This is a genomic window from Cryobacterium sp. TMT1-62, from assembly GCF_004403145.1.
Classification (GTDB): domain Bacteria; phylum Actinomycetota; class Actinomycetes; order Actinomycetales; family Microbacteriaceae; genus Cryobacterium; species Cryobacterium sandaracinum.
Genome location: NZ_SOGZ01000041.1, coordinates 1 through 55,763 on the forward strand (window position 1 = coordinate 1; position 55,763 = coordinate 55,763).

General features: G+C 68.4%; 56 protein-coding genes, 2 tRNA genes and 1 riboswitch (1 of these 59 running past the window's edge). Of the genes, 36 read left to right on the forward strand and 22 right to left on the reverse strand.

Annotation, left to right across the window (positions count from 1 at the left end; genetic code table 11):
• Positions 1-193: 193 nt before the first annotated feature.
• The 4 genes from E3T34_RS11765 to ligA all read left to right on the forward strand — a co-directional run bounded on the left by E3T34_RS11765 (position 194) and on the right by ligA (position 4,368).
• The gene (locus tag E3T34_RS11765; protein WP_233191536.1) at positions 194-526 is read left to right on the forward strand and encodes a winged helix-turn-helix domain-containing protein; all 333 of its coding nucleotides are present in this window, start codon (positions 194-196) and stop codon (positions 524-526) included.
• Entirely contained in the window at positions 526-765 is a 240-nt protein-coding gene (locus E3T34_RS11770; RefSeq protein WP_104103220.1) for a hypothetical protein, read from the forward strand. Before E3T34_RS11765 ends, E3T34_RS11770 begins: the two co-directional genes overlap by 1 nt.
• Before the next feature lie 155 nt (positions 766-920).
• Positions 921-2,090, forward strand: coding sequence for a tRNA 2-thiouridine(34) synthase MnmA (gene mnmA / locus E3T34_RS11775; RefSeq protein WP_174843139.1), 1,170 nt, complete (start codon positions 921-923; stop codon positions 2,088-2,090).
• Positions 2,083-4,368: an NAD-dependent DNA ligase LigA gene (gene ligA, locus E3T34_RS11780; protein ID WP_134343096.1), complete on the forward strand. Its 2,286-nt coding sequence runs from the start codon at positions 2,083-2,085 to the stop codon at positions 4,366-4,368. Before mnmA ends, ligA begins: the two co-directional genes overlap by 8 nt.
• Position 4,369: 1 nt before the next feature.
• Here ligA and E3T34_RS11785 read toward each other — a convergent pair whose 3' ends face one another.
• Both E3T34_RS11785 and E3T34_RS11790 read right to left on the reverse strand, forming a co-directional pair.
• The gene (locus E3T34_RS11785) at positions 4,370-5,164 is read right to left on the reverse strand and encodes an alpha/beta fold hydrolase (RefSeq protein WP_134343097.1); all 795 of its coding nucleotides are present in this window, start codon (positions 5,162-5,164) and stop codon (positions 4,370-4,372) included.
• Complete coding sequence (locus tag E3T34_RS11790; protein WP_134343098.1) at positions 5,161-5,706, reverse strand: PadR family transcriptional regulator; 546 nt, start codon at positions 5,704-5,706, stop codon at positions 5,161-5,163. The genes E3T34_RS11785 and E3T34_RS11790 overlap by 4 nt, the downstream gene beginning before the upstream one ends.
• A gap of 298 nt (positions 5,707-6,004) precedes the next feature.
• Between E3T34_RS11790 and E3T34_RS11795 the strand changes: the two genes are divergently transcribed.
• From E3T34_RS11795 to E3T34_RS11830, 8 genes are all read left to right on the forward strand, one after another.
• Positions 6,005-7,333 carry an alpha/beta hydrolase gene (locus tag E3T34_RS11795; protein ID WP_134343099.1) on the forward strand — a complete coding sequence of 443 codons (1,329 nt, stop codon included), beginning with the start codon at positions 6,005-6,007 and terminating at the stop codon, positions 7,331-7,333.
• A 38-nt stretch (positions 7,334-7,371) separates the two neighbouring features.
• Complete coding sequence (gene gatC / locus E3T34_RS11800; RefSeq protein ID WP_174720178.1) at positions 7,372-7,668, forward strand: Asp-tRNA(Asn)/Glu-tRNA(Gln) amidotransferase subunit GatC; 297 nt, start codon at positions 7,372-7,374, stop codon at positions 7,666-7,668.
• A gap of 3 nt (positions 7,669-7,671) precedes the next feature.
• The gene (gatA, locus tag E3T34_RS11805; protein ID WP_104103234.1) at positions 7,672-9,246 is read left to right on the forward strand and encodes an Asp-tRNA(Asn)/Glu-tRNA(Gln) amidotransferase subunit GatA; all 1,575 of its coding nucleotides are present in this window, start codon (positions 7,672-7,674) and stop codon (positions 9,244-9,246) included.
• Complete coding sequence (gene gatB, locus E3T34_RS11810) at positions 9,246-10,751, forward strand: Asp-tRNA(Asn)/Glu-tRNA(Gln) amidotransferase subunit GatB (RefSeq protein ID WP_134343100.1); 1,506 nt, start codon at positions 9,246-9,248, stop codon at positions 10,749-10,751. Before gatA ends, gatB begins: the two co-directional genes overlap by 1 nt.
• Positions 10,751-11,065, forward strand: coding sequence for a hypothetical protein (locus E3T34_RS11815; protein ID WP_134343101.1), 315 nt, complete (start codon positions 10,751-10,753; stop codon positions 11,063-11,065). The genes gatB and E3T34_RS11815 overlap by 1 nt, the downstream gene beginning before the upstream one ends.
• Positions 11,066-11,151: 86 nt before the next feature.
• Positions 11,152-12,168 carry a VIT1/CCC1 transporter family protein gene (locus tag E3T34_RS11820; RefSeq protein ID WP_369828004.1) on the forward strand — a complete coding sequence of 339 codons (1,017 nt, stop codon included), beginning with the start codon at positions 11,152-11,154 and terminating at the stop codon, positions 12,166-12,168.
• 534 nt (positions 12,169-12,702) lie between these two features.
• On the forward strand, positions 12,703-12,867 hold the full coding sequence (locus tag E3T34_RS11825) for a hypothetical protein (protein ID WP_198411617.1): 165 nt from the start codon (positions 12,703-12,705) through the stop codon (positions 12,865-12,867).
• Between the two features lie 328 nt (positions 12,868-13,195).
• Positions 13,196-13,381, forward strand: a complete 186-nt coding sequence (locus E3T34_RS11830) for a hypothetical protein (protein ID WP_174722142.1) — start codon at positions 13,196-13,198, stop codon at positions 13,379-13,381.
• A gap of 29 nt (positions 13,382-13,410) precedes the next feature.
• Here the strand turns inward: E3T34_RS11830 and E3T34_RS11835 are convergent, their stop codons facing one another.
• Positions 13,411-13,974: a TIGR03086 family metal-binding protein gene (locus E3T34_RS11835; RefSeq protein WP_134343103.1), complete on the reverse strand. Its 564-nt coding sequence runs from the start codon at positions 13,972-13,974 to the stop codon at positions 13,411-13,413.
• A 197-nt stretch (positions 13,975-14,171) separates the two neighbouring features.
• Here E3T34_RS11835 and E3T34_RS11840 point away from each other — a divergent pair, with 197 nt between their 5' ends.
• Positions 14,172-15,392, forward strand: a complete 1,221-nt coding sequence (locus E3T34_RS11840; protein WP_134343104.1) for a DNA polymerase IV — start codon at positions 14,172-14,174, stop codon at positions 15,390-15,392.
• 54 nt (positions 15,393-15,446) lie between these two features.
• Positions 15,447-15,779: a hypothetical protein gene (locus E3T34_RS11845; RefSeq protein WP_134343105.1), complete on the forward strand. Its 333-nt coding sequence runs from the start codon at positions 15,447-15,449 to the stop codon at positions 15,777-15,779.
• A gap of 438 nt (positions 15,780-16,217) precedes the next feature.
• Here the strand turns inward: E3T34_RS11845 and nhaA are convergent, their stop codons facing one another.
• Entirely contained in the window at positions 16,218-17,591 is a 1,374-nt protein-coding gene (gene nhaA / locus E3T34_RS11850) for a Na+/H+ antiporter NhaA (RefSeq protein WP_104103249.1), read from the reverse strand.
• 360 nt (positions 17,592-17,951) lie between these two features.
• A riboswitch (TPP riboswitch) is annotated at positions 17,952-18,059 on the forward strand.
• A gap of 39 nt (positions 18,060-18,098) precedes the next feature.
• Here nhaA and E3T34_RS11855 point away from each other — a divergent pair.
• Genes E3T34_RS11855 through E3T34_RS11875 form a run of 5 tightly spaced genes read left to right on the forward strand, consistent with a single transcriptional unit; the run spans position 18,099 to position 21,942 of the window.
• Positions 18,099-18,731 carry an ECF transporter S component gene (locus tag E3T34_RS11855; protein WP_104103251.1) on the forward strand — a complete coding sequence of 211 codons (633 nt, stop codon included), beginning with the start codon at positions 18,099-18,101 and terminating at the stop codon, positions 18,729-18,731.
• A 10-nt stretch (positions 18,732-18,741) separates the two neighbouring features.
• Entirely contained in the window at positions 18,742-20,265 is a 1,524-nt protein-coding gene (locus tag E3T34_RS11860) for an ABC transporter ATP-binding protein (protein ID WP_134343106.1), read from the forward strand.
• On the forward strand, positions 20,262-21,044 hold the full coding sequence (locus E3T34_RS11865; RefSeq protein ID WP_134343107.1) for an energy-coupling factor transporter transmembrane protein EcfT: 783 nt from the start codon (positions 20,262-20,264) through the stop codon (positions 21,042-21,044). Before E3T34_RS11860 ends, E3T34_RS11865 begins: the two co-directional genes overlap by 4 nt.
• Complete coding sequence (locus E3T34_RS11870) at positions 21,031-21,654, forward strand: ATP-binding protein (RefSeq protein ID WP_233191538.1); 624 nt, start codon at positions 21,031-21,033, stop codon at positions 21,652-21,654. The genes E3T34_RS11865 and E3T34_RS11870 overlap by 14 nt, the downstream gene beginning before the upstream one ends.
• Positions 21,655-21,681: 27 nt before the next feature.
• Complete coding sequence (locus E3T34_RS11875) at positions 21,682-21,942, forward strand: hypothetical protein (RefSeq protein ID WP_134343108.1); 261 nt, start codon at positions 21,682-21,684, stop codon at positions 21,940-21,942.
• Between the two features lie 44 nt (positions 21,943-21,986).
• On the opposite strand, the gene E3T34_RS11880 is transcribed toward E3T34_RS11875, so the two are convergent.
• From E3T34_RS11880 to orn, 5 genes are all read right to left on the reverse strand, one after another.
• Positions 21,987-23,288 (reverse strand): D-alanyl-D-alanine carboxypeptidase family protein, encoded by a 1,302-nt coding sequence (locus E3T34_RS11880; RefSeq protein WP_134343109.1) that lies wholly within the window; start codon positions 23,286-23,288, stop codon positions 21,987-21,989.
• A 23-nt stretch (positions 23,289-23,311) separates the two neighbouring features.
• Entirely contained in the window at positions 23,312-23,662 is a 351-nt protein-coding gene (locus tag E3T34_RS11885; protein WP_134343110.1) for a metallopeptidase family protein, read from the reverse strand.
• 42 nt (positions 23,663-23,704) lie between these two features.
• Positions 23,705-24,589, reverse strand: a complete 885-nt coding sequence (locus tag E3T34_RS11890) for an ABC transporter substrate-binding protein (RefSeq protein WP_158250309.1) — start codon at positions 24,587-24,589, stop codon at positions 23,705-23,707.
• Positions 24,590-24,749: 160 nt separating this feature from the next.
• Positions 24,750-24,825: transfer RNA gene (locus tag E3T34_RS11895), tRNA-His, on the reverse strand.
• 42 nt (positions 24,826-24,867) lie between these two features.
• Entirely contained in the window at positions 24,868-25,488 is a 621-nt protein-coding gene (gene orn, locus E3T34_RS11900) for an oligoribonuclease (RefSeq protein WP_104103271.1), read from the reverse strand.
• 91 nt (positions 25,489-25,579) lie between these two features.
• On the opposite strand from orn, the gene E3T34_RS11905 reads away from it, so the two are divergent.
• From E3T34_RS11905 to nadE, 3 genes are all read left to right on the forward strand, one after another.
• Complete coding sequence (locus tag E3T34_RS11905; RefSeq protein WP_104103273.1) at positions 25,580-25,840, forward strand: thioredoxin family protein; 261 nt, start codon at positions 25,580-25,582, stop codon at positions 25,838-25,840.
• A gap of 41 nt (positions 25,841-25,881) precedes the next feature.
• Positions 25,882-25,954, forward strand: a tRNA-Arg gene (locus tag E3T34_RS11910).
• Positions 25,955-26,009: 55 nt separating this feature from the next.
• Positions 26,010-26,831, forward strand: a complete 822-nt coding sequence (gene nadE / locus E3T34_RS11915) for an ammonia-dependent NAD(+) synthetase (protein ID WP_104103276.1) — start codon at positions 26,010-26,012, stop codon at positions 26,829-26,831.
• 64 nt (positions 26,832-26,895) lie between these two features.
• On the opposite strand, the gene E3T34_RS11920 is transcribed toward nadE, so the two are convergent.
• The 4 genes from E3T34_RS11920 to E3T34_RS11935 form a co-directional block, all read right to left on the reverse strand.
• Positions 26,896-27,594 (reverse strand): hypothetical protein, encoded by a 699-nt coding sequence (locus tag E3T34_RS11920; protein WP_104103279.1) that lies wholly within the window; start codon positions 27,592-27,594, stop codon positions 26,896-26,898.
• A 73-nt stretch (positions 27,595-27,667) separates the two neighbouring features.
• The gene (locus E3T34_RS11925; RefSeq protein ID WP_104103281.1) at positions 27,668-27,907 is read right to left on the reverse strand and encodes a DNA mismatch repair protein; all 240 of its coding nucleotides are present in this window, start codon (positions 27,905-27,907) and stop codon (positions 27,668-27,670) included.
• A gap of 76 nt (positions 27,908-27,983) precedes the next feature.
• Entirely contained in the window at positions 27,984-28,940 is a 957-nt protein-coding gene (locus tag E3T34_RS11930) for a DMT family transporter (protein ID WP_134343111.1), read from the reverse strand.
• Positions 28,941-28,945: 5 nt separating this feature from the next.
• A complete protein-coding gene (locus E3T34_RS11935; protein ID WP_134343112.1) occupies positions 28,946-29,953 on the reverse strand; it encodes an aldo/keto reductase in 1,008 nt (335 codons plus the stop codon).
• 17 nt (positions 29,954-29,970) lie between these two features.
• Between E3T34_RS11935 and msrA the strand changes: the two genes are divergently transcribed.
• From msrA to E3T34_RS11960, 5 genes are all read left to right on the forward strand, one after another.
• Positions 29,971-30,492 carry a peptide-methionine (S)-S-oxide reductase MsrA gene (gene msrA, locus E3T34_RS11940; protein WP_134343113.1) on the forward strand — a complete coding sequence of 174 codons (522 nt, stop codon included), beginning with the start codon at positions 29,971-29,973 and terminating at the stop codon, positions 30,490-30,492.
• 432 nt (positions 30,493-30,924) lie between these two features.
• Positions 30,925-31,407, forward strand: coding sequence for a single-stranded DNA-binding protein (locus E3T34_RS11945; RefSeq protein ID WP_104103293.1), 483 nt, complete (start codon positions 30,925-30,927; stop codon positions 31,405-31,407).
• Positions 31,408-31,530: 123 nt separating this feature from the next.
• Positions 31,531-32,070 (forward strand): hypothetical protein, encoded by a 540-nt coding sequence (locus tag E3T34_RS11950; RefSeq protein ID WP_241977405.1) that lies wholly within the window; start codon positions 31,531-31,533, stop codon positions 32,068-32,070.
• A gap of 5 nt (positions 32,071-32,075) precedes the next feature.
• Positions 32,076-33,758: an energy-dependent translational throttle protein EttA gene (gene ettA, locus E3T34_RS11955; RefSeq protein ID WP_104103296.1), complete on the forward strand. Its 1,683-nt coding sequence runs from the start codon at positions 32,076-32,078 to the stop codon at positions 33,756-33,758.
• 8 nt (positions 33,759-33,766) lie between these two features.
• The gene (locus tag E3T34_RS11960; RefSeq protein WP_104103299.1) at positions 33,767-34,261 is read left to right on the forward strand and encodes a thioesterase family protein; all 495 of its coding nucleotides are present in this window, start codon (positions 33,767-33,769) and stop codon (positions 34,259-34,261) included.
• Positions 34,262-34,283: 22 nt separating this feature from the next.
• Here E3T34_RS11960 and E3T34_RS11965 read toward each other — a convergent pair whose 3' ends face one another.
• Positions 34,284-34,703 carry a ubiquinol-cytochrome c reductase iron-sulfur subunit gene (locus E3T34_RS11965; protein WP_134343114.1) on the reverse strand — a complete coding sequence of 140 codons (420 nt, stop codon included), beginning with the start codon at positions 34,701-34,703 and terminating at the stop codon, positions 34,284-34,286.
• A 63-nt stretch (positions 34,704-34,766) separates the two neighbouring features.
• Complete coding sequence (locus tag E3T34_RS11970; protein WP_233191540.1) at positions 34,767-35,642, reverse strand: acyl-CoA thioesterase II; 876 nt, start codon at positions 35,640-35,642, stop codon at positions 34,767-34,769.
• Between the two features lie 78 nt (positions 35,643-35,720).
• On the opposite strand from E3T34_RS11970, the gene E3T34_RS11975 reads away from it, so the two are divergent.
• Complete coding sequence (locus E3T34_RS11975; protein WP_104103304.1) at positions 35,721-36,398, forward strand: hypothetical protein; 678 nt, start codon at positions 35,721-35,723, stop codon at positions 36,396-36,398.
• Positions 36,399-36,483: 85 nt separating this feature from the next.
• Here E3T34_RS11975 and E3T34_RS11980 read toward each other — a convergent pair whose 3' ends face one another.
• Complete coding sequence (locus tag E3T34_RS11980; RefSeq protein WP_134343115.1) at positions 36,484-37,563, reverse strand: nitronate monooxygenase family protein; 1,080 nt, start codon at positions 37,561-37,563, stop codon at positions 36,484-36,486.
• 70 nt (positions 37,564-37,633) lie between these two features.
• Positions 37,634-39,199, reverse strand: a complete 1,566-nt coding sequence (locus tag E3T34_RS11985) for a PucR family transcriptional regulator (protein WP_104103309.1) — start codon at positions 39,197-39,199, stop codon at positions 37,634-37,636.
• A gap of 144 nt (positions 39,200-39,343) precedes the next feature.
• Between E3T34_RS11985 and gabT the strand changes: the two genes are divergently transcribed.
• The 3 genes from gabT (at position 39,344) to E3T34_RS12000 (ending at position 43,751) form a co-directional block, all read left to right on the forward strand.
• The gene (gene gabT / locus E3T34_RS11990; protein WP_104103312.1) at positions 39,344-40,705 is read left to right on the forward strand and encodes a 4-aminobutyrate--2-oxoglutarate transaminase; all 1,362 of its coding nucleotides are present in this window, start codon (positions 39,344-39,346) and stop codon (positions 40,703-40,705) included.
• Between the two features lie 164 nt (positions 40,706-40,869).
• Positions 40,870-42,333: an NAD-dependent succinate-semialdehyde dehydrogenase gene (locus tag E3T34_RS11995; RefSeq protein WP_134343116.1), complete on the forward strand. Its 1,464-nt coding sequence runs from the start codon at positions 40,870-40,872 to the stop codon at positions 42,331-42,333.
• Positions 42,334-42,356: 23 nt separating this feature from the next.
• Positions 42,357-43,751, forward strand: coding sequence for a flavin monoamine oxidase family protein (locus tag E3T34_RS12000; protein WP_369828005.1), 1,395 nt, complete (start codon positions 42,357-42,359; stop codon positions 43,749-43,751).
• Positions 43,752-43,881: 130 nt separating this feature from the next.
• Here the strand turns inward: E3T34_RS12000 and E3T34_RS12005 are convergent, their stop codons facing one another.
• From E3T34_RS12005 to pepN, 3 genes are all read right to left on the reverse strand, one after another.
• On the reverse strand, positions 43,882-44,340 hold the full coding sequence (locus tag E3T34_RS12005; RefSeq protein ID WP_104103319.1) for a globin: 459 nt from the start codon (positions 44,338-44,340) through the stop codon (positions 43,882-43,884).
• Positions 44,330-45,574 carry a mechanosensitive ion channel family protein gene (locus E3T34_RS12010; RefSeq protein WP_134343117.1) on the reverse strand — a complete coding sequence of 415 codons (1,245 nt, stop codon included), beginning with the start codon at positions 45,572-45,574 and terminating at the stop codon, positions 44,330-44,332. Before E3T34_RS12010 ends, E3T34_RS12005 begins: the two co-directional genes overlap by 11 nt.
• A 308-nt stretch (positions 45,575-45,882) precedes the next feature.
• Positions 45,883-48,426, reverse strand: a complete 2,544-nt coding sequence (gene pepN, locus E3T34_RS12020) for an aminopeptidase N (RefSeq protein ID WP_134343118.1) — start codon at positions 48,424-48,426, stop codon at positions 45,883-45,885.
• A gap of 547 nt (positions 48,427-48,973) precedes the next feature.
• On the opposite strand from pepN, the gene E3T34_RS12025 reads away from it, so the two are divergent.
• A complete protein-coding gene (locus E3T34_RS12025; protein ID WP_134343119.1) occupies positions 48,974-49,783 on the forward strand; it encodes a GNAT family N-acetyltransferase in 810 nt (269 codons plus the stop codon).
• Positions 49,784-50,108: 325 nt separating this feature from the next.
• On the opposite strand, the gene E3T34_RS12030 is transcribed toward E3T34_RS12025, so the two are convergent.
• Positions 50,109-51,611 carry an SDR family NAD(P)-dependent oxidoreductase gene (locus E3T34_RS12030; RefSeq protein WP_134343120.1) on the reverse strand — a complete coding sequence of 501 codons (1,503 nt, stop codon included), beginning with the start codon at positions 51,609-51,611 and terminating at the stop codon, positions 50,109-50,111.
• Between the two features lie 126 nt (positions 51,612-51,737).
• Positions 51,738-53,324 (reverse strand): MFS transporter, encoded by a 1,587-nt coding sequence (locus E3T34_RS12035; protein WP_233191541.1) that lies wholly within the window; start codon positions 53,322-53,324, stop codon positions 51,738-51,740.
• Positions 53,325-53,510: 186 nt separating this feature from the next.
• Between E3T34_RS12035 and E3T34_RS12040 the strand changes: the two genes are divergently transcribed.
• The 4 genes in view from E3T34_RS12040 to E3T34_RS12055 are tightly spaced (at most 57 nt apart) and all read left to right on the forward strand, a layout consistent with a single transcriptional unit that may run on beyond the window.
• Entirely contained in the window at positions 53,511-54,137 is a 627-nt protein-coding gene (locus E3T34_RS12040; RefSeq protein ID WP_134343121.1) for a disulfide bond formation protein DsbA, read from the forward strand.
• 23 nt (positions 54,138-54,160) lie between these two features.
• Positions 54,161-54,649 (forward strand): ribose-5-phosphate isomerase, encoded by a 489-nt coding sequence (locus E3T34_RS12045; protein WP_104103334.1) that lies wholly within the window; start codon positions 54,161-54,163, stop codon positions 54,647-54,649.
• 2 nt (positions 54,650-54,651) lie between these two features.
• Positions 54,652-55,635 carry an Fpg/Nei family DNA glycosylase gene (locus E3T34_RS12050; RefSeq protein ID WP_134343122.1) on the forward strand — a complete coding sequence of 328 codons (984 nt, stop codon included), beginning with the start codon at positions 54,652-54,654 and terminating at the stop codon, positions 55,633-55,635.
• 57 nt (positions 55,636-55,692) lie between these two features.
• A protein-coding gene (locus tag E3T34_RS12055; protein WP_134343123.1) for an FMN-binding negative transcriptional regulator crosses the window boundary here: on the forward strand, positions 55,693-55,763 show its beginning. 568 nt of this gene lie beyond the right edge of the window; only the first 71 of its 639 coding nucleotides appear in the window; it begins with the start codon at positions 55,693-55,695; the stop codon falls past the right edge of the window.

Genomic DNA, 55,763 nt, shown 5'->3' on the forward strand with positions numbered 1-55,763 from the left:
GCTCTCCCGGCCGCCCACGTCCGGGCGGCCCGGGCCGGCCTGGCCGACCGGATGCCGGGCCGCTGAGCCGCGCCGCGGCATCCGTGCTCTGCTGCACGTCGTCGCTCCTCACCCGCGGCGCAGCTGCCGCGCGGCTGACGTGGCGGTGCTGGACGGCTTGGGCCTACACGTGTAAGGTATTTATTGCAGGTAGATGGATGTCGAGGGGAGCGTGGGCACGATGACGCTCGACGAGGAGATCGCCCGGCTGTCCGCCCTCGCCAACCCGCACCGGTTCCGCATCATCGCCCTGCTGGCGGAGGAGTCCCTCCATGTGAGTGAGCTCGCCCGCCGGCTGGGGATGTCCCGGGCCCTGCTGTACATGCACCTGCAACGACTCGAATCGGCCGGTTACGTGACCGGGCACCTCGAACTCTCCGACGACGGCAAGGCCCTGAAATTTTTCGAGGTCGTTTCGTTCGAGGTCACCACCAACGTCGCACGCATCGTTGCGGCGGTCGCAGCCGACACAGAAAGCACACATTGATGGACAACATTCCCTGGTTCGCCTGGATCGCCATTGTCGGCATTATCGCCGGCGTCACATCGAGCATCGTGGCGGCCGTGCTGCGGTCGCGCGAGAAGCAGGCGGAGTTCGCCGAAGCGGCGGACCTGCGCGGCCTCGTCGAGCAGAGCACCGCGAGCAACCAGGCCGTGCTCGACCGGCTCGCCCTGCTGGAGCTTCGCCTCGCCTCGATTGAGCGAACCCTGACCGATATCCCCTGACACTGGCCCTGGCCCTGGCTGGTGCCGCGGGCGTCTGTCGTCGCTCGTCCCGGCCCATCGTTTCGTTGCGCGGGAGCTGCGCGAGGGCTGCGCGAGGGCTGCGCGGGGGCTGCGCGAGGGCTGCGCGGGGGCGCTCACCCGATTACACTCGTCAAGTGAAGGTTTTGGCAGCAATGAGCGGTGGGGTGGACTCCGCCGTCGCCGCAGCCCGCATGGTCGAGGCGGGACACGAGGTGGTCGGGGTGCACCTGGCCCTCAGCCGGATGCCCGGAACCCTGCGCACCGGCAGCCGCGGCTGCTGCACGGTCGAGGACTCGATGGATGCCCAGCGGGCGGCCAACATCATCGGCATCCCGTACTACGTCTGGGACTTCTCCGAGCGGTTCAAGCTCGACGTGGTCGACGACTTCATCGCCGAATACGCCGCTGGCCGCACCCCGAACCCCTGCATGCGCTGCAACGAGCGCATCAAGTTCGCCGCCCTGCTCGAAAAGGCCCTCGACCTGGGCTTCGATGCCGTCGCCACCGGTCACTACGCCACGATCGTGACGGATGCCGACGGCAACCGCGAGCTGCACCGCGCCAGCGCCTGGGCCAAGGACCAGTCCTATGTGCTCGGCGTGCTCACCCAGGACCAACTGGCGCACTCGATGTTCCCGCTCGGCGCGACGCCGTCCAAGGCCGAGGTGCGAGCGGAGGCCGCGGCGCGCGGTTTCTCGGTGGCGAACAAGCCCGACTCCTACGACATCTGCTTCATCCCCGACGGCGACACCCGAGGCTGGCTGGCCGAGCGCGTGCCGCCGGCGACCGGGGACATCCTCGACCGGGACGGCAACACCCTCGCCACGCACGACGGGGCGGCCGCGTTCACCGTCGGGCAGCGCAAGGGGCTGCAGATCGGCACCCCGGCCGCCGACGGCAAGCCCCGGTTCGTGCTCGAGGTGCGCCCGATCTCCAACACCGTCATCGTCGGGCCGAAAGAGGCGCTCGCGATCAAGAAGATCGCCGGCACGAAGTTCACCTGGTGCGGCGTGGCCCCCGCGCACCCGGAGATCGCCTTCGACTGCGACGTGCAGATCCGCGCCCACGCCGACCCGGTTCCCGCCGTGGCCCAGGTCGTTCCGCTCAAGGCCGGCTCGTCCGCCGAGACCAGCGCGAGCCGCGGGAGCGGCGCCACCACCGAGCTCGTGATCATCCCGGCCGAGCCGCTCACCGGCGTCGCGCCCGGGCAGACCGCCGTCGTCTACCTCGGCACCCGCGTGCTCGGGCAGTGCACCATCGATCGCACGGTTAGTGCCGTCAGTGCGGTCGCCGTCGATGCATAGCCCGGCGCCCGACCCGGCGGCAGACGCGCCCCTGCACGTCGCCGCGGCCGAGGTCTCCGACCTGACCCAGCGCATCCTGGGAGCCCGGGACGCGTACTACGACCGCAACGAGGCCGTCATCACCGACGCGGAGTACGACGCGTTGGTGCACCGCCTCGCCGAGCTCGAGCGGGAATTCCCCGAGCTGGCCAGTCAGGACAGCCCCACCCAGACCGTGGGCGGCCGCGCCGAGACCAGCCTGTTCGATCCGGTGCAGCATGCCGAACGCATGCTCAGCCTCGACAACGTCTTCTCGCTCGACGAATTCGGCCTCTGGGCCGCGAAGGTCGAACGGGACGCCGGGCGACCCGTGCACTACCTCTGCGAGCTCAAAATCGACGGACTCGCGATCAACCTGCGCTACGAGCAGGGGGTGCTGGTCAGCGCCGCCACCCGCGGCGACGGGGTGGTCGGCGAGGACGTCAGTGAGAACGTCGCCTTGGTGCCCGGCATTCCGAGAAAACTGCGGGGCACCGGGCATCCGCCCCTGATGGAAGTGCGCGGTGAGGTGTTCTTCCCGGTCGCCGAATTCCTCGAGCTCAACGCGCAGCAGGTCGCCGCCGGCGAACGCGTCTTCGCGAATCCGCGCAACGCGGCGGCCGGCTCCCTGCGCCAGAAGGCCGAGGGTAAGGCCGCGGAACCGCTGCGCCTGATGCGGGCCAGGCTCGGCCGGCTCCGGATGCTGGTGCACGGCATCGGCGCGTGGTCCACCCCGCCGGTCGCGTCCCAATCCGGGGTCTACGAGCTGTTGCAGGGCTGGGGTCTGCCTACCAGCAGCTACTACCGGGTGGAACCCTCCGCGGCTCTCGCGGCGGACTTCATCGCGTACTACGGCGAGCACCGCGCCAGCGTCGACCACGAGATCGACGGCATCGTGATCAAGGTCGACGAGCTGGCCCTGCACGCCGAACTCGGTGCCACCAGCCGGGCGCCGCGCTGGGCGATCGCCTACAAGTACCCGCCCGAGCAGGTCAACACCAGGCTGCTCGACATCGTCGTCAGCGTCGGCCGGACCGGCCGGGCCACGCCGTTCGCCGTCATGAAGAAGGTGCGGGTCGCCGGTTCCGAGGTGCGCCAGGCCACCCTGCACAACCAGGACGTGGTCCAAGCCAAGGGCATCCTGATCGGCGACATCGTCGTGCTGCGCAAGGCCGGCGACGTCATCCCCGAGGTGCTCGGCCCGGTGGTCGAGCTGCGCGACGGCACCGAGCGAGCCTTCGTCATGCCGGTGAACTGCCCGGAGTGCGGCACGCCGCTCGCCCCGGCCAAGGAGGGCGACATCGACCTCCGCTGCCCGAACGCGCGCAGCTGCCCGGCTCAGGTGCGCGGCCGGGTCGAGCACATCGGCTCCCGCGGCGCCCTCGACATCGAGGTGCTCGGCGAGGTGGCCGCCGCCGCTCTCACCCAGCCCACCCGTCCGGTGGAGCCGCCCCTGCCCACCGAGGCCGGCCTGTTCGACCTCACCCTCGACGACCTGCTGCCGATCGAGGTCATCGTGCGGGACGCCGAGACCGGGCTGGCCAAGGAAGAGGATGACGGCTCCGTGCGGCTGCGCACGCCGTTCCGGCGCAACCCCACGGCCGCCGAGAAGAAGAAGGGCGTCGAGGGACCGCAGCCGTCGTCGAGTGCGCAGAAGCTCCTGCGCGAGATCGAGCTGGCGAAGACCAAGCCGCTGTGGCGGCTTCTGGTGGCCCTCAACATCCGTCACGTCGGGCCGGTGGCGGCGCGCGCCCTGGCCGGCCACTTCGGTTCTCTCGAGCTGATCCGGGCCGCGTCCCGCGAGGAGCTCGCCAAGGTCGACGGGGTGGGCGGCATCATCGCCGACGCCATCATCGCGTGGTTCGAGGTGGACTGGCACCAGGGCATCGTGGAGCAGTGGACGGTGGCCGGCGTTCAGTTCCGCATATCGGAACACCCCGGTCCGGGAGCCGCTGCGGCGGCCGGGGGAGTGCTGGCCGGGCTCACGGTGGTGGCCACCGGCTCGATCGAGGGCTACACCCGGGAAGAGGCGCAGGAGGCGATCATTTCCGCCGGGGGCAAATCCGCCGGGAGCGTGTCGAAGAATACCGACTTCGTGGCCGCCGGTCCGGGCGCGGGGTCGAAGCTGGCCAAGGCGGAGGCGCTCGGCCTGCGGATCCTCGACGCCGCAGAATTCCACCTGCTGGTCACGAGCGGCCCGGAGTCCCTGGCCGAGACGACGGCCGACGCCGACGCCGACGCCGACGCTGACCCGGTTTGATTCAACGGCTCTCCTCGCCCGGCACCTCTGACGCGTCGACCCAACCGAGCACCATCCGGGTGAACAGGTCCACATCCTCGATGCTCCAGACATGGTGCATGCCGGGTGCGGTCCAGGCGCGAGTCTGCGGCAAATGGGCGAGCAGCGCGGGAAAGCTGTCCCGGACGAGGCGGGACTCCCGTTCGCCCGCCACCGCCAGCAGGGGGCCGCGGTAGTCCTGCAGCCTCTCCGGGACGCCGCCGCGGTTCACCTCGGCGAAGACGCGCCGGGCGTTGTCGGTTCGGAGGCTCAGACCGTGTTCCACGAACAGGTCGACCGCGTCGGCGGGCAAGCCGAAAGCCTTCGCCTGGGCCCGCCAGTACCAGGGGCGGTCCCAGAGCCGCAGTTGCATCGTGCTCAGGAACCGGGCCGTGCCGTGCACCCCGGTGAGCGGCACGCCGGACACCAGGCACGAGTGCAGCAGTCCCGGGTGCCGGGCCATGACGTGCGTGGCCACGAGGCCGCCCAGGGACAGCCCCACCAGATGGGCCCGGCCGCCGCGCGCGTGAGCGGCGATGATGCCGGCCACATCGTCGGCGGTCTGACCGAGGGAAAGCCAGTCCTCTCCGGCCCGGGCGCCGAAACCGGGCAGGTCGGGGGTGAGCAGATGCCGGTCGGGCATTCCCTCCACCTGCGGTCTCCAGGACCACGACGCGACGCTGCCGCCGTGCAGGAACATGATCGTGTCGGTCCCCGTGGTGTCAACGCCGTGCTGCAGGGGATAGCGGAATTTCAGGCGCTGGCGGGGACGGCTCATCCGAGGGCCTCCTTCGTCTCGACCAGCCACGCGAGTTCCGCCTCGGCGTGGAGGATTCCGTTCCGCAGCGTTGCGAAGCGCAGCCTGCGTCCGAGGTCGTCCGGGGCACGATCGTCGGGCTCGCGGTGGGCCTGCTCCTGCTCGGCGACGGAACGCAGTGCGGCCAGCATCGCGGTGGCCTGGCCGCGCCGCGCCCGCATCAGTGCCCGGGTAGCCGGCACCCCCAGGGTGCCGACGAAGAACAGCCGCATCAGGAACGCGTCGTGCGAGGTTTCGGGTTCCAGCGGCGCCCGCAGCCAGTCGCCCAGGGCCGTCCGGCCGGCCGAGGTGATGTGGTGCTCGCGCCGGTCGGGGCGTCCCTCCTGCGGAATGACCTCGACGTCGGCGAGACCGTCGGAGACCAGTGCCGCCAGCGTGCGGTAGATCTGGGATTGGTCGGCGGACCAGAAATGGGCGACGGATGCCTCGATGCTCTTTTTGAGGTCGTATCCCGTCATCGGTGCGAGGTCCAGGATCCCGAGGAGGGCGATTTTCAACGACATGTTTATATTGGATCACACCTATATAGGTTTATGCAAGTATCAACTTTGGCGCGATTGACCCTCGATCGGGGGTCTCCCAGACCCACTGTGGGGGCACGGCCGCACCATCCGTTTCAGTAGTCTGGAGACGCAATGCTTGTCTGTTAGGGGCCGGGTTGTTTTGCTACTCGGTGTTCGTGAGGGGACGTGCCCAGGTTTGCTGTTAGAAGCGGCGGTTCTAACGCTCTCCCTGGCTCTCAATGGAGTCAGTGAGACCTCTGGCGCGCACGCTCTCAGCACCACAGTCCAGGGCCAGCCGGTGCCGAACCGGGGCGCCGAACCCGCCGCGGCGGAACCGTTGTGGCTGAACCTGTCGGCGCGCACCGGCACCTCGGTCGCGGGGCCCGGCGCCGGCGACCCGCGGGTGTCCGCGCAGCCGATCGCATCCGTGCCGAAGTCCGCCACGGTCGCCACGGTCGAATCCGTGCGGGGACTGACCGGAGCCAACCTGCTGGCCGGGCTGTCCACTCTCTCCGTGGCCGACATGGCCGCGTTCGTGGAGCAGTCCCCCGGCCAGGTCGACGCCCTGTTGACGGCGCCGCCCGCAGCCTCCGCGGTGGCCGGCCTCTGGACGGAACTCGGCGCCTCCGAGCGGTCGTCGCTGCTGGCTGCCGCACCCAAGCTTGTGGGCAACCTGGAGGGTGTCCCCTTCCGGGAGCGGGGCAGGGCCAACGCTCGCTACCTCACGCAGAGCCTGGCCGACGTCACCCAGCGGCTGGCCGACGCGACCGACGACAGCGAGCGCACGCTGCTCAACCGAGAACTCGCCGTCCTGACCCAGGTCAAGGCGGCACTGAGCACCCCCGACGGCGCCCCGCGCCGTTCCTTGATCCTCCTCGACCCCGCAGGCGGCGGGCGTGCCGCGATCGCCCTCGGCAACCCGGACACCGCCGCATTCGTCACCTATCTGGTACCCGGCATGAACTACACCGTCGAGCAGCAGATCGTCAACTGGGCCGACACCGCAGACGCCGTGTACACGGAACAGATCGCGGTGCTGCGCGGGGGGGCGCCGTCCGGGCACGCCCTGACCGGCGGCATCCGCGCCGCCGGCGTCGCCACGATCGCCTGGATCGGCTACGAGGCCCCCACGGTGTTCACCGTGGGCGGGACGGGCCTCGCGGAGGTCGGCGCCGACTTCCTGGAGCAGTCGGCTCTGGGCATCGCGGCCGACCGAGGCACGCGTCGGCCCTTCGTTTCGGTGCTCGCGCACTCGTACGGGTCGACCGTGGCGCTCACGGCGCTGGCCCGCGGCACGTTCGGGGTGGACGCCCTGGTGCTGGTGGGGTCCCCGGGCAGCCAGGTGCAGTCCGTCGATAGCCTGAGCGTCGCGCCGGGCAGTGTCTATGTGGGCAGCGCCGACTGGGACCCGACCGTGAACAGCGCTTTCTTCGGCAGCGATCCCGGTGCGGAGTCGTACGGCGCGAACACCCTCGGCGTGTCCGGCGGGAACGATCAGATCACCGGCTCCTGGCTGAACGGATCGGTCGGCCACAACGCCTACTTCGACGCTGGAAGCGAGTCCCTGCACAACATGGCGTTGATCGGAACCGGCAACGCGGATCTTGTCACCGACGGCTCCGAATAGAATTGGGGAATCCACCCTCGACGATCGTACGGAGCAACATGTCTGAAATCACGGCCGAGCAGGTTGCCCATTTGGCCAACCTTGCCCGGATCGACCTCAGCTCGGAGGAGATCGCCCGCCTCACGACTGAACTCGGTCAGATCGTTGACTCGGTCGCGAAGGTAGCCGAAGTGGCCAAGCCGGATGTGCCGGCGACGAGCCACCCGATGCCGCTGACCAATGTCTTCCGCGCCGACACGGTGGTCCCCTCGCTCACGGTCAAACAGGCGCTCTCCGGGGCTCCCGACCGGGACGGCGACAAGTTCCGCGTGCCCGCAATCCTGGACGAGGAGTAATCCATGACCAACGTGATCAAGCTGTCCGCCGCCGACCTCTCGGGTCTGCTTGTCGAACGGTCCATCAGCTCCGTCGAGGTGACCCAGGCTCACCTGGACCAGATCGCGGCCGTCGACACCGGTGTGCACGCGTTCCTCCACGTGGCCGGTGAGGCCGCGCTCGCCGCCGCAGCCCGCGTCGACGCCCGGCGTGCCGCCGGCGAGGTGCTCGGGCCGCTCGCCGGGGTTCCGATCGCCATCAAGGACGTGCTCGCCACCATCGACATGCCCTCGACCGCCGGTTCCAAGATCCTCGAGGGCTGGATCCCCCCGTACGACGCCACCGTGGTCAGGCGCGTGCGCGACGCCGGGCTGATTTTGCTCGGCAAGACCAACATGGACGAGTTCGCGATGGGCTCGTCGACCGAATTCTCCGCCTACGGCCCGACGCACAACCCGTGGGACTACGACCGGATCCCCGGCGGCTCCGGCGGTGGCTCCGCGGCCGCGGTCAGCTCCTTCGAGGCGCCGCTGGCGCTCGGCAGCGACACCGGCGGCTCGATCCGCCAGCCGGCCGCCGTCACCGGCTCGGTCGGCGTCAAGCCCACCTACGGCGGTGTGTCCCGCTACGGCTCGATCGCTCTCGCATCCTCGCTCGATCAGGTCGGCCCGGTGACCCGCACGGTGCTCGACGCCGCCCTGCTGCACGACGTGATCGGCGGGCACGACCCGCTCGACTCGACGTCGCTCACGGACACCTGGCCCTCGATGGCGGCCGCCGCACGCGCCGGCCTCGCCGACGGGGCGCTCACGGGGGTGCGGGTCGGCGTGATCAAGGAGCTGAGCGGCGACGGATTTCAGGCCGGAGTTGCGCAGCGCTTCACCGAGACCCTCACGTTGCTTTCCGCGGCGGGCGCCGAGATCGTCGAGATTTCCGCCCCCAGCTTCGAGTATGCGATCGCTGCCTACTATCTGATCCTCCCGGCGGAAGCGTCGAGCAACCTGGCGCGCTTCGACTCGGTGCGCTTCGGCATCCGGGTCAACCCGGAAGACGGCCCGCTGACCAGCGAACGGGTCATGGCGGCCACGCGCGACGCGGGCTTCGGCCCCGAGGTCAAGCGCCGCATCATTCTCGGCACCTACGCCCTCAGTGCCGGCTACTACGACGCCTACTACGGCAGTGCGCAGAAGGTGCGCACGCTGATCCAGCGCGACTTCGACGCGGCCTTCTCGAAGGTCGACGTGCTGGTGTCGCCGAGTGCGCCGACCACCGCGTTCAAGTTCGGCGAGAAGATGGCCGACCCGATGGCCATGTACCTCAACGACGTCACCACGATCCCGGCCAACCTTGCCGGGGTCCCCGGCATGAGCCTGCCGATGGGACTCGCGCCCGAGGACGGCCTGCCGGTCGGCCTTCAGATCATGGCGCCCGCGAAAATGGATGCTCGTCTCTACAGCTTCGGAGCCGCCGTCGAGGCGCTGCTCGAAGCATCCTGGGGGCACACCCTCCTCAGCCGGGCGCCGGAACTGGCGCGGAGAGAAATGTTCGCCGGCACAGCCACAAGCACAGCGTTCACGAGCACAGAGGGAGCCGTCTGATGAAGAAGGCCGAACTGATGGACTACGACAAGGCCCTGGAGCTGTTCGAGCCGGTGCTCGGCTTTGAGGTGCACGTCGAGCTCAACACCAAAACAAAGATGTTCTGCGGCTGCGCAAACGAATTCGGCCAGGGTGCCAACACCAACACCTGCCCCACCTGCCTGGGTCTGCCCGGAGGGCTGCCGCAGGTGAACGCGAAGGCCATCGAATCGAGCATCCGTTTAGGGCTCGCCCTCGGCTGTGAGATCGCGGAATACTCGCGGTTCGCCCGCAAGAACTACTTCTATCCGGACACCGCGAAGAACTTCCAGACTTCGCAGTACGACGAGCCGATCGCGTTCAACGGTCAGCTCACGATCGAACTCGAAAGCGGACGCCTGGTCACGGTCGACATCGAGCGCGCCCACATGGAGGACGACGCCGGCAAGCTCACCCACGTGGGTGGGGCGACCGGTCGCATCCAGGGTGCCGACTACTCGCTGGTCGACTACAACCGCGGCGGAGTGCCGCTAATCGAGATCGTCACCCAGATGATCGAGGGCGGTGAGGCGGACTCACCCGAGATCGGCCGCACCTACGTTGCCGCCATCCGCGAGATCGTGAAAGCGCTCGGCGTCTCCAACGCCCGGATGGAAGAGGGCAACGTGCGTTGCGACGCGAACGTGTCCCTGCGCCCGCGCGGCTCGAATGTGCTCGGTACGCGCACCGAGACCAAGAACGTGAACTCGCTGCGTTCGGTCGAGCGGGCCGTGCGGTACGAGATCCAGCGTCAGGCGGCCCTGCTGCACGCCGGTGGAACCATCACTCAGGAGACCCGGCACTGGCATGAGGACACCGGCATCACTTCGGCCGGCCGGCCCAAGTCCGACGCCGACGACTACCGGTACTTCCCGGAGCCCGACCTCGTTCCCGTGGCCCCGTCGCGGGAATGGGTGGAAGAACTCCGCGCCACCCTGCCGGAGCCTCCGGCCGCCCGCCGCAAGCGGCTTCAGGCCGAATGGGGCTTCGCCAACCTCGAATTTCAGGATGTCGTCAACTCCGACCTCCTCGACGTCGTCGAGGCAACCATCGCAGCCGGCGCCGCAGCCCAGGCCGCCCGCAAGTGGTGGACCGGCGAGGTTGCCCGCCTTGCGAACGCCTCCGGTGTGTCCGCCGACTCGCTTGTGCAGCCGGCGCAGGTCGCCGCACTGATCGAACTCGTCGTGGCCGGAACGCTCACCGACCGCCTGGCCCGGCAGGTGCTCGAGGGCGTCATCGGCGGCGAGGGCACTCCGCTCGAGGTCGTCGAGTCCCGCGGTCTCGCGGTCGTCTCGGACGATGGCGCGCTGATCGCGGCGATCGATGAGGCTCTGGCCGCCCAGCCCGATGTTCTGGCCAAGATCCGCGACGGCAAGGTTCAGGCGGCCGGAGCCGTGATCGGCGCCGTTATGAAGGCCATGCGCGGACAAGCGGATGCCGCGCGCGTGCGCGAGCTCGTGCTCGAGCGTGCCGGAGCGGCCGAGTAATGGGCCTCGGGAACACGCGCCAACCTGCCGCCGACGGGTACCCCGGTTCCCAGCCGGGTGCCCTCGGTGTGGGAGCGCAGGTCGTGGTGCGCTTGGACCGTGGTCGGTATCCGGACGCCGACGCCGAAGACCCGAGCGGCGTGATTGTGGCGGCCGGAGAACTCCAGGGCGCGGCCCTGTACGCCCCCGTTTCCGGACGGGAAACCGTATGGATCGTGGAATTCGACGAACCCTTCTACGGTCTCGACGGTTCTGGCCCGCACGGGTCGGCTCGGGTGGCGCAGAGCTCGCTCGAAGCCGCCCCCGAGGCGTAACCGTCGTGGAGCAGAAGCGCCCGGCCACCGCGCGGGACATCCGTCGCTGGCGCCGCTACCTGGCAGACGAACGGGCCGAAGCGACGGTGTACCGCGACCTCGCCGGACGCCGTAGCGGCGAGGAGCGCGAGATCCTGCTGGCTCTGGCCGACGCCGAGGGGCGCCACGAACAGCACTGGCGGCACCTTCTCGGTGACCAGGTCGGAGCCCCACACCGGGGCGCGATCCGCACCCGTTTCCTGGGGTTCCTGGCCCGCAGGTTCGGATCGGTTTTCGTGCTTGCCCTCGCCCAGCGTGCCGAGGCCCGCTCCCCGTATGACGCCGATGCCGACGCCACAGACACCATGGCCGCCGACGAGCGCATCCACGAGGAGGTCGTGCGTGGGCTGGCCGCTCGCGGCCGGCAGCGGCTGGCTGGCACGTTCAGAGCCGCGGTCTTCGGGATCAACGACGGCCTCGTCAGCAACCTGGCCCTGGTGCTGGGCATCGGCGCCACCGGAGTGCCCGCCGCCACGATCCTCTTCACCGGTATCGCCGGTCTTCTCGCCGGGGCACTCTCGATGGGTGCCGGCGAATATGTCTCGGTACGGTCCCAGCGTGAGCTGCTCGAAGCCTCAACGCCGAATCCGGCCTCCCGGAACGTGCTGGCCCATCTCGATTTGGCTGCGAACGAACTGACCCTGGTCTATCGCGCGCAGGGGATGCCCCCGGAGAAAGCGGAGATCCATGCACGCGAGGTTCTGCGCACGGTGGCCATCGCGACCGGCCCGGTCGACGTCAAGAAGACCGGCGGCCTGGCTCCGGCGGTCGACGAGCACGAAGCCATCGGCACGGGAATCGGAGCGGCCACGTCGAGCTTCTGCTTCTTCGCCTCCGGGGCGATCCTGCCGGTGCTGCCGTATCTGTTCGGCCTCGACGGGATCACCGCGGTCATCGCGGCAGCCGTGCTCGTGGGGCTCGCCCTGCTGGCCACTGGCGCCATCGTCGGGCTGCTCTCGGGCGGGCCGCCCTGGCGGCGCGCCATCCGTCAGCTCATCATCGGTTTCGGTGCTGCCGGAGTCACCTATCTGCTGGGTCTTCTCTTCGGAACCTCGATCGCCTAACGCTGCTCCCGAGCCGCCGTGCTTGAGGTGGCCGCAATTCCGCTCAGAACGGCGCCGGTTGCTTCGTGTGCGCCTGCCGCACGGCCGGCTCCGATTCGGCCCTTTTTCCGGTGCACGGATGTTCGTGGCCGGTTCGCTGAGGAGGGTGCGCCCGGTCGGTGAGGTCCACTACAGGGTTCTGCCGGGCAGGGGCACGGAGCTCCACCGGGTCTCGGACTGCTCGCTATATATGGGCTTCATGAGGGAGACGTCACGGGTACCCACCGACATTCGATGCCCCAGGTCGGCGACCGTCAGCGCCCTGTGGATAACCCGATCAAACTCATATTGCGGAGGAGGAGTGGTGCTCGCTGCGGGGCCTGCTTCGGGCATCCGTGATGGGGCGCGCCACCCGCATCCGTCCTCACGGTATTACGGAGATTTTTGGGGAAACGCCGGTCTGGGCGGCGTGTTGCGACAATCTCCGAAGTAAGTGACTACGGCCGCGACGGGTGCTCCGGGCTGGGCGGCAACCAGAGCCCCTGCGACTTCACGGTGAGCCCCGACCAGTGCGAGATCTCCCACGCCGGCGACGAGGAGTACGCGGCGCAGATCTGGTACTGGTCCACTCCCATTGAGGACTGCCTCGACGGCCGCACCGATGTGAAGTGCACCGACTACTCCGACTGGACGACCGCCTGGCAGGAGATCAAGGGTTAGCGCGGCATCCCCATCCGGCCGAGCCGAATCGGAGGAATCATGACGGGTGACACGGCGTCGCCGGGGCAACGGATGCCGGTGCCGCCGCACCGGGACACGCTCGCCCGGCGGGGTTCGATCACGCTGAGCCGGCATCCGCGGCTTCGCCTGACGCTGATGCTGTCCACCCCTCTGCTCTGGCTCGGCCTGATCTACATCGTTGCCCTCGTTGCCCTCGCCACCCCGCTGATCACCTCTCTGTGGACGGTCGACAGCTTCACGGGCACCACCACACGGTCCTGGACGCTCGATAACATTATCACCGTGCTCCGGTTCGCTCTACCAGACGGTGACGACCTTCACCGCGGGGGCGGGCATCAAGACCCTGCCGATCTGGATTCTGGACAACCTGTTTCGCCCCAGCCAGGTACCGATCGTCAACGTCATCGCCGTGGTGCTGGTGCTGGTGCTGGTGTCGATCGTTTCGATCTACATCGCCCAACGCATTACCGGCTCGGAAAAGGAGAGCCGCTAGCCCCACGCCTGGCAGGTGCAGCCCGCGGGCTACGGCCGGCGCGGATCCCGGCCGGTCAGGGCGAGCAGCCGCGTCTGCAGGGGCGCGTTCTCGTCGGATGGTATCGGGGAGGCGAAGAGGCCGCTGGCCTCGAGGGTGTCCCGCTGGGGCTCGAACACCGTCCAGACCGCCTCGATCAGGGCCGGGTCGAGGGACTCGTCGGCGGCCGTTGCCCGCGCCAGGTCCCAGGAATGGATCGTGACGTCGGAGACCTGCTCGCGCAGGTAGTCGGATGCCGCTACCGTGTCATACGACAGGGTCACCGGTGCGTCGGCCGGGGTCGTTGCCCAGGCTGCGGCCGCCAGCGCCGAGTAGATGGCCCATTCCTTCGCGAGGTCCGGGCCCAGCGGGGTGAGTGAGCGCCGGGCGTCGAGCACCGAGAGGCCGCGCAGCAGCGCGGGGACCCACTGCTGTTCCAGCACCACGTGGCGCACCAACTCGGTCACGGTCCACTCGGTGTCCGGTGTGGCGGCGGCCCAGTCGGTGATCATGTCGACGCGGGCCCCGAACTCTTCGGCGGCCTGTTTCTGCAGCGCAAGCCAGTCATGCTTCATGGGACTCCCTCGGTAGAACGGGTGGAACGGATGCCCCTGCAACGCTACAACCGGCATCAGTCACCGTGCATTCCGTCACCGTGCATTCCGCCCCGGCGCTGTTTACGTTCTCCCGTCGCGGAATCGGTCGCGGCCTGTCGCCGGTCCGGGTTAGGGTCTCTCCATGAGCAGGCAGGACGCATGAGCAGGCAGGACGCATGAGCAGGCAGGACGGCAGCGATCGCACGGTCTCGACAGGCGCGGTCGACGACAGCACCGCGACCCTGCTCCACATCGACCTGGACGCGTTCTTCGCGTCAGTCGAACTTCTCGATCACCCCGAACTGGTGCACCGCCCGGTGATCGTGGGGCACCGGTCCGGGCGCTCGGTGGTCACGGCGGCGAACTACGTGGCCCGGCGCTACGGCGTCAATTCGGCCATGCCCATGGCGCTCGCCCTGCGGCGCTGCCCGGAGGCGGTGGTGCTCGAACCGCACATGGGGCGGTACAAGGAATACTCCGACCGGGTGATGCGCATCTTCGAAGAGTTCACGCCGCTGGTCGAGCAGCTGGGCATCGACGAGGCCTTCCTCGACGTGGCGGGTGCCCGGCGCCTGCATGGCACCCCGGCCGAGATCGGCGCGAAGATCCGGGCCCGGGTCAAGGCCGAAACCGGGCTCACCTGCTCGGTCGGCGCGGCGAGCACGAAGTTCGTCGCCAAGATGGCGTCGGGCCGGGCGAAACCCGACGGCCTGCTCGTGATCCCCGCCGACGAGACCCTCGCATTCCTGCATCCGTTGCCCGTCGGCACCCTGTGGGGGGTCGGCGCCACGACCGAGCAGGCGCTTCTCGGGCAGGGCCTGCGTCAGATCGGTGACCTCGCCCGCACCCCGCTCGCGGTGTTGCAGAAGTGCGTGGGCGACGCGTCGGGCCGCAAGCTGCACGAGCTTGCCTGGGGGAGGGACCCTCGGGTGGTCACGGTGGAGCACGAGGAGAAAAGTGTCGGCCACGAGGTCACCTTCGAATACGACGTGACGGATGTCGCCCGGCTCCGTAGCGAACTGCTGCGGCAGTCCGTTGCGGTGGCTGCCCGGCTGCGCCGCGCAGGCCTCGTCGGCCGCTGCGTGGTGCTCAAGGTGCGCTACACCGACTTCAGCACCGTCACCCGCTCCCGCACCCTGTCGGAACCGACCAGCGTCGGACGCCGGATCTACGAGGAGGTGGCTGCCAGCTTCGAGGCTTTGGCGGCCTCCGGCATCCGGGTGCGCCTCATCGGCGTGCGCGTTGAGCAGCTCAGCGGTGGCGACGGCACTGGCACCGGTCTCTGGGACCCCGACGACGACTGGCGGGGAGCCGAACGGGCCGTGGACTCGGTCACCGCAAGGTTCGGGCGCGGCACGGTGCGCCCGGCGTCGCTGCTGGATCCGGACACACCCTGATCAGGCCCACTCTGATCAGGCAACCGCAAACCAGACAGGGGGTAGCCTGAATCCATGACTAGCCTTCCAGAGAAGCTCGCAGATATCTCTCGTACCGCCGGCGTCAGGTCGGCCTACGGTGATCCGGTCCAGGTGGACGGCGTCACCCTGATTCCCGTTGCTCTCGTCTACTACGGCTTCGGCGGTGGCGAGGGTGACTCCGCCGCCACCGGCAGCGGGTCCGGCGGCGGGGGCGGCGGGGCATCCCTGCCGATCGGCGCCTACGTCAAATCGGGCACGACGGTGCGCTTCGAGCCCAACGTCATCTCGTTGCTCGCGGTCGGCATCCCGTTCCTCTGGGTGGCCGGCAAGGCGATCTCCCGCGTCGTCCGCGCCCTCAAACGCTAGCAGCGAAGGCTCCCAGCCGCCCGGTCGCCCAGCCACTCCGACTGAGGATGTCGGGCTGCTGACTGCGCTCCGGCGCTATCAGTGCCCGCCGGCCAGCTCGATGAATGAGTCTCCATGGCCGAGGTTGAGGGGGGTTCGCGGATCGCGGGCTCCGTTGCGCTTGTTCCCGATTCCGACGCGCGTTTTCCCGCGGACAGCGACGCGGTGGATGAACGTAGGCTCTAACCGCCGCGTCTTTCGAGTCCGCGGACCTGCGGCACATCCGTCCTGAACGAATTCGACGGAGATTGTGCCCTGAACAGCGCGTTTGGGCTCAAAAACGGGTGTTGATCGATGAATCTCCGTCGAATTGGTTCGGTGCCGGGCACGGCGTTCCGCCCGTGACGACCAGCAGACACTCCGGCTGAGGGAGTTGGGCCTGGGTGCGCTCCGGCCCTGTCAGTGCCCGCCGAACCGCTCGTCGCGAGCCGGATCGGCCCCGAACACGTCTGGGACGCCGTCGTTGTCGGCGTCGAGCGCCTCTTTGGCGGCGATGCGCCCGTAGTGCCGGTTGCGGCTCCGCAGCACCACGGTCGCGAGTAGTGCCGCCAGCAGCGAACCGGTCAGGATAGCCACCTTGGCGTGTTCGTCGTGCGGACTACCCTGCCCGAAAGCCAGCTCGCTGATCAGCAGCGACACCGTGAAGCCGACACCGGCGAGCATGGCGACGCCGATCACATCTACCCAGGCCAGGTCCGGGTCAAGGGCGCCCCGGGTGGTCTTGGTGACCAGCCAGGTGGCGAGCATGATGCCAACCGGCTTGCCCACCACCAGGGCTACGACGATTCCGATCGCGACCGGGTCGGTGAGGGCCGTTGTCAGGCCTGACACGCCGCCGATCGTGACCCCGGCGGAGAAGAACGCGAACACCGGCACGGCGAAACCGGCCGAGAGCGGGCGGATGCGGTGCTCGAGGTTCTGCGCCAGGCCCGGGCCGGCGTCGGGTCCGCCGCCACGTCGGCTGCGCAGCACGGGCACGGCGAAGCCGAGCAGCACTCCGGCCACCGTGGCGTGGATGCCGGAGCCGTGCACGAGAACCCAGGTGGCGAGGCCGAGCGGCAGCAGAACGGCGCCCGCGGCCCACCTGGTGGTGCCGAACAGATAGGAGTGCGTATGCGCCAGAAAGGCGAAGAGGCTCAGCGGCACGATGGCGAGCAGCAGCAGAACAGGCTGGAGGTCGCCGGAATAGAAGAAGGCGATGATGGCGATGGCGAGCAGGTCGTCGACCACGGCCAGGGTCAGCAGGAAGATGCGCAGAGCGCTGGGCAGTTTGGAGCCGATCACGGCGAGCACGGCCACGGCGAAGGCGATGTCGGTGGCGGTGGGGATGGCCCAGCCTCGTAACATTTCCGGCCCCGAGCTGAACACGATCGCGGTGAAGATCACAGCCGGAACGATGACGCCGCCGACGGCCGCGGCGACCGGGACGACCGCGCGGCTGAAGGTGCGCAGATCGCCGGCGACGAACTCACGCTTGAGTTCGAGCCCGGCAATGAAGAAGAAGATCGCCAGGAGTCCGTCGGCGGCCCACGCGCCGAGGCTCAGATTGAGGTGCCACGGCTCGTAGCCGATCTGAAAGTCCCGCACCGCATAGTAGAAATCGGAGGCCCCGGTGTTGGCCAGGGTCAGCGCGAGAACCGTCGCCACCAGCAGGAGAGCGCCGCCCACGGTCTCTTTGCGCAGGATCGTCGAGACGTGCAGGTACTCGGGATAGCTGCTACGGCGAAAGACGTTAAGTTTCGGGGTGGGAGGAAGAGGTGATGGTTTCGGCATGGACGAGCCTCAGTCAATCAGGATTTTGTGGCACACGGACATTGCTGTCGACCAGACTTCCCGACACACCACGACGAGCGTACCGCGTTCGGGCGGTCAACGCCGCCCGCGCCAGCTACACCGCCAGCGTCCCAGCCGCTGGCGGGAGCCCGGCCCTTCCCGCCAGCTGCGGGGGATGTGCCAGGGTCCGCGCACGGGTAGCCCGCGTCGCATCCGTCGTCGCCGCAAAATGAAGTGGCGCAGCAACAGAAGCAACAGCCCGGCGAGGATCAGGGGAACGGTGAACGTCATTCGCGCCCGACAGTGATGCGGGGGCGAGGCGAGGACTCCATCCCGCGAGTCTAGGCCGAGGTCTATACTTGAATGAAACACGGGAGTCCGGTCAACCGGGCTGAGAGGAAGCTTCTGAAGCTTCGACCGTCGAACCTGATCTGGATCATGCCAGCGCAGGGAGGCAAATTTTCTCGTTCCCGTGCCCTGGAACCATCTACGGAAAGGGCACGACCAGTGCACGCTACAACAACTCTTCTCACCTCCACCACGTCCCGCCAGCCGCGTAACTTCCGGTGGCGGGTCGTCGACATCGTCATCGCCAGTGTCATCGGCGTGGCCAGCGGGCTCATCTTCGTCGTCTGGAACCAGGCGTACAACCCGCTCAGCGGCCTGCTCACCCCGCTGCTGCCGGGCCTGCAGGCTCTCCTGGGCGGCGGATGGCTGTTCGCCGGCGTGCTCGGCGGCCTCATCATCCGCAAACCCGGCGCCGCGCTCTACACCGAGCTGCTGGCGGCGGTCGTGTCGACTCTGGTCGGCGGCACCGCCTGGGGAGCCACCATCCTGGTCTCCGGCCTGGTGCAGGGTCTCGGCGCGGAGCTGGTCTTCGCGCTGTTCTTCTACGCCAACTACCGCCTCGTCGTGGCCCTGCTCGCCGGCGCGGGTGCCGGCCTTGCCCTCGCCGTCAACGACCTGTTGCTCTGGTACCCCGGATCGGCCGTTCCCTTCATCACCATCTACACCGCCTCCTCGATCGTCTCCGGCATTGTCGTGGCCGGACTGCTGTCCTGGCTGGCCATGCGTGGCCTCGCCCGCACCGGGGCACTGTCGCGGTTCGCCGCCGGGCGATCGAACCGCACCCAGGTCTAGGGGGACGGCGATGACACCGGCAGCAGCGGCATCCGTCTCGGGAGCGTCCGTCGTGGCCCGCGGCTGGGGATGGCGGCATGCCGGGCGGCGGGGCTGGGCCGTCAACGGCCTCGACCTGAGAATCGAGCCGGGCGAGCGCGTGCTGCTGCTCGGCGCCTCCGGGGCCGGCAAATCCACTCTGCTGCACGCCCTCGCCGGGGTTCTCGGCGGCGACGAGGAGGGCGAGCAGCGCGGTCAGCTGCTTGTAAACGGCGCCGAGCCGACCGCAGCGCGCGGCCAGGTCGGGCTGCTGCTGCAGGACCCTGACTCCCAGGTGATCCTGGCGCGGGTGGGCGACGACGTCGCCTTCGGCTGCGAGAACCTTGGGGTGCCCCGCGAAGAGATCTGGCGCCGGGTGAGCGACGCCCTGGACATGGTCGGCCTGAACCTGCCGCTCAGCCATCCGACGTCGTCGCTGTCGGGTGGACAGAAGCAGCGCCTCGCCCTCGCTGGGGTGCTGGCGATGCGGCCGGGGCTGCTGCTGCTCGACGAACCCACAGCGAATCTCGACCCTGGAGGCGTGCTGGATGTGCGCGATTCCGTTGCCCGCGTGCTCGAGAACTCCGCGGCGACGTTCATCGTGATCGAACATCGGGTCGCCGTCTGGCAGAACCTTGTGAACCGGGTGATCGTGCTCGACGCGGCCGGGGGAGTGCTGGCCGACGGCCATCCCGACGACGTGCTGACCAGGCAGGGGGAACGGCTCGCGGCCGCGGGTGTCTGGGTGCCCGGGCGGGGCAACGGCCTGACTGCATCGCGGCGCGAGACCAGCTCGGCGTCGGCGCCCGGCTCGGTCCCTCTGCTCCGCACGCCCGGCCTCGCGGTCGCGCGCACGCGCGCCGACGTGCTCGCCCGGGACATCGACCTCACGGTGCACGCCGGCACCGCTCTGGCAGTCACCGGACCGAACGGCGCCGGCAAATCGACCCTGATGCTCACCCTCGCCGGCCTGCTGAAACCGGCCGGGGGAGCGGTTCTCGCGAGCCCGGAGTTCGCCGGCGGGGCCGACGAGGAACCGATCCGCTGGAAGTCCCGCCAGCTGCTCACCCGCATCGGCACCGTGTTCCAGAGCCCGGAGCACCAGTTCGTGGCCGCCACCGTGCGGGCCGAACTCGCCGTAGGGCCGCGCGCCCTCAAACGGCCGGAGGCGAACATCAATGCCCGGGTCGACGAGGTGCTGCAGCGCCTGCGCCTGGACCACCTGGCCGAGGCGAACCCGTTCACCCTCTCCGGCGGAGAGAAACGTCGGCTGTCGGTGGGCACCGTGCTGGCCACCCAGCCACGACTGCTCATGCTCGACGAGCCCACCTTCGGCCAGGACCTGCGCACCTGGCGGGAGATCGTGGCCCTGCTCGACGAACTCCTGCGGGAGGGCACCGCGGTGGTCGCCGTCTCGCACGACACCGACTTCGTGGTCGCCCTGGCTGACCGGGAGTACCATCTGGCCGGGCGGGCCGGCCGCAGCGTCACGCCGCGGGCGGCGGTGTCCCGGTGAGCGTGCTGACGCCTGCCCGGGGAACCCAGGCCATCTTCCGGATCAACCCGGTCGCGAAGCTGGCCGCCGCGCTGCTGCTGGCGGGCGTGCTCATCCTCACCATCGACTGGGTCTCCGCAGTCGTCGCCCTCGCCTGCGAGTTCGTGCTCTTCTTCTGGGCCGGGCTGTCCCTGAAGGCCTTCGCGGTGCGCACCCTGCCGGTCTGGATCGCCGCACCCACCGCCGGCGTCACCACCCTGCTCTACGGGCAGGCGGCCGGGGCGGTCTATTGGTCTTTCGGGCTGGTGAACGTGACCGAGGGATCACTCGAGCTGGCCATCGCCACGACCCTGCGCATCCTCGCCATCGGACTGCCGTCGGTCGTGCTCTTCGTGACCGTCGACCCCACCGACCTGGCCGACGGCCTCGGCCAAGTCGTGAAACTGCCGGCCCGCTTCGTGCTTGGCGGTCTGGCCGGGCTGCGCCTGGTCGGCCTGTTCCTCGAGGACTGGCGCGCCCTCGAACTGGCCCGGCGGGCCCGCGGCATCGCGGACCGCGGCGTCCTGCGCCGGCTGCTCAGCCAGGCCTTCGCCCTGCTGGTGCTGTCGATCCGGCGCGGCAGCAAACTCGCGACGGCGATGGAGGCCCGCGGGTTCGGCGCCTCGGTGCGGCGCACCTGGGCCCGCCCCTCCAGCTTCCGGGGGCGCGAGGTGGCCCTGGTCGGCATCGGTCTGGCCGTGGCCCTGCTCTCGGTGAGCGTCTCCGTGGCGACGGGAAGCTGGAACTTTGTCCTCACCTGATCTGCCCACGGCCGCCCTCGAACCGGCCGCCCCCGATCCGGTCGGTGACCGACGGATGCTGCTGGCCCCCGTGCTCCGCGACCTTGCCGCCGCCGGGGTGGCGCCCGTCGTTCTCATCGACGGGCCGAGCGGCGCCGGCAAGAGCACCCTCGCCGACGCGCTCGTCGTCGCCTGGCCGGGACCGCTCCGGCCCACCCTGGTGCGGCTGGACGACATCTACCCCGGCTGGCAGGGGCTGGACGCCGCCGTCACGCACCTGCGCGAACAGGTGCTCGCCCCGAGAAGACTGGGCCGGCCCGCCGCCTGGCGGCGCTATGACTGGGAGCGGCGCGAGTCGGCAGAATGGCACCCGGTCGACCCGGCCCGCCCGCTGATCGTGGAGGGCTGCGGAACCCTGGCGGCCGCCCACGCGCCACTCAGCGACATCCGGGTCTGGCTGGCCGCCGACGACCGCATCCGCAAGCAGCGGGCCCTCGCCCGGGACGGCGAACTGTTCCGGTCGCACTGGGACCAGTGGGAAGCGGGCTGGGACGCTTACCGAGAGCGGGAGGCGCCCGAGCGGCAGGCGACGATCCGGCTGGCCGGGACCCCGGACATCCGTCGCCCGTAAGTCGGTGCCCGGGACTAGGTTGGAGGTATGGCTGATCAAGATGCTGAAAATGTCGTTTACACCGCGGAATTCATTGACGGTCCCCTCGCGGGCCAGGTCGACACCCGGGTGCTGATCCAGGGCAAACATGACGCCCGGGTCAGCATGATGGCCGCCGTCGAGGGGGTCGAAACGCTGTTCTGGTACGACGAGGAGGACGTGCGCGATGTGCAGGGCCGCGTGCACGTGCGCTACCGGTTCGACGCGGGCGAGAGCGACCCGTTCCTGCCGACCGGCGAGCGCGAGTAGCCGCAGACCAGTAGCCGGCGGGCGGTCGCGGCAGCCTTTCGCCGCTAGCGGTCCGCGGCGATCAGCGCCGAGATCATCGGCACGGGGTGCAGGAGCCGCCAACCGAGGCCCGGCGCGCTGATCGTGCGGTCGAGCACCAGCGTCGACGTCACCTCGGTGCCCCCGGTCTCCACCGTGACCCGGCCGACGGTCTTGCCCGCCCGGCCGGTCGACACCGTCTCCAGGATCACCTCCGCGTCGCCCGGCGCCTGGGCCAGCCAGCCGTACGTCGTCGTGGCCGTGCGCACGGTTCCGGAGGCCTCGGCCCCCCACGGTGTGCTGAACTCCACGTAGGCGTCACCCTGGGCGAGGGTTGGCAGCTCGCGTACCCCGGCGCGGGCGCTCTCCATCAGGACGGTGACGTCACTGGTCAGGGTGTCGTAATCGGGTTCGCCGAGCAGGGCACCGGCAAAGGTGTAGGTCGAGTCCGGGCCCTGCACCTGACCGGTGAAGAGAAAACAGACGCCCGCCCCGTCCGTGTAGCTGCGGGTGATGCCGGTGACGCCCTCCTCGGCCAGGAACGCCGTGGTGTTGTCCACGCCGCGCTGGCCCACCAGGGCGGAGGCCGGCTGGGAGAGGATGGCACCGATCACCGGGTCGGCGGCGGCCAGGCCGGCCAGCCGGGCAAGGTCGGTGGCCGTTCCGACGCTTTCGTCGTTGAGCCCGGTGGCGTCGGCGACACGAGTGCCGTCGAGGCCCTGCTTGCCCAGCCAGGCGTTGGCGGCGGCGCTGTAGGCGTCGAGGGAGCCGAAGGCCCAACGCGCCAGCGTGTCGGCGTGATTGTTGCTGGAGCCGAGGATCATCGCCTGGAGCAGCTCGGTCTCGGTCCACAGTTCGCCCGGGAAGACCACGACGGTGCGGGCACCGGAATTGCCGTAGTCGATGTAGTCCTGGTAATCCGCGGCAGTGATCGGGATCTGAGGCCCCGTCTCACCGAGGGTCAGCGGTTTCGCGTCGAGCACGACCAGGGCGGTCACGATCTTCGTCGCCGCGGCCATCGGCAGCGGTTCGGCCGTGCCGGCCACGGCGAGAGGCAGGGTGGTGGCGAGAGCGTCGGCGTCCAGCGCCGTCGTCTCCGGGAAGGCCGGATCGGGTGTGACCGTGGCCAGGCCGATGACGGCGCTGCCGCCGGTGGTCGGCAGCGCGGGCGGGAACGGAACCGACTCGCCGGCCGCCGGCGTGACCAGCGTGGCGGTGGCCTCAGGCAACGGCCCCAGTAGGGTGGCCGGCCCGTAGACGCCGACGGACAGGATGACGAGGGCGCCGACCGTGGCGCCGATGACGCGGGCAGGCCGGGATCTACTCATGACGCAAGGCTAACGGTGGTTGGTCATCCCCAGCCGAGGTCGTGCAGCCTGTCGTCGTCGATGCCGTAGAAATGGGCGATCTCATGCACCAGAGTGATGTGCACCTGGTCGCGCAACTCCTCGAGATCCGCGCAGAGGTCCAGCAGCGGCTCCCGGTAGAGCACGATCCGGTCCGGCATCTCACCGAAGCCGTACTGCCCGCGCTCCGTCAGGGCAACCCCGTCATAGAGCCCGAGGGTGTCCATCGTGCCGTCTTCGGGTCGGTCCTCGACCACGAAGATCACGTTGTCCAGGCCGTCGACCATGTCGTCGGGCAGGAGGTCGAGCTCGTCGACGACGAGACGCTCGAACTCCTCGTGAGTCAGCTGCGGCATCCGTTCAGCATCTCACATTCGTTCAGCCTCTCAGGGAGCCGGTCAGCCGTTGATCGTGATGGTGCTCAGGCCGCCGTCGGTGACGCCCCAGGTCTTGAGGATCTCGCCGTAGGAGCCGTCGTCGACCATGGACTGCAGGGCAGCCTGCACGGCCGCTGCCATCCCGGAGTCCTTCGCCACGGCCATGCCGTACGGTGCCTCGTCGAAGGAGGTGCCGGCCTTCTGCAGCTTGCCCGCGGTCTGCTGGATCGCGTAGAGGGTGACCGGGGAGTCTGCGCTGAAGGCGTCGGCCTGGCCGAGCACAGTGGCGTTCGTGGCCAGGTCCTGGGTGTCGAACTTGAGCTTGTCGATCGGGGGCTTTCCGGCGGCGACGCAGGCGGCGCTCTTGGCCGGGATTTCGTCGGTGTCCTCGTAGGTGGTGGACTGCACGGCGATCTTCAGGCCGCAGGCGTCGTCGGGGTCGACGGTGGTGCCGGTGGCGGAGGCCCACTGGATGCCGGCCGTGTAGTAGTTGACGAAGTCGACCTGCTCCTGGCGCTTCAGGTTGACGGTGAAGGACGAGTTTCCCAGGTCCATCTCGCCGCCGATGATGCTCGGGATGATGGTGTCGAAATTCGCGACCTTGTAGTCGGCGGTCAGACCCAACTTCGCGGCAACCGCGGCGCCGAGTTCGACTCCCCAGCCGATCGGGTTGCCGGAATCGTCCTTGAACTCGTTGGGGGAGTAATTCGGGCTCGTTCCGATCACGAGCGTGTCGGAGGCGCGGACCTTCTCCGGGAGCAGCGCCGAGGCGGCGGCATCTTCGGTCACGGTCTTGGCGGGCGCGGTGGCGTCGGCTCCGGGAACCGGCACAGTGTTGTCGACGCAGCCGGTGAGCAGGAGGGCGGCCACCGCAGCGACGGCGGGGAGGGCGAAACGAGCACGCATGGAGAGATCCCTTTCAGCTGTCCCGGACGCCGTTGGACCGCGGGGAGGCCGAGGCGAGGACACCATTTCGGTGCGGCGTTTCGATGCCGGAAATGCGAACGCGCGGCCGAATCCGAGGGCCCGGTCGCGCGTTCGATGGACTGTTTCTGCGTGTTTCAATTGGGGTGAGTAACGGGGCTTGAACCCGCGGCCTTCCGGACCACAACCGGATGCTCTACCAGCTGAGCTATACCCACCATGCGCTGCTTTCTCACAGAGAAGGCAACTTGACAAGTGTATTACATGTTCGCAGCGAAAATGTTCACGGCTTCGGCCGCGCTGTTCTTCGCCTGTTGGCTGGACGGCCCGGGGTCGGCCACGAACACGGTTTGGCGGTAGTACGCCAGTTCGCGGATGGATTCGAGGATGTCAGCCAGGGCGCGGTGTCCGCCGTCTTTCGCGGGGGCGTTAAAGTAAACCCGCGGGTACCAGCGGCGTGCGAGTTCCTTGATCGAGGACACGTCGACGTTGCGGTAGTGCAGCTGGGCGTCGAGGCGAGGCATGAATTTCATCAGGAAGGCCCGGTCGGTGCCGATGGAATTTCCCGCCAGCGGAGCCCTCTGCTCGGCCGGGATGAACTGCAGTACGTATTCCAGCACCAGGGTCTCGGCCTCGGCGGCGCTGATTCCGTTCGGGATCTCGTTGATCAGCCCGCTGGTCTCGTGCATGTTGCGCACGAAGTCGTTCATGTTCTCCAGCGACGCCTGATTCGGCTTGATGATGAGGTCGAGTCCCGGGTCGATGATGTTCAGGTCGTAATCGGTGATCACTACAGCGATCTCCACCAACTCGTCGGAATCAATGTCCAAACCGGTCATCTCGCAGTCAATCCACACCAACCGGTCACTACTTTTTTTCATGTGCCGAGTCTAACGGCGGACGCCGACCGGCCCTGTTGCGCTGATCCCGGCAGCGGTGCGACTGAGACGTTCGCTCCGTAGACTACCTCGCATGGAATTGACGTACTTCTCCTCCGCCTTCTGTGAGCCCTGCATGCAGACCCGGGCAGTCCTGGCCGAGGTCGAACGCCTCGTGCCCCAGGCGACCGTGCGTGAGCTCGACGTGGTGCGGGACGTCGCGGAAGCCGAGGCCGACGGCATCCGGATCACCCCCACGGTGATCATCCGGGACGCGGCCGGGATCGAGGTCTTCCGGGCCACGGGTGTGCCGACACTCGCCCAGGTGCTCGTGGCGGCCGCGAAGGCCGTTTGAGCGCCGGCGGGCCGGGTCTGCGGTATTGTTGATCGTTCTTCGCCCCCGTAGCTCAGTGGATAGAGCAGCGGCCTTCTAATCCGCTTGTCGTAGGTTCGATTCCTACCGGGGGCACCGCACAACACCCGTGAATCCTGTTGCTCTACCCTCGGTTTGGTAGATTCGGGAAATGCGAGAACTACAGGCGCGAATCATCGCGGAGCTGAACGTGTCCCCCCATATCGATGCATCCTCCGAGGTTCGCCGCAGAGTGCAGTTCCTCGCGGACTACCTGGTCCGAACGGGGGCACAGGGCCTCGTGCTCGGCATCAGCGGGGGTCAGGATTCCAGCCTGGCCGGCCGTCTGTGTCAGCTGGCCGTGGAGCAGCTCGCCGAGGCGGGACATTCGGCCATCTTCCAGGCCGTGCGCCTGCCGTACCGGGTGCAGCGGGACGAGGAGGACGCGCAGCTCGCCCTGGAATTCATTCGTCCTGCGTCGACCGTCACCTTCGACATCAAGCGGGCCGTCGACGGTATCGAAGCGGAATTCGCCGATGCGACGGGCCGCCCGCTGCCGGACTTCGACAAGGGAAACGTCAAGGCCCGGGTGCGCATGGTCGCCCAGTATGCCCTCGCCGGCTCGGCCGGCCTGCTGGTCGTGGGCACCGACCACGCCGCCGAGGCGGTCACGGGATTCTTCACCAAGTACGGCGACGGCGGCACGGACATCCTGCCGCTGACCGGACTGACCAAGCGTCAGGGGCGAGCGCTTCTGGTCGAGCTGGGGGCGCCGGACCGGTTATACCTCAAGGCGCCGACTGCCGACCTTCTCGACGACAACCCCGGCCAGACCGACGAGGCCAACCTGGGGTTGCGGTACGAGCAGATCGACGACTTCCTGGAAGGGCTGCCCGTCGACGATCTCGTCGCCGAGACGATCGAGAACCGCTACCTCGGCACCGAGCACAAGCGCCAGGTCCCGGCATCGATGTTCGACGAGTGGTGGCGCTGACTCGTGAGAGCTGTGAGCCGCCGCCGCCGCCTCGCTCGGGAGCGCGGCGGCGGCTCACGGACGTCTAGCTCTGGAGCGGGGTGGGGCGCACTTCCAGTGCCTGCACGTCGTCGAGGAGGCGCTGGGTCTCCGTCGACGCCGAGGCCGTTCCAGACGCATATTGTAGCGGGGCAGGCACGGGCGCGGCCGGCGCGGCGGTGAACTGGTCGTGGTGCTGCTGGGCGGTCCAGGCATCCTGCTCGGCGAGGAGGTTCTTCTCGGTGCTGTTCTTGGAGACCTTCCACCGGTCGAGGTCGCTCTGGAAGATCTTGCGGGTGCGGCCCGGCTTGTCCTGCCATTCGACCAGGCGGTCGCGGAACTCGAGCAGCGCGGGCTCGAGCTGGTACCCGAACGTGGCCGAGGTGCGCTTGAGCTCAGCGAGTTGATGCGCGGCCCAGTTCGCGGCGACGCCCGAACCCTTGATCGGCAGGAGGCGCAGCTGCACGTCGGCCTGGCCCACCGCGCGGTCCGCCATGACCTGCTCCTGCGGCGTGAGCGAGTTCCAGACGGATGCCTCGGTCGCGGCATCCACGAGGGTGCCGATCACGGCCGCCTTGAGAGCCCGGTCGTTCTGCGCCAAGAGGCGTTTGATCGCCCCGCGGGAGATCACCGCCGCCAGAAGGCTGGCGACGACGATCGAGACGATGAGCACCACGGCGCTGAAAACCATGGACTGATTGCTGGCTGCCGTGAGCCAGGATACGAAACTATTCCACCACTGCATGAGCGCACTTTACCGGCGTCTCGTCCCGATCTCCGGGAGCGGCGCGGCGTGCCCTGCGGGGAGGTGCGCGCAGTCAGCGGAAGCAGTCGGCCGCGTCGTCAATGCGCCAGAACGAACCGACGTTCATTGTGCGGGTGGCGGCGAGCAGGCGCCGCGCAGCGAAGTGGTCGCCGTCGACCTCGGTGCGCCGCTCGATGTGCCCGAGCACCATGCCGGACCGGTTCGAGACCCGCCAGAGGCCGTCTTTCACGGGAACAAACTGCAGACCGCGGATGACCGGCAGTCGGGGAAGTGGGGACGCTGGTGTGGACATGGAATTCTCCGAGATCGACCGTACGCGGGTGAGGGTCCCCTCAGGCTACGGAGAGCCACCGACAGTGGTTTCGGCGCTACCGCAGAGGTCCGTTCAGCAAAACCATGTCCTGGCTGGCCAGGTCGAGGTCCACAACCCGGTTCGGACGTGCGGTCTGGGCGACGACGATGCCCGCGAGCACAAGGACCACCCCCGCCATCTGCAGCCCGTCGAGGGACTCGCCGAGCCAGAGGAACGCGAACGCGAAGGCGAAGATCACCTCCGAGGCAGACACGATGCCGGCCGCCGTGGCAGTCAGTCGGCCGAGCGCCATGTACGAGAACAGATACGGGGCGAAGGAGCCGAACACGCCGTTCCACAGCGTCAGCAGCCACAGCGGGAGAGACACCGCCCCGAGGTTGCCGTTCAACGCGACATCCTGAACCAGGGTCTGCGGCTCGACCTGCCACCAGGCGCTGAACACGAGCCAGAACGCGCTGGCGAAAAGCATGGACCAGAACGACACGGCCAGTGGCGAGGTCGCGGCGACCTGCCGCTCCCCGACCAGGAAATACACTGCCAGGCAGATTGCGGCGAGGATTCCCGCCAGCACACCCAGTTCAGAGAGGGTGCTGGCCCAGATCTGGGCGACGACGGCCATGCCGATCAGAACGCAGCCGATGGCCAGCCAGATGCGGGATTTGACCCGCTCCTTGAAGACGAACCGGGCGACCAGGGCGACGATCAGCACCCCGGTGTACTCGAGCATGAGCGCGATGCCCACCGGCAGCAGACTGATCGCCACTGCGTAGAACCACTGGATCAGGGCGACCCCGGCCACCCCCAGGATGGCCATTACCGCGAGCTGGCGCAGGCTGATGCGGAACGCCCGCCGGTTGGTCACGAGCAACAGACCGCCGGCCAGGAGGGCGACGACCGTGACCCGGAAGAAGGTCAGCTGAGCCGGGGACAGGCCCGCATCCACGATCACCTTGGTGGTGCTGCCGTTGAGGCCGAAAAGCAGCGACGCGAGGAGAGCGTAGAGATAGCCCACTTCGCTCAGCCCAGACCGGTGCCGTGCACGGCGTACGGTTCGATCTCGTCGATTTCGATCTGGGTGAGAGGCGGGGCATCCAGGGCCGCCACGGTCTGCTCGAGCTGGTTCAGGCTGCTCGCGCCGACCAGCACGCTGGTCACCGACGGCTGGCGCAGGATCCAGGTGACCGCCAGCTGGGCCAGCGTCTGGCCGCGCGCGGCGGCAATCTCGTTAAGGGCGCGGGCACGGCCCTGGTAGGTGTCGGTGAGAACGTCCTCCGACAGGAAATCGCTCGTCGCGACCCGCGAGCCTGCCGGAACGGTGCCGTCCAGGTAACGGTCGGTGAGAAGTCCCTGTGCGAGCGGCGAGAAGACGATGCTGCCCATGCCGAGCTCGTCGAGCACGGGGAAGAGCCCGTCTTCGATGTGGCGATCGAACATCGAGTAACGCGGCTGGTGGATCAGGAGGGGGATCTTGTGCTCGGCCAGCGCCGCCGCCGCGGCCCGCGTCTGCTCGGGGGTGTAGCTGGAGATGCCGACATAGAGGGCCTTTCCCTGCTGCACCGCCGACGCCAGCGCGCCCATGGTCTCCTCGATGGGAGTCTCCGGGTCCGGCCGGTGGGAGTAGAAGATGTCGACGTAGTCGACGCCGAGCCGGCCCAGGCTCGCGTCGAGGGAGGAGAGCAGGTACTTGCGAGAACCGAAATCGCCGTAGGGGCCCGGCCACATGTCGTAGCCGGCCTTGCTGGAAATGATCATCTCGTCGCGGTAGGCCCGGAAATCTTCGGCGCAGATGCGGCCGAAGTTGGTCTCGGCGGCTCCGGGAGGAGGACCATAGTTGTTGGCCAGGTCGAAGTGGGTGACCCCCAGGTCGAAGGCACGGCGCAGGATGGCGCGTTGGGTCTCGATCGGGCGCTCGTGGCCGAAGTTGTGCCAGAGGCCGAGAGACAGCGCCGGCAGTTTGAGGCCGCTCCGTCCGACGCGTCGGTAGGTCATGTCGGCATAGCGGTTCGGAGCTGGCACGAAGGTCATGCCGTTACTCTAGGGGTGTGCAAACTTTTGTGGTCGCAGGTGGATGTTTCTGGTGTCTCGATGCCGTGTATCGGGTGTTGCGTGGCGTGAGCGAGGTGGTTTCCGGGTATACCGGGGGAGGGGCTCAACGGCCAACGTATGAGTCGGTGTGCACGGGCCGTACCGGCCACGCCGAGGCCATCGCCGTGACGTTCGACCCGGAGGTCATCCCGGCCAGCGTCATCCTCGACGTGTTCTTCTCGCTGCACGACCCGACCCAGCTGAACCGCCAGGGCGCCGACGTGGGCACCCAGTACCGGTCGGCGATGTTCTATGCCGACGACGCGCAGAAGCGGCTCTTCGAAACCGCTCGCACTCGCGCCGCCGAATGGTGGGGCGGCGGCGTCGTCACCACGATCGATCCGCTCGGCGAATACTTCGTGGCCGAGGACCACCACCAGGACTTCTTCGCCAAAAACCCTGGTCAGGGCTACTGCATGGCCGTCGCGCTGCCCAAGGTGAACAAGATCCGCAAGTCCTACGCCGAATACCTCCTCTAGCAGCGCGAGTTCGTGTACTCGTAGGCGGCGAGTATCGCCGAGCGCGGCGAAATGAACGGGTTTTCTAGCTGCCGTGCCAGCGCCGCCGAGACCGCCGTGCGGAAACCCGGAGCCAAACGAATTCGACGGAGATTTTGCCCAAAGCGGCACTAGAAACTGGGAAAGAGCGCTTTCACAGAAGAATCTCCGTCGAATTGGTTCGACACCGACCGCGGCGCGCACCCGGACCCTCTCCGTCAGAAGCGAGCCCAGCCCTCCCCAGCTGCGGGGGGCGGTCATTCGGCACAGGTTCCGGATGCCGCGGCCGCGCGTCGTCCTGCCGCCGCACACTCGGAGTACGCGATCTGGGGCGGCGGAGACGGGCACGAGCCGTCGCTCCAGGTCGCGTGTTCCGGGCATTCGTCCGGGGCTCACAGGATGAGGGAGACCGTAATGAGCGACAGCATCACCGTGACCGGAATCGTGGCCACCACGCCCCGTCACCTCGTGACCAGTTCGGGGCTGGCCATCACGTCGTTTCGGCTGGCATCAAGCCAGCGTCGCTTTGACCGTGTGAAACAGACCTGGGTTGACGCCGAGACCAACTGGTACACGGTGTCCTCCTTCCGGCAGCTCGCCCACAACGTGGAGCGCTCGGTGCAGAAGGGTGAGCACGTAGTCGTGGCGGGGCGGTTGCGCATCCGGCCGTGGGAAAATGCCGACCGCAACGGTACCTCGGTCGAGGTCGAGGCAGAGACCGTCGGGCACGACCTGGCCTGGTGCAGCACCGTCTACACGCGCTCGCCGCCGCCCGGCGCAGCGTCGGCGCCACATCCGACCGAGCCCACGGACGGCTTCCTACCTGCCGATACTGACGACGCACCCCCGATGCGCGACGAGGCAGAGTCCGCGGCGCTAGTCGGGGTCGATTCCTGATGGCGGCAACTCGGCACAGTGTCCGGCACAGTCACCGGGACAGTGACCGGAATAGACTCTCGGGGACACGGGGCATCTGGCAGACTCAGAGGTCTGACCGCACCGCGGTCGCGGAAGGACCACGTGCCGGCACCATCAGATCGGGAAACCCGGAGACGTCGAACCGGCATCCGTTCCCCACGCACCGGTAGCGCGTTGCTGCTCGGGCTGGCCGTCACGGTCAGCCTCGCGGCCTGCTCGGCGGCACCGGCCGCGACTTCCTCGAGCACGGCCACGGCGTCGGCGTCGGCGTCGGCTCGTCCGACCGCGAGCGCGGCGCCCATACCCGCGCCGCAGCTACAGCCGGAGAAGGATGCGGCGGCGAACCTGGCCTACTTCGACAGCGTCGCCACGGCGGTCGTCACCGCTGACGAGAATGCCGGCGGGCGGGCATTCGTGGACGCGCTGGGGGCCTCCGGCTTCGACCGGGCCCAAATGGAGGTTACCTTCGACGAGACCAACATCGACCTCCCAGCGGACTCTATCCAGTTCTCCGTTCGGTTCAACGGCGAATGCCTGATCGGGCAGAACGGACCGGCCACGGGCGGGTACCACAGCGCGGTCACGGCGATCCTCGCATCCGGAACGTGTCTGGTCGGGGCCACGCGGCAAATAGACTGGTAAGCACTATGGCTGAATTTATCTACACGATGGTCCGCGCTCGCAAGGCGGTCGGCGACAAACTGATCCTCGACGACGTCACCATGTCGTTCTTCCCCGGCGCCAAAATCGGTATCGTGGGGCCGAACGGCGCCGGAAAATCCACGATCCTGAAGATCATGGCCGGGCTGGACACCCCCAGCAACGGCGAGGCGAAGCTCTCGCCCGGCTACTCGGTCGGCATCCTGATGCAGGAGCCCGAACTCGACGAGACCAAGACGGTCCTCGAGAATGTGCAGGAGGGCGTCGGCCCGATCAAGGCCAAGGTCGACCGGTTCAACGAGATCAGCCTCGCGCTCGGCGAACCCGACGCGGACTTCGACGCACTGCTGGCCGAAATGGGCACGCTGCAGGAGGCCATCGACGCCGCCGACGCCTGGGACCTCGATTCCCAGCTGGAGCAGGCCATGGACGCCCTCCGCACCCCGCCGGGCGATTACTCCGTCGCCGACCTCTCCGGCGGTGAGAAGCGCCGCGTGGCGCTGACCAAGCTGCTGCTGCAGAAGCCCGACCTGCTCCTCCTTGACGAGCCCACCAACCATCTCGACGCCGAAAGCGTGCTCTGGCTCGAGCAGCACCTGGCCCAGTACCCCGGCGCCGTTCTCGCCGTCACCCACGACCGGTACTTCCTCGACCACGTGGCCGAGTGGATCGCCGAAGTCGACCGCGGCCACCTGTACCCCTACGAGGGCAACTACTCGACCTACCTCGAGAAGAAGCAGGAACGGTTGCTCATCGCGGGCAAGAAGGACGCGAAGATGGCCAAGCGCCTCGCGGACGAGCTCGAATGGGTGCGCTCGAATGCGAAGGGCCGCCAGGCAAAGTCGAAGGCGCGTCTCGCCCGCTACGAAGAGATGGCGGCAGCGGCCGAGAGCACCCGCAAGCTTGACTTCGAAGAGATCCAGATTCCCGTCGGCCCGCGCCTCGGTGCCCAGGTCATCGACGCCAAGAAGGTCAAGAAGGGCTTCGGCGACCGGGTCCTCATCGAGGATCTCTCCTTCACCCTCCCGCGCAACGGCATCGTCGGCATCATCGGCCCCAACGGCGTGGGCAAGACCACGCTGTTCAAGACGATTGTCGGACTCGAGCCACTGGACCTGGGTGAACTGAAGATCGGCGAGACGGTTGACATCTCCTACGTCGACCAGAGCCGCGCGGGCATCGACCCGAACAAGTCGCTTTGGGAGGTCGTCTCCGACGGCCAGGACTATATCCAGGTCGGCAAGACCGAGATCCCGTCGCGGGCCTACGTGTCCACATTCGGCTTCAAGGGTCCCGACCAGCAGAAGAAGGCCGGCGTGCTCTCCGGTGGTGAGCGCAACCGCCTCAACCTGGCGCTCACCCTCAAGCAGGGCGGCAACCTGCTGCTGCTCGACGAGCCCACCAACGACCTGGACGTCGAAACCCTCGGCTCGCTCGAGAACGCGCTCCTTGAATTCCCCGGCTGCGCCGTGGTCATCACCCACGACCGGTGGTTCCTTGACCGAATCGCCACGCACATCCTCTCCTATGAGGGCACCGACGAAGACCCGGCGAACTGGTACTGGTTCGAGGGCAACTTCGAGTCGTACGAGCAGAACAAGATCGAACGCCTTGGCCCGGATGCCGCGAAACCGCACCGGTCCGCGTACCGCAAGCTGACCCGCGACTAGGACCCGCGGTGAAGCTGCGCGTGCCGGTGAAGTTGCGCTGGTCGGATCTGGACGCCTACGGCCACGTCAACAACGCCGAGTTGTTGCGTGTGCTCGAGGATGCGCGCATCCAGGCGTTCTGGCCGGATGAAGACGGCGACGGCCCCGGGGCGTTCGCCGGCACCGCCGTGCTGGACGGGCGCCCGGGCGCGGCGACGCTGACCCTGATCGCGCGGATGGAGGCCGAGTATCTGGCTCCGATTCCGTATCTGAGGCAGCCTCTGGACATCCGTCTCTGGCTCGGCAAGCTCGGCGGCGCCAGCCTCGAGGTCTGCTACGAGGTCTGGACTCCGATCGGCCTGGAGCCAGCGGTTCTCTTCGCGCAGGCGAGCACCACAATCGTGTTGGTGGATGCCGCGACCGAGCGGCCGCGCAAGATCAACGAGGTCGAGCGCGCCGCTTGGGCTCCATACGTAGACGAACCCATCCGATTCACCCGGCGCGCGTCCCTGCCGGCTGAGTAGGCCGGCCCGGACGCAGTCCGCCTCAGCCGGCGGTGACGGCGTCGCCGGTGACGGTGACCTTCACCGACGCCAGCGGTTCGGTCGCCGGTCCGGCGAGGGCCTCGCCGGTGGCACGGTCGAACTTCGAGCCGTGGCAGGGGCAGTCGAACTCGTCCTTTACCGCTTTGACCACGCAGCCCTGGTGGGTGCAGATCGCGCTGAACGCCACCACGGTGCCGGCCGTGGGCTGGCTGATCAGGATGGGCTTGCCATCGAGGGAGGCCTCGATCGAACCGCCCACGGGGATGTCGGCGAGCTTGGCTAACTCCACCGGGCCAATGTTGCCGGTGCCGGTGCCGGAGTCTGCGGCGCCGTCGGTGCTGCAGCCGACCAGCGCGACGGCGGTGCCGGCGGTGCCGAGCAGGAGCGCGGTGCGGCGGGAGATGTCGGTGGCGTTCGTCATGGTTCTCCTCGATCGGGCGGGCGTTCAGAGATGCTCAGAGACGCTCAGAGCATGTGAGAGAGGCTACTCTGCGTTCGTGGGCACGCGCAGCATGCCCTCCTGCGCGACCGTGGCGAGAAGCAGGCCCGCCCGGCTGTAGATGCTGCCGGTGGAGAGCCCGCGTCCACCCTGGGCGGTCGGGGAATCCTGTACGTAGAGCATCCACTCGTCGACCCGGCCGAAGCGGTGGAACCACATGGCGTGGTCCAGGCTCGCAACCTTGAGCCCGGGTGTGGCCCAGGCCACGCCGTGGCGACGCATGACAGGCTCCATGATCGAGTAGTCGCTGGCGTATGCCAGCGCGGCGCGGTGCAGGTCAGGGTCGTCGGGCAACGGGCCCATGGTCTTCATCCACACGGCCTGGCGAGAGGTGTGCTCGCCGTCCACCTTGAGGTAGATCGGCGACGGCAGGTGCCGCATGTCGAACGGACGCTCGTTCGCCCAGTAGCGGGCGATGGAGTGGTCGACCTGGGCCAAAGCATCCGCCGCCGTCGGCAAGGACTCCGGGTCGGGCATATCGGTTGGCATCTCGATCTGGTGCTCGAGGCCTTCATCACCGTCCTGGAACGAGGCGATCATCGACAGGATCGGATGCCCGTCCTGATAGGCCTGCGTGCGGCGGGTGGAGAAGGAGCGGCCGTCGTGGATGCGATCGACGGAGAAGGTGATCGGCTGGCCCACGTCGCCGGGGCGCAGGAAATAGCCGTGCATCGAGTGCACATGGCGGTCGTCGGGAACCGTGCGCATCGCGGCGACCAGTGACTGGGCGAGCACCTGCCCGCCGAAAACGCGGCCGAGCGGCATCCACTGCGACGGCCCGGTGAAGATGTCCTCGCTGGTGCGGGCGCCCGTGTCGGTGAGGTCCAGGGCGGTTAGAAGGCCCTCCATCGGCAAGTCCATGTGGCCTCCTCAGGCGCGTGGCGGAGCAGACGCGCGCACCGGTGTGACGCGCGCCGTACCTTGGTAGTTTAGGAGCAGATGAGTAAGTCATTTTCTCTCCCAGAGTCCCTGTCCCTTCGCGACCTCCAGGTCTACCTCTCCCGCGCTAGCCGGGTGGAGGACGGTTCCGTGCGCCTCATTCAGGCCGCGGGGGTGCTCGCTGTCTACACCGCGATCCTCTACCCGCGCGGTCTCCTCGACTCCAGCCCGACCGTGCTGGGCCTGCGCACCTTCGCGCTCACCGCACCGGTCGAGCTCGACGCGGTCGTTCCCGTGCGCTCCCTGCTGGACCGCCTCGCCCGCCTCACCGCGGCCGTGCTGGAGGACGAGGCGACAGTGACCGTAACCGTGCCGCTGGAAGTGACCACCGTGACCTGGGCCGGTATCTCGCCGCCCCAAGGCGGCTGGACCCTGCTCGGTGAAACGGATGCCGCCCTGCTCGACGGTGCGGCGCAGGCCGGCATTGAGGAGGTCGCCGCCGTCATCCCGGCGGGAACCGGCGGGCAGATCGTGCAGCGGGTGCGCTCCGAAGTCTGGAGCCGCCCGATCCCCGGCCTGGAAATCGTGCCGGCCGGCGCCGCCTTCGCGGCCGTCAGCCTCGGTTTCCTGCCGAAAAACGAGCCCGTGCGCCTGTTCGAGACGGGCCTGTGGACCCGGCTGAGCACGAGCCGCGGCCACATCCTCGTGCGTCGCAAGCCCTGGTCGCTGAGCCGCTGACTATTCGCTGGGTGTTCGCACCGTGCCCCGAACGAATTCGACGGAGATTTTGCCCGGATCGGCCTTAAACTGGCCGAGAATCGGCTCAAACATCAAAATCTCCGTCGAATTGGTTCGACACCGGTCGCTGACTCGGCGACACGCGGGCGTCCTGCCACAGCCGGGTGAGCACGTCGGCCGCCGGTTCTGCGCGGGCAGAGCGGAAGCCGGTGCCCGCCCAGAGGGCGAGTCCGTCGGCGTCGCCGCGTCGACCCGCATCCGCCCTGAGGCCACTGGTGAGATGGTTCACCTGAGGATAAGCCCGGGGCGCGGTGGCGTCGTGCTCGATGATGAACGCGTTGCGCAGCCCCCGTGCCGGACGCCCGGAGAACGCGCGCGTGACCACGGTGCGATCAAAGTTCGGGTCGACGAGCGCGTCCTTGTGCGCCTGCTGGGCGCCGGACTCCGCGGTGCGGAGGAACGCCGTGCCCAGTTGCACGGCGTCCGCGCCGGCCGCCAGGAGCGTCGCGATCCCGGCACCGGAGTGGATGCCCCCGGCAGCGATGAGCGGCAGAACCGCCAGGTCCGAAATGGCGCGGACCAGTTCGATCAGGGGAGTGGTCTCCGGTTCTTCGGCCGTCGTGAAGGTCGCCCGGTGTCCGCCTGCTTCCGGGCCCTGCACGCAGAGCACATCGACTCCGCGTTCCTCCGCGAGAACCGCCTCCCGAACCGAGGTGACCGTGGCGATCACGCACGCGTCGACGGCGTGCAAACTGTCCACGGCCTCGGCCGGCGGTAACCCGAAGGTGAACGACACCACGGGGACTCGGTGCCCGATGAGAAGGGACACCTTGGCGGAGAACCAGTCATCGTCCGCGGCCAGTGTCGGGGGCAATTCCACGCCGTGTTCCAGCGCGGTCGCTGTCAGGCTCCGGCGGTAGGCATCGACTCCGGCCTGGTCGGTCAGTGGTGGCCCGGGAACGAATACGTTCACGCCGTACGGCGGCCGCGAGCCCTGGTGCACGTCGGCGATCTGCCGGGCCAGCGCATCCGGGGTCTTGTACCCGGCGGCCAGGAACCCGAGGCCGCCCCCCGCGCTGAGGCTGCGCACCAGGGCTGGGGTGGACGCGCCACCGGCCATGGGTGCCGCGATGATCGGAATGCGAAGGTCCTTCAGACTGAACATTGTCTCTTTCCGGTGTGTGGGTGCTTGCGTCACAGTGTGCGAGCCGCCTCGTGCGTGCGGTGTTTCCGGCCTATCCCGCCGACGCCAGCAGCGCCGCCCAGAGGTCGGCGCGGGCGTGGAAGGCGCCGAGGTCCCGCCCGAGCAACTGCTCGGCGTGGCTGATCCGGCCGCGCACGGTGTGTCGGTGCACGCCGAGCTCCGTCGCGGCCGGGCCGAACTGGCCGTTGCGCTCGAGCCACACCCGCAGGGTGGGGAGCAGCGCCGTGCCGTGGGCGGCATCGTGGTCGGAGAGCGGCCGGAGGGTGGCGCGGCCGACCTCCGAGGCATCCGTTCGGGCCAGGAACGCGAGCACGCCCTGCCGTGAGATCACCTCGAATTCGACGATGCCCGCCGCGCCTTCGTGGGCGCGCTCGAGCGCCTGTCGGGCCTGGGCCGCCGCGTGCGGCAGGGCACGATAGGCGCTCCGGTCGGAGACGCCCACGTGCAGCCCGAGGCCCACCAGCTCGGCGAGCACCGGATCGGCGGCGACATCGAGGATGAGCAGCACCTGGCCGCCGTCGCGGGCGAAGAACAGGTGCCCGGGGCGTTCCTCGACCCGCAGTTCGAGCAGCTCGGCCAGAGCGTCCAAGCGTTCGGGCGGCGGGGAGACGACGGCGACCCGTACCGGCTCGGCCGGGAGGGCACCCCAGAGCTCCCGGGAGATGCTCTGCACCAGCGGGAGGTCGCCGCCGAGCAGCGCCTGCAGCAGCCCGGACCGCAGGTGGCCGCGGGCGCGACCCTGGGCGCTGTTCTGCTCGAGCGCGAGCCCGGCGAGGGCGATGACGCTGGTCACCACCTGCTGGCTGGCCTGGTCGAGCAGGGTGCCGCCCCCGAGGGCCAGCACCCCGCGCAGCTGGCCCTGCCTCCCCAGGGTCTGCAGGGTCAAAGTCTCGCCGCCCTCGTCGAGGGTGGTGCCGGCCCGCTGCCCGCGGCGGAGCAGCCGGCCGGCCTCCGCCTGCACCTGCGGCAGGGCGGTGGAGGAGGCGGAACCGGAGAACGCGTCGCGGGGGAAGACCCGGTCGAGCGTGCCGCTCGCGTCAAAGAGCGCGACCCAGTGGCCCAGCTGCCGGGACAGCTCGCTAAGAATGTTGCTCAGGCCGTCGGGTCGGAGGGCCGCGTGCGAGATGGCCCGCTGGGCGTCCAGCGCCCAGGTGTTGCGGGCATAGCGCAACTCGGCGACCAGGTCGCCGGCCGCGCGGGCCACCGCGATGAACGGAGTGTCATAGGGCACCTCGATCAGGGGCAGCCCCTCGGCAAGGCAGGCCGCAACGAGGGCCTCCGGCGTGCCGGCGCGCACGACCTCCGTGCCGAAGCCGAGACAGGCGATGCCGCGGGCCGTGAGCCGGCGCACGTAGTCGCGGTAGTAGGCATCCGTCATCGGGTCGGCGAACTGGGTGCCGGTGGTGAGGAGCACCTGGCTGGCGGAGAGAAACGGCGTCGGGTCGGCCAGGTCGGAGCCGTGCACCCACTCCACGGGCTGGTCGAGCGCGTGTGCCGGCAGCTGCGGCTCGGCCGTGAGCAGGCGCAGCTGGAGGCCGGGCTGGGCCAGCAGGCGGCGCACGGTGGGCAGGAGCGGCGGGGCCAGGTTCGGAGCCATGCGACGAGTGTACAACGTGGCGAAAGTTCACCCGCGCGTTGTACACGGTGCCGGATGTTGCGGGTGGCCGCCCTGCGTAGCCTTCTGGAATCGGTATCGTCGCCGGCCCCGCGCCGATGCAACAGCCAGCGAACTGGAGCAGCAATGACCCTCGTAGACGCCCTTTCTGTGATCCCGGTCGGCGGACCGTCCCTTCCCCAGGAACGCCGCCTCGTCACCGCCATCCCCGGCCCGAAGTCCCAGGAGCTCGGACGTCGCAAGATCGAGGCCGTCTCCGCCGGGGTGGGAGTGACCCTGCCTGCCTATATCGTCGCGGCCGGCGGCGGTGTGCTTGTCGACGTCGACGGCAACTTCCTGATCGACCTCGGCAGCGGCATCGCCGTGACCGGCATCGGAAACAGCGCCCCCGAGGTCGTGGCCGCCGTGGCCGCCCAGCTGGCCCAGTTCACGCACACGTGCTTCACCGTGACGCCCTACGACTCGTACATCGAGGTAGCCGAGATGCTCAACCGGCTCACCCCGGGCGACCACGCCAAGCGCAGCGCCCTGTTCAACTCCGGCGCCGAGGCCGTGGAGAACGCCGTCAAGATCGCCCGGCACTACACCGGCAAGCAGGCCGTCGTCGCCTTCGACCACGCTTACCACGGCCGCACCACCCTGACCATGGGCCTCACCGCGAAGAACCAGCCGTACAAGAACGGCTTCGGCCCCTTCGCCGCGGAGATCTACCGGGCACCCATGTCGTACCCCTACCGCGACGCCGGACTCGACGGGGTAGGGGCCGCCCGGCGCGCCATTTCCCAGATCGAGAAGCAGGTCGGCGCCGACAACCTGGCCGCCCTGATCATCGAGCCGATCCAGGGTGAGGGCGGCTTCATCGTGCCCGCACCCGGCTTCCTTCCCACCCTGGTGGACTGGTGCCGCGCGAACGAGGTCGTCTTCATTGCCGACGAGGTGCAGACCGGATTCGCCCGCACCGGCGACCTCTTCGCCAGCAACCACGAGGGCATCGTGCCCGACCTGATGGTGATGGCCAAGGGCATCGCCGGCGGCCTGCCGCTCTCCGCCGTCACCGGCCGCGCCGAGATCATGGACGCACCGCAGGTCGGTGGCATCGGCGGCACCTACGGCGGCAACCCGCTCGCCTGCGCCGCGGCCCTGGCCACCATGCGCAGCTATGAGACCGAGAACCTGGCCCAGCGAGCCCGTGAAATCGGCGCCATCCTGACCGAGCGGCTGAACGCCATCCGTGCCGTCGACAAGCGTGTGGGCGATGTGCGCGGCCGCGGCGCCATGATCGCCATCGAACTGGTCGACCCGGTCACCGGAGACCCGGATGCCGCCCTCACCGGCCGCGTCGTGGCTGCCGCCCACGCCATGGGCGTCGTGCTGCTCACCTGCGGCACCTACGGCAACGTGATCCGCTTCCTGCCGCCTCTGAGCATCTCCGACGACCTCCTCGTCGAGGGCCTGCAGGTGCTGGCGAGCGTGCTCGCCGCCGCATGAGCCCTGGCTCCGCGGTCTCCTGCCCGAACCCGACGGGGGCACAGGGCGATCAGTCATACTGGGGGAACGCCGCGGGGAGGGTGGCGGAAACGCCCTTTCTGCACGGCCTCCACCCCTGATCAAAACTTCATTCGCATTTCCCGTATCGCATCGGAAAGAGTCTCATCGTGTCCACTCGTGAAACCGAACTGCTCGCCCGCGTCCCGGACGGCCTCTACATCAACGGCACCTGGCAGCAGGGTGGCGGTAAGGCCATCGAGGTCACCGACCCGGCGACCGGTGCTGTGCTCAAACGGATCGCGAACGCGGATGCCGCCGACGGCATCCGTGCCCTCGATGCGGCCGTCGAGGCGGCCGAGTCGTGGGCGGCTACCGCGCCGCGTACGCGGGCCGAGATCCTGCGCCGGGCCTTCGACCTGCTGCAGGAGCGCCGCGATGACTTTGCGCTACTGATGACCATGGAGATGGGCAAACCTCTCGCCGAGGCCAATGGAGAGGTCACCTACGGCGGCGAGTTCCTGCGCTGGTTCAGCGAGGAGGCCGTGCGCATCAGCGGTCGCTTCGGGCTGAACCCGGAGGGAACCGGCACGGTGGTTGTCTCTCAGTATCCGGTCGGACCGTGCCTGCTGATCACTCCGTGGAACTTCCCGCTGGCCATGGCCACCCGCAAGATCGCCCCCGCGCTCGCCGCCGGCTGCACGGTCGTCGTGAAGCCCGCCGAGCTGACCCCGCTGACCACCCTCTTCTTCGTGCAGCTGCTCGAAGACGCCGGGGTACCGGCCGGCGTCGTCAACGTGATCACCACGTCGACCTCTTCCGCCGTTGCCGGGCCGATCATCGCCGACCCCAGGTTGCGGAAACTCAGCTTCACCGGGTCGACCCCCGTGGGCCGCAAGCTCATTCAGCAGGCGGCCCAGGGTGTGCTGCGCACCTCGATGGAGCTCGGCGGCAACGCCCCGTTCGTCGTCTTCGAAGACGCCGACCTGGACAAGGCCGTCGAGGGCGCGATGCTCGCCAAGTTCCGCAACATCGGGCAGGCCTGCACCGCGGCCAACCGTTTCATCGTGCACGAGTCCGTCGCCGCCGAGTTCGCCCGCCGCCTGACCGAGCGTGTCGGCGCGCTGAAGATCGGCCGGGGCACCGAAGCCGGCGTCACCATCGGCCCGCTCGTCAGCGAGGCTGCCGTCGCCGGCACCGACGCCCTCGTGCAGGACGCGCTGGCCCACGGTGCCACCCTGCTCGCCGGCGGCAAGCGCCCCGAAGGCGCCGGCTCCTTCTACGAGCCCACCGTGCTGACGGACGTGGCCCCGGCCAGCGCCCTCCTGACCGAGGAGATCTTCGGCCCGGTCGTCGGCATCGTCACCTTCGCCGACGAGGCCGAGGGCGTGCGCCTGGCCAACTCCACCGAGTACGGCTTGATCAGCTACGTGTACACCCAGGACCTCGCCCGCGGGCAGCGGATGATCGCCAAGCTTGAAACCGGAATGATGGGTCTGAACACGGGCCTGGTCTCCAACGCGGCGGCACCGTTCGGCGGTGTCAAGCAATCCGGTCTGGGCCGCGAAGGCGGGCTCGAGGGCATCCAGGAGTACCTGTCCACCAAGTACACCCTCATCCCGGTCTCCTGACCGGCGACGTACCTGTTTTTCACCTGCTTCCCCACCACCAGAACGCAATGGAGCAATCCTTGAGCATCATCGAACGTGACATCGTCATTATCGGCGCCGGGGCATCCGGCCTGACCGCCGCGACCGAGCTGCGGAAGGCCGGCCTCACCGTGGCCGTGCTCGAAGCGCGAGACCGCGTCGGCGGCCGCCTCCACACCGACGACATCAACGGTGCCATGCTCGAGATCGGCGGCCAGTGGGTTTCGCCCGATCAGGACGCACTCAAGGAGACCATCGCCGAGCTGGGCCTCGAGACCTTCGCGCGGTACCGCGAGGGCGAAAGCGTCTACATCAACGCCGCGGGGGAGCGAACCCGGTTCGAGGGCGAGATCTTCCCGGTCTCGGCCGACACCGAGCGCGAGATGGTGGCCCTGATCGCCACTCTCGACGAGCTCGTGGACCAGATGGACCCCGACCGTCCCTGGGCACACCCGCGTGCGGTGGAGCTCGACCAGATCTCCTTCCGGCGCTGGCTGGAGCAGGAGACCGACGACCAGGAGGCCCGCGACAACATTAGCCTCTTCATCGCCGGGGCCATGCTGACCAAGCCGGCGCACGCTTTTTCCACGCTGCAGGCCCTCCTGATGGCGGCCAGCGCCGGCAGTTTCAGCAACCTCGTCGACGCCGACTTCATCCTCGACGAACGGGTCGTGGGCGGGCTGCAGCGGGTGCCGATCCTGCTGGCCGAGAACCTCGGTGACGACGTCTTCCTCGGGCAGGCCGCCCGCACCGTGCGCTGGGGCGACGCCGGCGTGAGTGTGCTCACCGACGACCTCGAGGTGCGTGCGCGTCGCGTGATCGTTGCCGTTCCTCCCGTGCTCTACACCCGGATCTCCTTCGATCCGCCGCTGCCACGCCGCCAGCAGATGATGCACCAGCACCTCTCGATGGGCTTCGTGATCAAGGTGCACGCGGTCTACGAGACCCCGTTCTGGCGGGAGGACGGCCTCTCCGGCACGGCCTTCAGCCCCTACGAGCTCTCCCACGAGGCCTACGACAACACCAATTTCAACGACCCGCGCGGCACTCTGGTCGGCTTCGTCTCCGACGAGGCCGCCGATGGCGTGTTCACCGTCTCGGCGGAGGAGCGCAAGCAGCGCATCCTCACCTCGCTCTCGCACTACTTCGGCCAGAAGGCACTGACGCCCGTCGTCTACTACGAGAGCGACTGGGGCACGGAAGAGTGGACCCGCGGCGCCTACGCGGCGAGCTTCGACCTGGGCGGGCTGGCTCGCTTCGGCGCGGACCTGCGCACACCGGTTGGCCCGATCCTGTTCTCCTGCAGCGACCTCGCCGGAAAGGGCTACCAACACGTCGACGGCGCAATTCGGATGGGACGCGCAACGGCCGCGGAGATCGTCGCCGAGCTCGACTTGTAAAGCAGGCGCGGCGGCATCCGTCGGCCGGCCTGGTTCGGTCGGCCTGTGTCTCGCGGCGCAGATTGCAGAAGCGGGCGCACGGTAGAACGTGCGCCTGCGTCCCAAGGGTGCGCCGAGAGCGGGTGCGCTGCTACTCGTCGAAGGTATTGAGCATTGCGAAGGCCGCGCGCTCGAGGTAGTCCCAGAGCTGGTCGCGCTGCAGCGGTGCAAGAGCGGCCTTGTCGACGGCGGCGCGCATGTGGTTCAGCCAGCGGTCGCGGGAATCCGGGTTCACCTTGAAGGGCTGGTGCCGTTGGCGCAGCCGCGGGTGGCCGCGCTGCTCGCTGTAGGTGGTCGGGCCACCCCAGAACTGCTCGAGGAACATGGTCAGACGCTCGGCGGCCGGGCCCAGGTCGTCTTCGGGGTACATCGGCTTCAGTACCGGGTCGGTAGCGACGCCGCGATAGAACTCGTTCACCAGATTCTCGAAGAACGGCCTACCGCCGACCTGCTCGTAGAACGTGGCGCCGATCGCGGTGCCGTTCTCGCCCTCGCGCAGGTGGACCGCACCGGGCGTGGCAGGAGTGGGGGCGCCGGCATCATTCGTCATCGTGAGTCTCCGGATCTGGTGCCGTGTGCGTGGGTGCCTCGGTCTTGGGTGTCGGGGCCTTGGGTGCCGCGGTTTTGGGTGTCGGGGCCGTGGGCACAGCCGGGTCTGTACCGGAAACATCCGCTGACGCTGCGCGTGGGTGGGCCTCCTGGGGCAGCGCGGTCGCGGCGTTCTTGGGTCGGCGGGGTGCGCGGGGAGCCTTTTTCTTCCGCACCGGGATCGGGGCCGTGAACGGGCCGGTGGTGAGGTCCGGCATGGCCGCGGCTGCTTCCGCGGCCGCGTCGGGCGTTCCCTCGGAGCCGGGGTCGGAGCCGGCGGCGACCGCGCCATCCGTGCCGGCCATGACCACGCTGTTGAGCGGAGTCAGACCGATGCCGAGCCCGTCCAGCGCCTTCTTCAGGTGCAGGCGCAGGTCGCGGGCGAAGTCCCACTTCGCCGCCACCCGGGTCTTGACGACGAGGCGCACGACGAGGGCCTCGGCGGAGATCGACTCGAGTCCCCAGATCTCCGGCTTCTCCAATATCACCGACCGCCACTTGCGGCTGGAGGCGAGCGCCTTCGCGACGCGCAGCAACTCGTTCTGCACCGCCTCGACATCGGACGAGTAGGGGATGGCGAGGTCGATGATCACGCGCGCCCAGCCCTGGGACATGTTGCCGACGCGCAGGATCTCACCGTTGCGCACGAACCACAGAGTGCCGTCGATGTCACGCACCTGGGTGACACGGATGCCGACGGTCTCCACGACCCCGGAAGCGAAGCCCACGTCGACGATGTCGCCCACGCCGATCTGGTCCTCCACGACCATGAACAGCCCGTTCAGGATGTCCTTGACGATGTTCTGCGCGCCGAAACCGAGACCGGCGCCGAGCGCGGCCGTCAGCAGGGCGAAAGAGCCCAGGATTTCATTGTTGATGATGTTGACGATCAGCAGGATCGTCACGATCAACAGGGTCACGTTGATGATATTCGAGAGCACCGAACCGAGGGTGCGGGTGCGCTGCACGACGCGCACGGCGGCTAGCGGCGAAACGCTCAGCGCCTGCGTGTCCTCCACGTTCTGGGTCTTCTTGACCCCCGTGACGATCTGTTGCACGACGCGGTCGATCACGAAGCGCAACACCCACCGGATGACCAGCGCGGCCACAATGATGACGACGATATTGATGACCCTGAGCCACAGGTCGATTTTGAAAAATTGAATCAGTTCAAGCCAGATTGCGTCAAAGTCCATAACGATCCGAGTCTACAGAGCCGCGTCCTGTCCAAGTCCTGAGTCCGCGACACCGCACCCAGCCGCACCCTGTTGACCCCTGCCACCCGCCCGAACGAATTCGACGGAGATTTCTACCCAGGCGACGAGCTGAACCGGTTTTGTGCGGCTCGGGGAGCAGAATCTTTGTCGAATTTATTAGGGGCGAGGGCGAGGGCGAGGGCGAGGGTGGGAGCGAGAGCGAGAGCGGGGGTGGGGACGGGGGCGAGGGCGAGGGCGGATGCGGCGTGGGGCACGAACGGCGCGGGCGGGCGGATGCCTCGGCGCGGCTACTCCGCGTCGCGCGCCTGGGCGGCGAGGGCGCGTTCGACCCCGGCCAGGTTCTCGATCACCAGGCGACGCAGTGCGAGCGGCTCCGGGTTGGCGTCGAGCCACGTTCGCGTCGCGGTGACGAGCGCCCGGTCAGCCAACGGCGCCGGGTATAGGCCGAGCACCAGCTTTTCCGCGATGGAGAAGCTGCGGGCGGCCCAAACCGGCTGCAACATGGCGAAGTACTGCTCGACGAACGGCTCCAGCAACGTGGTGTCGTTGGCCCGCAGGAAACCGGCTGCCGTGACCCGCACGATGGTGTTCGGCGCGGTGTCCACGTCGATCAGAGACGACCAGGCGGACTGCTTGCCCACCAGGGTGGGGATGGCGGCGCGGGCCTGCGCGGCCGACTGGGCGCCGGTCGCGGTGTTGTCCGCGGCCAGTGCTGCGTCGATCTCGACCGCGTCGGCCTTGCCGCCGGCTACGAGGGCGATGAGCAGCTCCCAGGAGAGGTCGGTGTCGATCTCGAGGCCGTCGAGCGGCGCCGTGCCACCACGCAGCGCGGCAACGGATGCCAGCTGGCTGTCGGTGGTCGCGATGGCGGCGAAGAACTTCACGAACTGGAACTGCTCGTCGCTGCCGGCGTCGGCGTGGCGGGCGAGGGACCAGAGCGCGTCACCGACCTCCTTGACTGTACTCGTACGGAATTCCTCGGCGACGTAGTACGAGGCGGCGAGCACAACCTGGCCGAGCACGGTGCGCAGCGTGGTGGACTCGGATTCCGTCGCGACGTTGCCGAGCACAAGCGTGATGAAGTCGCGCGCCGAGGTCTCGGCGTCGCGGGTGGCGTCCCAGACCGCGCCCCAGATGATGGCGCGGGCGAGGGGGCTCTCGATCGCGGAGAGGTTCTCGAGGGCCACCTCCTGCGATTCCGGGTCGAGGCGGATCTTGGCGTAGGCCAGGTCATCGTCATTGAGCAGAACGAGGTCGGGTTGTTGGCGGCCGAGCAGTGACGGGACATCCGTCTGCTCGCCGTCGACGTCGATCTCGATCCGGTGAGTGCGCACCAGGGCGCCGTCCACCCGGTCGTAAAAGCCGATGGCGAGGCGGTGCGGGCGGATGGTGGGGTAGTCGGCCGCGGCGGTCTGCAGCACCGTGAAGCCGTTGATGGCGCCGGACTTGTCCACGACGATCTCGGGACGCAGCGTGTTCACGCCCGCGGTCTCGAGCCACAGCTTCGTCCACTCGGTGAGATCGCGGCCGCTGGAGGCTTCGAGCAGGGCCATCAGGTCGGTCAGCTCGGTGTTGCCCCACTGGTGCTTCTGGAAGTACGCGGCGACGCCGGCGAAGAATTCATCGCGGCCGACCCAGGCCACGAGCTGCTTGAGCACGGAGCCGCCCTTGGCGTAGGTGATGCCATCGAAGTTGACCTGCACGTCTTCGAGGTCGTTGATCGTGGCGGTGATCGGGTGGGTGGAGGGCAGCTGGTCCTGCTTGTAGGCCCAGCTCTTCTCCATCACGGCGAAGGTGGTCCACGCTTCGGTCCACTCGGTGGCCTCGGCGGTTGCCATGGTCGACGCCCACTCGGCGAACGACTCGTTCAGCCACAGGTCGTTCCACCACTTCATGGTGACGAGGTCGCCGAACCACATGTGCGCCAGTTCGTGCAGCACGGTGACGACGCGGCGTTCCTTGATGGCGTCGGTGACCTTGGACCGGAACACGTACGTCTCCGTGAAGGTGACCGCGCCGGCGTTCTCCATGGCGCCCGCGTTGAATTCCGGCACGAACATCTGGTCGTACTTGTCGAACGGGTACGGGTAGTTGAACTTGCCCTCGAAGTATGCGAAGCCCTGGCGGGTCTTCTCGAACAGGTAATCCGCGTCGAGGAACTCGAACAGGCTTTTACGGCAGAAGAGCCCGAGCGGGATGACGCGGGCGTCGTTGGAGGTCAGCTCGCTGCGCACGACTGCGTAAGGGCCGGCGACGAGGGCAGTGATGTAGCTGGAGATGGTGTGGGTGGGGGCGAACGCCCAGGTCTTGTGGCCGCTGCCGGCATCCGTCGGCTCGGGCGTGACGGAGTTGGAGATGACTTCCCAGGCGCCGGGGGCGGTGACGGTGAAGGCGAACGTGGCCTTGAGGTCGGGCTGCTCGAACACGGCGAAGACGCGGCGGGAGTCGGGCACCTCGAACTGGCTGTACAGGTAGACCTCGTTGTCGACCGGGTCGACGAAGCGGTGCAGGCCCTCGCCGGTGTTCGTGTACTCGGCGTCGGCGACGACGGTGAGCGTATTCTCGGCGGCTAGGCCGTCGAGCTGAATCCGGATGCCGTCACTGACGAGTGAGGGGTCGAGCGCGGCGCCGTTCAGCGTCACCGAGTGCACGGTGCGGGTGATCGCGTCGATGAAGGTGGACGCGCCGGGCGTCGCGGTGAAGTGCACCGTGGTCTCGCTGCCGAACGTTTCCGGTCCGGTCGTGAGGTCGAGGGTGACCTCGTAGCTCTGAACGGTGATGAGCGCGGCGCGCTCCTGGGCTTCGATCCTGGTGAGGTTCTCTCCGGGCAACGGTTTCTCCATCTCGGTTTCGCGGTCTGCACGCGCGCCGACGCTTGTGGCGCCGCGCACCGACAATCAGCCTAGCCAAGGAATATGGTGTCTGCACGAGGGTAAGCACCGACCCGTGGGCCGCGACGGACGACCGGTACCGTGAGTTTGCTGACGTGGGAGCGCGCGGCATGAGCGCCTGCTAAGAGGCGTGGGCGCACAAAGTGTCGGATGACCCGGCGACCTCCGCTCCGATCGCCGGTTCTCGGCTCTGAAACGGCTTCGTGCTCGCGCCCGATGCCGAACTCCTCGCAGTCCCCCGGCCGCACAGGCGGGCGCTGCACTGGCGGTGAGCAGGGACCGTCGCCCCGGCAGGTGAGCGGAGGCGTCGCCCGGTCGTGCGCGTGCGCTCACCCGTCATCCGGTGTCTGGTGTCCCGCGTCCGGTGTCGGGCGTGGAGTCAATTCGACGGAGATTCTGCGGAAAAGGGCGGATTAAGGCCTCCGTGGAGCCGTTTCGCGCAAAATCTCCGTCGAATTCGTTCGGGGCGGCTCTAGGGTTATCCACAATGACAACCCGAGACGCGCTCCGTGATGCCTACGACGCACAGCTTCGGCTCTGGGTTCCGACCGACCGGCCCACGGGCATCCGTTACGAACTGTCGGGCCCGGTTCTGCGGATCTTGGGACGGCACCAGGGGCTCGTCGAGACCGCTCGCGACGTGGGTGCGACCGGCGCGGCGCTCGACGCCCTGATCGCGGAGCACCGCGATTTCTTCGCTGCCCGCGGCGAGGCCTTCGAGTGGAAGACCCGCGGCCACGACCTGCCAGCCGATCTGCCGGACCGCCTGCTTGCGGCCGGCTTCGTGGCCGAGGAGCTGGAGACGGTCGTCGTCGCCGAGACCGAACGCCTGAACGCCGTGCCGGTGCTGCCGGTCGGCGTTACGATCAGGCAGGTCGACACCCGGGCCGACTTCGAGCGCATCGCCGCGCTGCAGTCGCAGGTCTGGGACGAGGACTACGCCTGGCTGGCCGACCAGCTGGAGGCCGGTGTGCGTGATGCCCCGGGCGACGTGCTCGTGTTCGTCGCCGAGGCCGGCGGCGTGCGCGGCGGCGAGCTCGTCTCCTCGTGCCGGCTCGAGTTCACCCGCGGCACTGATTTCGCGGGACTCTGGGGTGGGTCGACCCTGGCCGCCTGGCGGGGCCGCGGCATCTACCGGGCGCTGGTGGCATACCGCGCGCGGCTCGCGCACCAACGCGGTGTGCGCTACCTGCAAGTGGATGCCTCCGACGATAGCAAACCGATCCTGCTGCGGCTGGGCTTTCAGTCCATCACGACGACGACCCCCTGGGTCTGGACCCCGCCGGCTCCTGACTGAGGTGCGGTTCGGCGGGGCGCGATCCCGGTGCCGGCGCCCAGCGGCATCCGCTCGCCGCACCAAAATGGCCCGCACCATGTCGCCCGCCCGAACCAATTCGACGGAGATTCTGCCGAAACCAGGCCGCAACCGGCCGCCCGGGTGCGCAAACCTCAAAATCTCCGTCGAATTGGTGAGGGGCCTGCCGGCTGTCCTGCTGCCTGTCCAGCGCGCCGACGTGACTCGCCGACTCGACTCGCCGACTCGACTCGCCGACTCGACTCGACTCGACCCGCCGACTCGACCCGCCGACTCGCAAGCCGACCCCGCCGACGACCTGCCCCGGCTACCAGGCGCCGGGCTTGTAGTCCTTGAGGAAGACGCCGCAGAGGTCCTCGCCGCCCTCGCCGCGCACAATCGGGTCGTAGACCCTCGCCGCGCCGTCGACCAGGTCGAGTGGGGCGTGGAAGCCCTCCTCAGCGAGGCGGATCTTGGTGGGGTGCGGCCGCTCGTCGGTGATCCAGCCGGTGTCGACGCTGGTCATCAGGATGCCGTCGGACAGCATTTCCTTCGCGCTCGTGCGGGTGAGCATGTTCAGCGCGGCTTTGGCCATGTTCGTGTGCGGGTGGCCGGGCCCCTTGTAGCCGCGGCCGAACACGCCCTCCATCGCCGACACGTTCACAATGTAGGTGCGGCGGGCGTCGGATGCCGCGAGCGAGCCACGCAGACGGCTCACCAGCAGGAACGGGGCCGTGGTGTTGCACAGCTGCACCTCCAGCATCTCCAGCGGGTCGACGTCTTCCACGTTCGCGGTCCAGCTGTTTCGGGAGTGCAGGTCGGGCACGAGCCCGCCGGCGTCGATCGCGGTGCCGGCGGCGAGACGCGCGAGAGACGAGGAGCCCGGTGCGAGCGCCAGGGCGGTCAGGTCGTCGGCCGTGAGTGCGCCACTCGCTCCGGCTGCTGCGGCCAGGATCGGGTGGCTGGTGACGGATGCCGCGAGCGCGGTCGGGTGCGCGTCACTGGTGTGCCCGAACGTGACGATCTCCGGGATGACGCCCTCCGGCAGCGGCGACTGCTCGGCCTCGACCAGCATCGAGTAGGAGCCGGGGGAGCGGCGCACGGTCTGGGCGGCGTTGTTGATCAGGATGTCCAGCGGCCCGGCCGCGGCGACGGAGTCGGCCAGGCCGATCACCTGGGCCGGGTCGCGCAGGTCGATCCCGACGATGCGGAGACGGTGCAACCAGTCGGCCGAGTCCGGCATGGCGCTGAAGCGGCGCACCGCGTCGCGCGGGAACCGGGTGGTGATGGTGGTGTGGGCGCCGTCGCGCAGCAGGCGCAGGGCGATGTACATGCCGATCTTGGCGCGGCCGCCCGTGAGTAGGGCGCGCCTGCCGGTCAGGTCGGTGCGGGCATCCCGCTTCTCATGGCTCATCGCCGCGCAGGCAGGGCAGAGCTGGTGGTAGAAGGCGTCGACGAGGGTGTACTTCTGTTTGCAGATGTAGCAGGCCCGCGGCACGAGCAACTCGCCGGCCGACGCCCGGTCGGTGCCCAGGCGCAGCTGGGCGCCAATGGTCTCGTCGTCGATGCGGGTGGCGGCGCCGGTCGCGGTCGCGGCGATGACCTCCCGGTCGGCATCCGCAATCGCCTGCCGCTTCTCGCCGCGTCGCACCATCTTGACGGACTTGAACATCTTGGCGGTGGCCTGCCGCACGGTGACGAAATCGGGGTCTTCGGGGTCGATCTCGCTGAGCGAGGCGAGCACGCGCAGGGCGATCGCCATCTCGGCAGGGTCGATGCTGAGGGTGGACACGGCCCCGGGAGCGGGCTCGGTCGGAGGCGTCGTGGTCATCGAACAATTCTACGATGGCCCCCGCGATGGCCCGGCCCGGTGCACACAGCACACAGACCGGTGGCCCGGCGCGCCGAGACCAGGGTCTCCGCACGCCGGGCCACCGGTCGATGCAGCAGGGTGTCGCTAGACCTTCAGCGGCTCCGGCTCGGTTTCCGGCTCCGTCGCGAGCGATGAGAGATCCATCGACGAGGTCGGCGGCTCATAGGTCTCGTCGAACGGCATCTCGTCGGTGTCCAGGGCAGGGTTGTCATCCTGCGTGGCTACCAATTCACGGGCCTCGAAGACCGAGTCCACGCTGGGCATCGAGCCGATCAGCGGACGCCCGGCAGACTCGCGCAGGAAGAAGATCGCGATTCCACCGATGACGGATGTCCCCATCAGGTAGTAAGCCGGCATCATGTCGTTCTCGGTCGTGGCGATCAGCGCCGCGATGATGAACGGCGTCGTGCCACCGAAGATGGCCACCGAGAAGTTGTACGCGATGCCCATGGCACCGTAACGGCTTTCGGTCGGGAACAGCGCCGGCAGGGCCGAGGCGAGGTTGGAGACGTAGAACGTGACGGGCAAGGCGATCAGAGCCAGGCCGAGCAGCGTCGTCCAGATCTCGCCGACGCCGATCAGCATGAAGGCGGGGATGGAGAGCACTACGGCGCTGAGCGAACCCATCCAGAGCACGGGACGACGACCGATCTTGTCGGACAGGCGGCCGGCCAGGGGGATGCAGAGCGCCATGATAACGAGGATCGGGATGGTGAGCAGTGTCCCGTGCAGCTCGTCGTAGCCCTTGGTGGCGGTGAGGTAGGTCGGCATGTATGAGGTGAGCGCGTAGCCGAGCGTGTTGGCCGCGGCGACGAGGATCATGGCGACGATGATGCCGCGCCAGTGGTTCTTGAAAATGCTGACCGGGCTGTTGGACGGGGCGGACTCGTCGGAGAACGACGGGTCGGTCGCGGCCAGTTCCTTCGCGTCCAGGGTGGCCTGGAAGGTGGGGGATTCCTCGATCTTCAGACGGAACCAGATGGCGATCAGGCCGAGCGGTCCGGCGATCAGGAATGGGATGCGCCAACCCCAGTCTTCCATGACGGGCTGCCCGAGGGTGACCTGCAGGATGGACACGAGCGCGGCGCCGATGGCGAAGCCGAGGTAGCTGCCCATATCGAGCAGGCTGGCGAAGAAGCCGCGGTGCTTGTCGGGCGAGTGCTCGCTCACGAAGGTGGTCGCACCGGCGTACTCACCGCCGGTGGAGAAGCCCTGCACGAGTTTGGTGAAGACCAGCAGCGCGGCGGCGAGCATGCCCACCTGGGCGTAGCCGGGCAGCAGGCCCACGGCGAAAGTGGATGCCGCCATCAGGATCAGGGTCATCGACAGCACCTTCTGGCGGCCGATCTTGTCCCCGAGCCAGCCGAAGAACACACCACCCAGCGGACGGGCGATGAACGTCGCGGCGAAGGTGCCGAGCAGGAACAGGGTCTGCACGGTCGGGTCGGACTCGGGCAGGAACACCGGACCCATGGTCGTGATGAGGTAGCCGAACACGCCGACGTCGTACCACTCCATCGTGTTACCCACGATGGTTCCGCCGAGGGCTTTCTTCAGCCTTGACTGATCGACCACGTTCACGTGCGACACCTTCAAGCGGCGCTGCAGGAGCGGATTCTTGGTCTTCACCGCCGTGCCGTCGGCACCGGAAAGTGAGCTGGTTCTGGGCATGGGAACTTCTCTCGTAGAGATCATGTTGCTGCGAAAAAAAGGGGCCCGCTTTCGGGCATAACGAATAATTTTAGTCGGAAATGGGCAACAACCAGACATTTTGCCGAGGATACCCTCTCTGGACAGGGGTTTACGTTCGGTCTCCGTCGGCGCTTTCCCAGCCGGGAGACACCTAGGCTGGGCCCCATGGCTGACTCTGTGAAGTTCTGGTTCGACCCCTCCTGCCCCTGGGCCTGGATGACCTCCCGCTGGGTGGAGGAGGTCTCCGCCCTGCGCGGTTTCGACGTCGAGTGGAAGGTGATGAGCCTCGCCGTCCTGAACGAGGACCAGGACGTGTCCGAGGAGTACCGCGCGTTCTTCCCCCGGGCTCTCAAGTACACCCGCCTGGTTGCTGCCGCACAGGAACTGCACGGCCAGAAAACGGTCAAGGCGCTCTACGATGTTCTGGGCGCCCGCATCCACCTCGGTGGCAGCACAAACCCCGACGAGGTCATTCCCGCCGCGCTCGCCGAGGTGGGCCTGCCGGCATCGTTCGCGGAGTGGGCCGACAGCGACCACTACGACGTGCAGATGCGCGCCAGCCACTTCGACGCTTTGGAGCGGGTGGGCCAGGATGTCGGCACCCCCGTCATCGCCGTGAACGACGTGGCCTTCTTCGGCCCGGTCATCTCGCCCGCGCCGAGCGGAGATGCGGCGCTCAAGCTTTGGGACGGTGTGCTGGCCGTTACCGGGTACGACGGTTTCTTCGAGCTGAAGCGCTCCCGCACCCGCGAGCCGATCTTCGCCGCGGCTGCGACGGTACCAGCCGAGTAAGCCGAGTAAATATAATCGGTTGCATGCGCATCCACATCGCCACTGACCACGCCGGCCTCGACTTCAGCCACCAGCTGGTCACGCACCTTGCCCTTGCCGGTCACGAAGTCGTGGACCACGGGCCGGAGGTCTACGACGCCCTCGACGACTACCCCGGTTTCTGCATCCGGGCGGCCGAGGCCGTCGTCGCCGACCTGTCCGTCGGCGTCGACGCGCTCGGCGTCGTCTTCGGCGGCTCGGGCAACGGCGAGCAGATGGCCGCTAACAAGGTGAAGGGCGTGCGCGCCGCGCTGGTCTGGAGCCTCAGTACCGCCAGGCTCGCCCGCGAGCACAACGACGCGAACGTCATCTCCATCGGTGCCAGGCAGCACAGCATCGAGGACGCCATCGACTTCATCGACGCCTTTATCTCGGAGCCGTTCCCCGGCGACGAACGCCACTGCCGCCGCATCCTGCAGCTGGCGGAGTACGAGGCGCACTGCACCATCAACGGCACGCGTCTCGCCGACTAGCCGTGCCTGAGGGTCATTCCGTCCACCGCATTGCGCGCCAGTTCGCCCGCAACTTCGTGGGTAAAAGCATCCGACTGTCGTCGCCGCAGGGCCGGTTCGTGGACGGCGCGGCGATGCTCGACGGCCACATCATGACGGATGCCCGTGCCGTCGGCAAGCAGATGTTCCTCGAATTCGACAACGGGCTCTGGCTGCGCGTGCACCTGGGGCTCTACGGCGCCTGGGACTTTGCCGGGGACATCCAAGCGCACGGTACGGACGCCGCCATCAAGGGTCGCAGGCGCCGGACCGTCAGGCGCGACGCGGGTGACGTCATGCAGGGCCTGGCGGGGGAGGACTCGCTGCAGAGCATCGGCGCGCCCCGGCTGACCCGGCTGCGGATGGCGGAAGACGAGAAGGTCAGCGTCGAGCCCGACGGCTTCCCGCCCGCACCCATCGGCCAGGTGCGGGTGCGTCTGCTGGCCGACGGCGTCGTGGCGGACCTGCGCGGGCCCACGGCTTGCGTGGTGCTCGACTCTCAGGAGGTGCACGTGGCGATGGACCGTCTCGGGCCGGACCCGATGCTCGACGACAGCCGCGCCGCCGAGGACCGCTTCGTCACGGTGGTGCGGAAGAAGCCCACCCCGATCGGGCGCCTTTTGATGGACCAGTTGGTGGTCAGCGGCATCGGCAACGTCTACCGGGCCGAGTTGCTCTTCCGTGCGCGCCTGAACCCATATGCGCCGGGCAAGTCGCTCAGCGACGAGCAGTCCCGTGCGCTCTGGCGAGACTGGGCGCACCTGCTGAAGATCGGCGTGTCGACCGGGCAGATGATGACCATGGACGGCCTCGGCGACGCGGCTTATGGGCGAGCCCTGAGGCGACGGGCCGACCGGCACTGGGTGTACAAGCGCGAGGGGCTGCCCTGCCGGGTCTGCGGCACCCACATCACCGTTGAGGAGATGGCCGCACGCAAGCTCTACTGGTGCCCGAAATGCCAGGCCTGACCTGCTCGCCCTGATCTGCTTCACCTGATCTGAACCCACGACCAGAACGGGACACCGATGAGACACAACCCCATTTTTGAGCAGGGCGACCCGGCCGAGATCCGCCGTCTCATCCGGGAGAACCCATG

Bases quoted from the DNA above. Each gene is read 5' to 3' on its own strand.
- E3T34_RS11765 (WP_233191536.1), top strand. From the start codon at position 194: ATGGATGTCGAGGGGAGCGTGGGCACGATGACGCTCGACGAGGAGATC.
- E3T34_RS11770 (WP_104103220.1), top strand. From the start codon at position 526: ATGGACAACATTCCCTGGTTCGCCTGGATCGCCATTGTCGGCATTATC.
- ligA (WP_134343096.1), top strand. From the start codon at position 2,083: ATGCATAGCCCGGCGCCCGACCCGGCGGCAGACGCGCCCCTGCACGTC.
- E3T34_RS11785 (WP_134343097.1), bottom strand. From the start codon at position 5,164: ATGAGCCGTCCCCGCCAGCGCCTGAAATTCCGCTATCCCCTGCAGCAC.
- E3T34_RS11790 (WP_134343098.1), bottom strand. From the start codon at position 5,706: ATGTCGTTGAAAATCGCCCTCCTCGGGATCCTGGACCTCGCACCGATG.
- gatC (WP_174720178.1), top strand. From the start codon at position 7,372: ATGTCTGAAATCACGGCCGAGCAGGTTGCCCATTTGGCCAACCTTGCC.
- gatA (WP_104103234.1), top strand. From the start codon at position 7,672: ATGACCAACGTGATCAAGCTGTCCGCCGCCGACCTCTCGGGTCTGCTT.
- gatB (WP_134343100.1), top strand. From the start codon at position 9,246: ATGAAGAAGGCCGAACTGATGGACTACGACAAGGCCCTGGAGCTGTTC.
- E3T34_RS11815 (WP_134343101.1), top strand. From the start codon at position 10,751: ATGGGCCTCGGGAACACGCGCCAACCTGCCGCCGACGGGTACCCCGGT.
- E3T34_RS11835 (WP_134343103.1), bottom strand. From the start codon at position 13,974: ATGAAGCATGACTGGCTTGCGCTGCAGAAACAGGCCGCCGAAGAGTTC.
- E3T34_RS11840 (WP_134343104.1), top strand. From the start codon at position 14,172: ATGAGCAGGCAGGACGGCAGCGATCGCACGGTCTCGACAGGCGCGGTC.
- E3T34_RS11845 (WP_134343105.1), top strand. From the start codon at position 15,447: ATGACTAGCCTTCCAGAGAAGCTCGCAGATATCTCTCGTACCGCCGGC.
- nhaA (WP_104103249.1), bottom strand. From the start codon at position 17,591: ATGCCGAAACCATCACCTCTTCCTCCCACCCCGAAACTTAACGTCTTT.
- E3T34_RS11860 (WP_134343106.1), top strand. From the start codon at position 18,742: ATGACACCGGCAGCAGCGGCATCCGTCTCGGGAGCGTCCGTCGTGGCC.
- E3T34_RS11875 (WP_134343108.1), top strand. From the start codon at position 21,682: ATGGCTGATCAAGATGCTGAAAATGTCGTTTACACCGCGGAATTCATT.
- E3T34_RS11880 (WP_134343109.1), bottom strand. From the start codon at position 23,288: ATGAGTAGATCCCGGCCTGCCCGCGTCATCGGCGCCACGGTCGGCGCC.
- E3T34_RS11885 (WP_134343110.1), bottom strand. From the start codon at position 23,662: ATGCCGCAGCTGACTCACGAGGAGTTCGAGCGTCTCGTCGTCGACGAG.
- E3T34_RS11890 (WP_158250309.1), bottom strand. From the start codon at position 24,589: ATGCGTGCTCGTTTCGCCCTCCCCGCCGTCGCTGCGGTGGCCGCCCTC.
- orn (WP_104103271.1), bottom strand. From the start codon at position 25,488: ATGAAAAAAAGTAGTGACCGGTTGGTGTGGATTGACTGCGAGATGACC.
- E3T34_RS11905 (WP_104103273.1), top strand. From the start codon at position 25,580: ATGGAATTGACGTACTTCTCCTCCGCCTTCTGTGAGCCCTGCATGCAG.
- nadE (WP_104103276.1), top strand. From the start codon at position 26,010: ATGCGAGAACTACAGGCGCGAATCATCGCGGAGCTGAACGTGTCCCCC.
- E3T34_RS11920 (WP_104103279.1), bottom strand. From the start codon at position 27,594: ATGCAGTGGTGGAATAGTTTCGTATCCTGGCTCACGGCAGCCAGCAAT.
- E3T34_RS11925 (WP_104103281.1), bottom strand. From the start codon at position 27,907: ATGTCCACACCAGCGTCCCCACTTCCCCGACTGCCGGTCATCCGCGGT.
- E3T34_RS11935 (WP_134343112.1), bottom strand. From the start codon at position 29,953: ATGACCTTCGTGCCAGCTCCGAACCGCTATGCCGACATGACCTACCGA.
- E3T34_RS11945 (WP_104103293.1), top strand. From the start codon at position 30,925: ATGAGCGACAGCATCACCGTGACCGGAATCGTGGCCACCACGCCCCGT.
- ettA (WP_104103296.1), top strand. From the start codon at position 32,076: ATGGCTGAATTTATCTACACGATGGTCCGCGCTCGCAAGGCGGTCGGC.
- E3T34_RS11965 (WP_134343114.1), bottom strand. From the start codon at position 34,703: ATGACGAACGCCACCGACATCTCCCGCCGCACCGCGCTCCTGCTCGGC.
- E3T34_RS11970 (WP_233191540.1), bottom strand. From the start codon at position 35,642: ATGGACTTGCCGATGGAGGGCCTTCTAACCGCCCTGGACCTCACCGAC.
- E3T34_RS11975 (WP_104103304.1), top strand. From the start codon at position 35,721: ATGAGTAAGTCATTTTCTCTCCCAGAGTCCCTGTCCCTTCGCGACCTC.
- E3T34_RS11980 (WP_134343115.1), bottom strand. From the start codon at position 37,563: ATGTTCAGTCTGAAGGACCTTCGCATTCCGATCATCGCGGCACCCATG.
- E3T34_RS11985 (WP_104103309.1), bottom strand. From the start codon at position 39,199: ATGGCTCCGAACCTGGCCCCGCCGCTCCTGCCCACCGTGCGCCGCCTG.
- gabT (WP_104103312.1), top strand. From the start codon at position 39,344: ATGACCCTCGTAGACGCCCTTTCTGTGATCCCGGTCGGCGGACCGTCC.
- E3T34_RS12005 (WP_104103319.1), bottom strand. From the start codon at position 44,340: ATGACGAATGATGCCGGCGCCCCCACTCCTGCCACGCCCGGTGCGGTC.
- E3T34_RS12010 (WP_134343117.1), bottom strand. From the start codon at position 45,574: ATGGACTTTGACGCAATCTGGCTTGAACTGATTCAATTTTTCAAAATC.
- E3T34_RS12025 (WP_134343119.1), top strand. From the start codon at position 48,974: ATGACAACCCGAGACGCGCTCCGTGATGCCTACGACGCACAGCTTCGG.
- E3T34_RS12030 (WP_134343120.1), bottom strand. From the start codon at position 51,611: ATGACCACGACGCCTCCGACCGAGCCCGCTCCCGGGGCCGTGTCCACC.
- E3T34_RS12035 (WP_233191541.1), bottom strand. From the start codon at position 53,324: ATGCCCAGAACCAGCTCACTTTCCGGTGCCGACGGCACGGCGGTGAAG.
- E3T34_RS12040 (WP_134343121.1), top strand. From the start codon at position 53,511: ATGGCTGACTCTGTGAAGTTCTGGTTCGACCCCTCCTGCCCCTGGGCC.
- E3T34_RS12045 (WP_104103334.1), top strand. From the start codon at position 54,161: ATGCGCATCCACATCGCCACTGACCACGCCGGCCTCGACTTCAGCCAC.